This is a genomic window from Verrucomicrobiia bacterium (assembly GCA_035765895.1).
Taxonomy (GTDB): Bacteria; Verrucomicrobiota; Verrucomicrobiia; order Limisphaerales; family DSYF01; genus DSYF01.
The window spans coordinates 1-40,600 of the sequence record DASTWL010000062.1; the positions used below are offsets into that span (position 1 = coordinate 1).

Annotated in this window: 25 protein-coding genes; 8 read left to right on the plus strand and 17 right to left on the minus strand. The window is 61.2% G+C overall.

Annotation, left to right across the window (positions count from 1 at the left end):
- The 12 genes from VFV96_12465 to VFV96_12520 all read right to left on the minus strand — a co-directional run.
- Positions 1-1,271, minus strand: a 1,271-nt coding sequence (locus VFV96_12465; GenBank protein ID HEU5071211.1) for an ABC transporter ATP-binding protein, incomplete at its 3' end; no start/stop codon positions are given.
- 8 nt (positions 1,272-1,279) lie between these two features.
- Positions 1,280-3,346 (minus strand): hypothetical protein, encoded by a 2,067-nt coding sequence (locus VFV96_12470; GenBank protein HEU5071212.1) that lies wholly within the window; start codon positions 3,344-3,346, stop codon positions 1,280-1,282.
- 101 nt (positions 3,347-3,447) lie between these two features.
- On the minus strand, positions 3,448-5,784 hold the full coding sequence (locus VFV96_12475) for a heparinase II/III family protein (GenBank protein ID HEU5071213.1): 2,337 nt from the start codon (positions 5,782-5,784) through the stop codon (positions 3,448-3,450).
- Entirely contained in the window at positions 5,781-7,469 is a 1,689-nt protein-coding gene (locus tag VFV96_12480; protein HEU5071214.1) for a glycoside hydrolase family 43 protein, read from the minus strand. Before VFV96_12480 ends, VFV96_12475 begins: the two co-directional genes overlap by 4 nt.
- 84 nt (positions 7,470-7,553) lie before the next feature.
- Positions 7,554-8,720: a glycoside hydrolase family 88 protein gene (locus tag VFV96_12485; GenBank protein HEU5071215.1), complete on the minus strand. Its 1,167-nt coding sequence runs from the start codon at positions 8,718-8,720 to the stop codon at positions 7,554-7,556.
- A 158-nt stretch (positions 8,721-8,878) separates the two neighbouring features.
- Positions 8,879-9,973: a LacI family DNA-binding transcriptional regulator gene (locus VFV96_12490; protein HEU5071216.1), complete on the minus strand. Its 1,095-nt coding sequence runs from the start codon at positions 9,971-9,973 to the stop codon at positions 8,879-8,881.
- Between the two features lie 67 nt (positions 9,974-10,040).
- Positions 10,041-10,931, minus strand: coding sequence for a hypothetical protein (locus VFV96_12495; protein ID HEU5071217.1), 891 nt, complete (start codon positions 10,929-10,931; stop codon positions 10,041-10,043).
- A 21-nt stretch (positions 10,932-10,952) separates the two neighbouring features.
- The gene (locus VFV96_12500) at positions 10,953-11,330 is read right to left on the minus strand and encodes a hypothetical protein (GenBank protein HEU5071218.1); all 378 of its coding nucleotides are present in this window, start codon (positions 11,328-11,330) and stop codon (positions 10,953-10,955) included.
- 114 nt (positions 11,331-11,444) lie between these two features.
- A complete protein-coding gene (locus VFV96_12505; protein ID HEU5071219.1) occupies positions 11,445-13,109 on the minus strand; it encodes a hypothetical protein in 1,665 nt (554 codons plus the stop codon).
- Positions 13,110-13,386: 277 nt separating this feature from the next.
- Positions 13,387-14,046: a response regulator transcription factor gene (locus tag VFV96_12510; protein ID HEU5071220.1), complete on the minus strand. Its 660-nt coding sequence runs from the start codon at positions 14,044-14,046 to the stop codon at positions 13,387-13,389.
- Positions 14,047-14,054: 8 nt separating this feature from the next.
- The gene (locus VFV96_12515) at positions 14,055-17,117 is read right to left on the minus strand and encodes a two-component regulator propeller domain-containing protein (GenBank protein HEU5071221.1); all 3,063 of its coding nucleotides are present in this window, start codon (positions 17,115-17,117) and stop codon (positions 14,055-14,057) included.
- A 147-nt stretch (positions 17,118-17,264) separates the two neighbouring features.
- Positions 17,265-18,284 (minus strand): substrate-binding domain-containing protein, encoded by a 1,020-nt coding sequence (locus tag VFV96_12520; protein HEU5071222.1) that lies wholly within the window; start codon positions 18,282-18,284, stop codon positions 17,265-17,267.
- A 156-nt stretch (positions 18,285-18,440) separates the two neighbouring features.
- Between VFV96_12520 and VFV96_12525 the strand changes: the two genes are divergently transcribed.
- From VFV96_12525 to VFV96_12560, 8 genes are all read left to right on the plus strand, one after another.
- Entirely contained in the window at positions 18,441-19,226 is a 786-nt protein-coding gene (locus tag VFV96_12525) for a prepilin-type N-terminal cleavage/methylation domain-containing protein (protein ID HEU5071223.1), read from the plus strand.
- 58 nt (positions 19,227-19,284) lie between these two features.
- Positions 19,285-22,677, plus strand: a complete 3,393-nt coding sequence (locus VFV96_12530; protein HEU5071224.1) for an autotransporter-associated beta strand repeat-containing protein — start codon at positions 19,285-19,287, stop codon at positions 22,675-22,677.
- Positions 22,678-22,798: 121 nt separating this feature from the next.
- Positions 22,799-23,575 (plus strand): hypothetical protein, encoded by a 777-nt coding sequence (locus VFV96_12535; protein HEU5071225.1) that lies wholly within the window; start codon positions 22,799-22,801, stop codon positions 23,573-23,575.
- Between the two features lie 221 nt (positions 23,576-23,796).
- Positions 23,797-27,423, plus strand: coding sequence for a hypothetical protein (locus tag VFV96_12540; protein ID HEU5071226.1), 3,627 nt, complete (start codon positions 23,797-23,799; stop codon positions 27,421-27,423).
- A 157-nt stretch (positions 27,424-27,580) separates the two neighbouring features.
- Positions 27,581-29,029: a sulfatase-like hydrolase/transferase gene (locus VFV96_12545; protein HEU5071227.1), complete on the plus strand. Its 1,449-nt coding sequence runs from the start codon at positions 27,581-27,583 to the stop codon at positions 29,027-29,029.
- A gap of 42 nt (positions 29,030-29,071) precedes the next feature.
- Positions 29,072-30,607 carry a sulfatase gene (locus VFV96_12550; GenBank protein ID HEU5071228.1) on the plus strand — a complete coding sequence of 512 codons (1,536 nt, stop codon included), beginning with the start codon at positions 29,072-29,074 and terminating at the stop codon, positions 30,605-30,607.
- A 32-nt stretch (positions 30,608-30,639) separates the two neighbouring features.
- The gene (locus VFV96_12555) at positions 30,640-32,259 is read left to right on the plus strand and encodes an arylsulfatase (GenBank protein ID HEU5071229.1); all 1,620 of its coding nucleotides are present in this window, start codon (positions 30,640-30,642) and stop codon (positions 32,257-32,259) included.
- 29 nt (positions 32,260-32,288) lie between these two features.
- Positions 32,289-33,920, plus strand: a complete 1,632-nt coding sequence (locus VFV96_12560; GenBank protein ID HEU5071230.1) for a right-handed parallel beta-helix repeat-containing protein — start codon at positions 32,289-32,291, stop codon at positions 33,918-33,920.
- Positions 33,921-34,067: 147 nt separating this feature from the next.
- On the opposite strand, the gene VFV96_12565 is transcribed toward VFV96_12560, so the two are convergent.
- From VFV96_12565 to VFV96_12585, 5 genes are read right to left on the minus strand one after another with little or no spacing between them, the layout of a single operon-like run.
- Positions 34,068-34,247 carry a hypothetical protein gene (locus VFV96_12565; GenBank protein ID HEU5071231.1) on the minus strand — a complete coding sequence of 60 codons (180 nt, stop codon included), beginning with the start codon at positions 34,245-34,247 and terminating at the stop codon, positions 34,068-34,070.
- A gap of 39 nt (positions 34,248-34,286) precedes the next feature.
- On the minus strand, positions 34,287-34,496 hold the full coding sequence (locus tag VFV96_12570; protein HEU5071232.1) for a glycoside hydrolase family 88 protein: 210 nt from the start codon (positions 34,494-34,496) through the stop codon (positions 34,287-34,289).
- 32 nt (positions 34,497-34,528) lie between these two features.
- A complete protein-coding gene (locus VFV96_12575; protein ID HEU5071233.1) occupies positions 34,529-38,002 on the minus strand; it encodes a discoidin domain-containing protein in 3,474 nt (1,157 codons plus the stop codon).
- A gap of 2 nt (positions 38,003-38,004) precedes the next feature.
- On the minus strand, positions 38,005-38,868 hold the full coding sequence (locus VFV96_12580) for an SGNH/GDSL hydrolase family protein (protein HEU5071234.1): 864 nt from the start codon (positions 38,866-38,868) through the stop codon (positions 38,005-38,007).
- Between the two features lie 15 nt (positions 38,869-38,883).
- Positions 38,884-40,344, minus strand: coding sequence for a sugar porter family MFS transporter (locus tag VFV96_12585; GenBank protein HEU5071235.1), 1,461 nt, complete (start codon positions 40,342-40,344; stop codon positions 38,884-38,886).
- Positions 40,345-40,600 lie beyond the last annotated feature (256 nt).

A 40,600-nucleotide genomic window follows, 5' to 3' on the forward strand; every position in this document is an offset into this window, starting at 1 on the left:
CGCAGATCGATGAGGCTCATGTCCACGCCGTCCAGCAAAATGCGCCCGCTCGTCGGCCGGTGAAATCCCGTGATCAGGCCGGCCAGCGTGGACTTGCCGGAGCCGCTGGGACCAATCAGGCCGATGGTTTCACCCGCGGCGACCCGAAACGTGAGGTGCTGCAATGCCGGCGGCGCATCGCCGTCGTCGCTCGCGTAGCGGAAGCTGACCGCTTCAAAGACAAACTCGCCCCGCACCGGTTGAACGCATCGTTTGCCGCGATTTTCTTCAATGTCCGGACAGGCGAGGACTTCGCCAATGCTGCGCAGTCCATCGAAGCCGCGCGTGATGAGCGGCAGCATGGCATTCAACTGCATGACCGCCGCCATGATCGCGTTGAAGTATCCCGCCAGCAGAACCAGGTCGCCCGGCGTCAGCGGCAGGAGTCCGCGATAACTCAGCAATGCCGCCGCGCTCAGGCCGGCGAGATTGAACAGCATCAAAACCGCCCAGCCGGTGGCCCCGAACGTGCCCGCCACAAAGTCAAACGCACGGGCGGCGCTGCGGACGCTGGCAAACCGGTTCTCCAGGCGCGCCACCTCTTCTGCCTCCGCGGCGTGGGCGCGGGTGATGGGAATCATGCTGATCATCCCCAGCACGAGCGAGTTCATGCCCTCGATTTCCCGGCGCAGGTTCTCGTTGTGCTGCTGCAGGCGCCCCGCCAGGCAATGGCGCACAAGCCAGATCAGCGGCACGAAGAACAGGAACACCGGCAGAAACGCCGGCACGCGCCACGCCGTGACGCCCAGCGCCACCAGAATCGTTACCGCCGCAAAGAAGCCAACGTCCACAATCTGGCGGCTCAACATCTCAACGGACTCCACGTCGCGTGTGACCTTCGTCTGCAAAGCGCCGGTGCTGGCCCGGCTGTGGTAACTGATTGAAAGCATCTGCAACCGCCGCACCAGCGCCGAGCGCAACCGGACCTCCATGTTGCGGATGCCCCGGCTCAGGCAATGGACATACGCGGCCGCACTCGGAATGTTCTGGGCAATCGCCACCGCACCGACGGCGGCGTTGAGCCAGAGCGAGCGCAGTCCGCCGGCGCGTTGCCGGGCGATGAGGTCAATGATGTTTGCCGTAATGACGGGCAGAATCCAAACGGGGCTGGCCTTTAACACATAGGAAACCAACGCCAGCAACATCCAGCGGCGCTCAGGGCGATAAAGCTGATACAGCGTCCACCACGGACGCCGGTCATCAAACCGCATGTCCACCGGATCGGGTTCCATGGGCGAATTCAAGAGGTGCGGCCCGCGGCCGCCTGACGGGCCTTTCGCCGGCCATGGGAAAACAACAGCCACCCCACGCCAAACATCATCCCGCCACAGAAAAGAAATGCGAGCCGGCCGCTGAACGGGTTCGGGATGGCCATGAGCAGCAGAATGAAGCCGCCATACACCAGGCACAGTGCGCCGAGCAGTTTGTAAATCGCCGTCTGCACGCCTTCAACACCGTGCTTGTCCACCGGCGTCGCCAGATTCGTGAAGAAGTGCTCAATCCTTTCCTGCTCCGGCACCGGCGCGGACTTGTAGAACAGGCTCGTGAAGAAATACCACGCCGAGCCGATGATGACTGTGCCGCCGAGCGTGGTGACAGCGAGCTTGAGGTAGGTGGTCTCATCGCCATTGAGTCCGCGCAGCCATTGCAAGGCATTGGCAATCCGAGGCGAATCCATCACGCCGAGCACAGATGCAGCCGATGCGAAGTGCTGAAAGTCATGTGAAGGATTATTCGGGTCTAAAAGCCAGGAGAAGGCATACGACACCAGTCCCGCGACGAGCCCCGTGCTCCACGCCGACCAACCCGGAGTGCGTTTGCAAAAGAGCCCGTAAATCAGCGGCAGGGCCAGCGGCATGAGCAAATTGGCCGCGAGCTGGTTCACAAAGTCAAACAGGTTCGTCTCGCGGAAGCGATTCACGGTCAGGGCCAGCACGATGATGATGACGCCAAACAGCAGTGTGCAGAGTTTGCCCGCCACAAGGAGGTGCTTTTCGGAGGCATTCGGACGAAATATCGGCTTGTAAAGACTGCGGATGGCGATGCCGACATTTTTGTTCAGACCGGCATCCATGCTGGTCACCGTGGCGCCGAGCATCGCGGACAGCAGCAGGCCGAGCAGCCCCTGGGGCATCACATCCATGGAGACCGCGACAAACGCCGCTTCGTGTGGCTGCTTGAGCGCCGGGAAGTCTGCCGCGAGATTGGGATGCATGATGGTGGCGGCCATCGACGGAATGAACCAGATGAGCGGCCCCAGCAGCGTGCCAATCAATGGAATCAACACCATGCGCCGCGCGTCGCGGTCGCTGCGCGTCATCAGATACATCGTCGCGCGTTCCATGTTGTTTTCGTCGGAAAATTTCAACCACATCGTGGCCACAACCCAGATCACGATCAGTTCGGGCCGGGCCAGTTCGGTCCAGCGGAAATGCGCGGATGGCACTCTGGCCACCAGGCCGCTCAGCCCGCCAATCTCCGGCCGCACCAGCACCATGATTGCCGTGCAAAGCGTGACCGTCACAATCAGGAACGCCTGCACGAAGTCGCTCGCCAGCACCGCCCACGAACCGCCCGCGAACGCCACCAGCGTCACGACCAGGCCCAGCACGATGAGGATCAGGTTCATCTCCTGCCCAACGAGCGCGGCCAGTGGAACGGCAAGAAAATGCGGCAAGGCGCCCGCCAGCTGCACCAGCCACCCGGACAATTCATGCAGCTGCACCTCAAACACGGACGCCATGAACACGCCGATGGCATTCAAACCGACGCCAGCGAACAACAGCAACAGCGGCAGTTTGATCCAGGTGTAGAACTGCTCGTTGAACGGCCCGTAACGCAACCGCACGCCTTCCATCCACGTGATCACCCGCATGCGCCGGAACCGCACACACGTCACGGTGATGGCGACGAACAGGCCCAGGATCGTGGCGTAAAAAACACACAGCACGAGCGGCCCCGTTTCATAAACCTTTCCGGCCGCGCCCGTGAACGTCCAGGCGCTGAAACTGAAAATCCACGCTGAGGCACCCGTCAACCACCAGGGCATCGCACCACCGGCCCGGAAATAATCCGACGTGTCCCTGCTCATGCGCCGGAACACGACGCCAATGACCAGCATGAAGACGAGGTAGAAACCGATGATGACGTAGTCAAACGGAGAGATGCCACCCCGCATCCCCGCGGCCGGAGCGCCCGCCACCGCCGGGGCCACTTCCGCGCCGACGGCGGAGAACCCGGTCAACGCCCCAACTCCCAGGCCCAAAAGCAGCAGGGCTCGCACGGTCTGAATCAGCTTCACAGGCATTCGGTAAATGGGCATACCGCCAACCGCAAGGCACAAACCGCTTTCCCAGTTAAACTGTGTCCTTTTGGTTTCGAGTGGTTTGGCGTTTCCGCGGCCGCGACCTAATCGTGCGGCCGGGTGATTCGGATCACTTGCTGGCGGGCGTCATAAGGCACCTCGCACGCGGCGCCGTTGACAATCACCCGTTCTGGCCGGCTCGCCGCGCGCAGCCGCACATCCATGGTTGGCTGGCCTTGCAGCAGGACATTCAATGTGCCCTGCCGGTCTCCGGCCGTGAGAAAGACTTTCGACAGCGAATCCAGCACCACCTTGTCATCGCGCCGCAGGTAACTGCCCTGGGCGATAAAGCAGCGTGAAACCGCATCTGGATCACCCTGGTCACTGTCGCCGGCAAACGTCAGCGCGGTGAGGCAGGCATCCGTCTCCCAACCGTTGACCTTGAGATTCGCGTTGCGGTGCATGATGCGGCCATCGGCCTGCAGGTTCAGATACACGTCGGTTGTGGTGCCTGCCTGTCGAACCCGCACGCCGATGTAGTTTTCCCCGGTCAACCGCTCCAACTGCGGCAGGTGGTTCTGGTTGGTTGCATTCACCAGCAGAATGGCGGTGATGAATTTCGTGCGGCGGGTCTGCTCTGACGGCGCGAACGCAAAGTAGGTGACTTTGGCATCGGGGTCGTGATCCTTGAGGCCGGTCTTTTCGACGAGCCGCATGTCCTCGGGGTAATCCGATGGCAGACCGGCATTCGGAAACGGTCGCGGAAACAGCGGGCGCACCCGCACCTGCGCCGTCCGCTTCGTGACCGTCAAATCCAGTCCGTCCCGCTTTGCCTCGCCATCCACGTGCAGCAGCCACTCGAATTTTCCGGGTTCGAAGGTCTTTAAATCATCAATGATCAGAATCACATCGCCCAGCCAGAGAAAATGACGGTAATTGCGGATGAACAAATGGGATGTCGGCCCGGTGGCATCGGCCAGAACATATTTCAAATCCCCTGCGTCCATCAGGTGCGACACGGTGCCGGGGAACTTCGAGCCGAAATAGGTGTCCTCCGGATTTTCCGCCATGCCGTCGAACAACACGACGTTGTGGGCCCGGCTTTGGCGGTAGTATTCGTCGTATTCAGGGCGGCTGTAGCTGCAATTCCCCGAATCAATCAGCAAATTTTCGCCATCGTGAAACAGGATGAATGAGCCCGCATCGGCATGGGAATGGTTCCAAGTCATGCCGGATTTCACCGCCAGCAGCGTGGCGTTCTTGTTCCACGAGGACCGCAGCGTGGCCCAGCCCATGTCGCCATAAAGGTTCGACGGTGGCAGGCCGGGCGCGGCCGGCTTTGTGGCCATTTCCGCCTCACCGGGGAAATACACCAGGCCGAAGGGCGACGTGCGGTCCAGCCCTTCGCGATACTGTGCGGTGCGGAGCTGATTCAAATACCATAGCAAGCGTGGCTGGTGAAAACCATTCGCCCAGAGCAGCGCCACGGGCCGGCTGCCATCGGCATATAGATTGCCGTCCCCGAAGTTCAGCGACATCACCTTGTCGTCGGCGGGATACGAGGTGTTGATGAAGAAATCACCAATCCGGTCCAGCATCGGAATCTCCGGCGGCGCGGGCGCCGCGAGCGCATGATTCCAAGCCAGGCGGAAGAACAGATACTGCGACAGCGCAAAGGAGGCGTAGTTCACACTCTCGTAAAAGCCGCCCTGCGGGTCAAAGGTGCGCGGCTTGTTGTCAAGCCGGCTGCCCGCGAAATCGAACCACTCGACCGAGCCGCCCGAGATGCGCGCCAGCCAGTCCTGCGCCCGCGGCTCCTCGTCCATGACCGCCAGTGCCGCAATGCCGGCATCAAAAACACAGGCGCTCCACCAGTTGTGCCCCATCGAATCGAGCGCGTGAATGCGGGTTTCGCCCAGCATCCAGTCATCCAATGTGGGCAACACTCCAAGGTCAACGATGCCCTTGGCGATGGCCTTGCGTTCGTCCGGCGAAAGCGCGTCATAAATCGCATCAAAGGCGACAGCGGTTTCAAAGCAACTGTGCGCCGTGCCCAGACCGGCGTGCCACGATGGATCACGCCGAAGCAGCACGGGATCGCCCCAATTGGGCTGGGTGCACTCGCGGCTCAAAACAGCGCGCGCCTTCAGGGCAAAGCGCTTGTCGCCCGTCATGCGGTAGGCAAGACCAAGTTCCTCCAGCGAATCCAGTCCCGGGTTCCCCCGCTCCAGATCTTTGGTCGCGCGAACCAGCAGATTCGACCACGCGCGGGCACTCGATGGCTCGCTGGCAATTCGCTCCCTCAGCCGGGTCATTTGCTCCGGCGTGAAGAACAAGCGTGGATGTTCGCCACGCACGACCAGGGGTTGAACGGCTGCTGAAAGCCCCGCCGCCAGGAAGGCAACGCCCGTCAGAATAATAAAAACTGCTTTCGTATTCATGCCTCAGAGCCCGGCCGGTAATAAAAATAGTCAAAATCCGCCACGGCACGCGTGCCGCCGACATCCTGGGCGCAAACGCCTATCATGGCACCCGTGAAACGCAGCGTGCCGCCGTAGTCGTCTGAGAGTTTGGACGCATCGAGCACCGGACCGATGTTGCACCACGACCGGCCATCCGACGACGCACTGAACTGGAGCCGTTCGCAGTCGAAGCGGGCGCGCAGGAAGACCTGTTTCCAGTCGTTGATGGCAACTTGACTGTCCAGCAGTTCATCGTAAACGCCGTCATCGGTCAGCACGATGCCGAGCACTTTGCCGAGTTTTTCATCATGTGTGACGCGCAGATAAAAATGCTGCCGCGTGTCGTAGTAGCCGATCAGCCCCGCCATCTGCGTGAAGTGCGTGGGAGCGAACTCCAGACACGTTTCGACCGTGAATTGAAAGTGTTGAACGCGCCGCGCGATCAAACTTTGCGTGAACAGCGAATGCATCGAATCACGCCCGCGCAACCGGAGCCAGCCGGGCCGTTCGGTGAGAGAAAGCCACGATTCATCCGGCGGCACCCGCAACGAACTCCAGCGCAGATCAAGCATCTCCGAGCTGAAGTCATCATGCCACGAGGCGCCGTCGTCCGAGCCGGCCGCCAAATCATTCCGGGCGGATGGAATTCCCGACGAGACTCCCAAAGCAACCTTCGGCGCCGGCCATGTTTCCTGCGGCCTTGTCTCGCCCGTCGCCAGACGCAGCCAGCCATCGCGCCATTCCACGCGCTGGAGGCAGGTTTCGCGCCCCAGCATGCAGCGATGGCCCGCATGCGCCTCCGCCGAAGCCGTTTTGTCCGGCGAAGCGAGGTTTTTGCCCGCCTTGGTCCTGATGGGCCGGCTGGCCAGGTGCGCGAGATACCATTCACCCGCGGGCGTCTCAACGAGTTCCCCGTGCCCGGCCTTTTGGAGCATGAGCATCGCGTCCTCGCGCGATGTCAGCACGCTTGGCTGCGGATCCAGTTCGTAAGGCCCGAGAAGGTCCCGTGCGCGCGCCATCGAGATGCCGTGATTCCAGCCGGTGCCCCCCTCGGCGAGCATCAGATAATACCAGCCGTCGTGTTTATAAAGGTTCGGTCCCTCGGTGAGGATGTTTGGTTTCTCCAGAATCTTGGTCTGCGGTCCGGCCAGCTTGCGTGCGGTGGCGTCGTATTCCTGAATCACGATGCCCGCGAAGCGATGACGGCCCTTGCGGAAATCCCATTCCATGTTCACGAGCCACTTGCGGCCATCGTCATCATGAAACAGCGACGGATCGAAGCCAATGGAGTTCAGCTCCACCGGCTCGCTCCACGGTCCACAAACATTTCGGGCCGTCGTGAGGAAAATCCCGATGTCCTTGAATGGCCTGCCCATCCCGGTCTGCCGGATGTTTGTGTAAACGAGCCAGAATTGCCCGTCCGCATGGCTCAACGACGGCGCCCAAACGCCCGCCGAATCCGCGACGCCGCGCAAATCGAGCTGCGACGTCCGGGTCAATGCATGTCCGATGAGCTGCCAGTTGGCGAGATCGCGCGAGTGATGAATCGGCACTCCCGGAAACCACTCGAAGGTTGAGTTGGCGATGTAGTAATCCTCACCCACCCGGCAGAGGCTTGGATCAGGATGAAAGCCCGGCAGAATGGGATTCCGAATCGCAGGCATCGTTATCGCGTGTGGACCAAATTCTAGCCGACTCCGGAGGAGGGCCAAAGCGGTTTCGCTTTCGGCAAAAACCCGCAAAGCCCTTTACCACCATCCCTCGAACTGGAACAAAGCCCGGGACAGCGCCTCCATGAGGAAATAGTCGCCCCAGCTCGAGTAGGCGACCCGATTGCCGTAGGCACTCCGCAACACACCGCGGCATCGTTCGTCGGCATTCAGGTAGTCCGGGCCACAAATGCGGTTTAACAGGGCATGCAGGGCCTGCTGGATCGCCGCGTCGGCTGCCCCTTGTATCCGCAATTCCTGAAAGCCACAGACGGCCACGGCGGCCGCCGAGGCGTCCCGGACCCGTTCGGCGCCAGCCGGCAGCCGGAAGTCCCAGACCGGCACCACTTCAGCGTCGAGCTGGGCAATGAATTTGCGCGCCAGCCGCAACGCGGCCTCGAGATACTTCGGATCGCCGGTGTGGCGATGACTGAGCGCAAATCCATAAATGGCCCACGTCACCCCGCGCGCCCAAAAGGAATCGACGGAATGACCGCAGTAGTTGTCACCCCCGACTGGCCGGCCGGTTTGCAAATCAAAGCGAAAGGCGTGATACACCGAACCATCAGGCCGAATGAAGCATTTCAAGGTGGTATCAGCCTGCCGCACGGCGGCGTCGTAATACTTGGAGCGTCCGGATTCACGCGCGGCCCAGTAGAACAACGGCAGGTTCATCATGCAGTCGATGATGGCCAGGTTGTCCTGCTCGGCGGTGTCCAGGCGGCCCCAGGCGCGGATGAAATTGCCAGTCTGGTTGAAACGCTGGTAGAGCGCCTCAGCCGCGGCCAAACCCACTTCCCGATGTGCCGGGTCGCCGGTCAACTTGTGGAGCGCCACCGAATAGAGCGTGTAAAGGAATCCGGCATCGTGATGCATGTCGAGGAAGCGCTCCGTCGCCTTCTCGCGATACAGCGGCGCCAGACGCAGGGTATGGTTCAGGAAGTATTCGTCCTTGGTCTGCCGCCAGGCGAGCAACGCCATGCCCGTGAAGAAGGATGACGTCCAGTTGCCGATATCAAAGAAACCTTCGGTGAAGGTCTCGTAACGCCCGTCCTCGGCCCACGCCCAGGTTTTCGGCGCATCCGCCAGATCCGCAATGTTGCGGCGCGTCTTGCGCACACACACCTCAAAAGCGTGCCGCAACGTTTCCTGCGCCAACGGCAGCGGCTGCACCGCCGGCGTGCCCGTAATTGTTCCTTCACACATGGTCTTTGCGCAAATCTCCCAACCTCGCGGTGATTGATTTGCGACAACGAATAAACACAATTCGCCACGCTTGCGACAGCATCGCCGTGTTTACACCGTTAAGTCGGAACTTCCATCGGCGGCCAACGCCTCACGTCGGGCGAGGAAAGCAGCAAACTTCAACCGCGCGCCGTTTTCCGGGGCAGAGATTTGCCGTCCTGCCAGAGGCTTTCCACCAGAATGCGGCAGGGCGCGGGCGGCTCACCGCGCTCGTTGACGTTGACCAGGCCGACCAGCATCTCCACCGCGGTGCGGCCAATGGCTTCGCCATTTTGGTTGATGCCGGCGTCCACCGGAATGTCGCTGATGGAAGTGCCGGCCACGGCAATGTCCTCGGGAATCCGGTAGCCCAGTTCACGGATGAACGCAGGAATCAGAATGTCCGTCGTCAGCACGGCATCCGGCTTCGCCTTCACCAGCCAACGTCGCAGCGCATCCTTCACTTTCCCCGGCTGCCGGTGATACGCCTCCTCCTCCGTGATGAGCAGCGACTTTACACTGCGCAATTTCAACAACTGCTGGGCCGCGTAAAAGCCGCCCGTGTAATTGCCGCCAATGTTCCGGTCAAGATGGTCGCCCACCACCATGCCGATGCGTTGATAGCCATAGCTGCTGATTTTCTTCAACGCCATCACCGTGGCGCGCTGCTGGTCGGATGTCACCAAATGCGAATCGGGGCTCGGCACCGACAGGCCGAAGCGAATGATGGAAAACTTGCTCCAGTCGAAGCCGCCCCAATCGGGCACGGAAGGATGCGGTGGAATCAGGACGCCGCGCACGCCGCGGGTGAGCAGGATGCGCTCGAAGCGCTCGGCCGTGATGTCCGCCGTCCAGCGGATTTCCTCCAGCCGATAGCCAAATCGTTCCGCCGCCGCCGAAGCGCCCCGCCAGTAGGCATCAAACTCGCGATGCTCGGCCCGGAGCCGATCCGGCTGGTCCCAGTGATTCAACCAGACCAGTGAACTCTGCACCCGCACTGGCCGCTTGCTGTGGCGATACACCACCAACGACGACAACAGGGGGTCCGGCCGGTAGCCCATCTGATCGGCCACCTTTTTGATTTGCTCGCGGCGCGGCGCCGGAATGGACGGATGATTCCGGAGTGCGAGTGAAATTGTGACATGGGACACACCGACCCGGGCCGCCACGTCGCGCAACGTGACCCGCCCAGGCTGTCGGACGGCGGCACCGGATTTGTTTGAATCCCGTTCCATGGGTGATGCGGCCGGAGCTTGGCGCGAAGCGGCCCACCGCTTCAAGGGCAAACGCGCTCGACGGCACTCAACCAATGGGCTGCATCACCCCAGACCGCTCATCATGCAACAGTCTTAGATCCAATCCATCCAGCACCAGCACCCCCTGCAACGAGGAGATCAAATCAGGTTTGCTCCACGACCAAACAATGTCCCCCGCAGGATTGAACTCGAGCAACTGCACACCCGAATGGCCGTAGCCGGGACCGTGGCCCTGCCAGTTCGCAAGCACCACATCGCCATTGGGCAGCAGTTGAAACATGGCGTAGAAGAATGGACGCACTTGATCCGGGACCTGATCCTTGCCGCCGAACTGGCGGAGGATTTTCCCGTTCGTGTCCAGTTCCACCACAAACGCGCCGTAACCCGCCGTCACGAGCAGGTTCCCGTTCGGGACTCGCAGCGCCTTCCACGCGTGGTAAAAGCCCTCAACTGGAAATTCCCGCAGATATTTGCCGTCGGGCGTCCCCTCCCGGATCCGGTCGTTGCAGGACATCAGATACGTCCCCTGCCCTGTCTGCCGTATGAGGCGCACATAGTCGCCGGGGAAAACCGCACGCCGCACCTCGCGGTCGCTGGCATCGAGTTCCAACACCACGACGCCTTTGGTCCCGGCCATGTCCAAACCAGCCATTAGCGTATGCCCGTTGGGCTGGCGTCGCACCGCCGTCACACCGGCGAGGTCCGCAAACTCTTTCACCACCCGCGCCCGCGCGATGTCAAATTCTGTGTAGCCGTGGTAATGCCCGATCAAAACCCGGCCATCACCAGTCAGCTGCATGTCGCGCGCCTGGGGATGCCCGATAGGCACGAGCCAATTCTTTGACGCATCGCGTTCGTTTATGTGCAACAGGGACGCGTGGCCTTCGTCGATGGCGAGGAATTCGTGCTGAATGCATGCCGCGTTCGCTTCGTTCATGAGGAGTTGCATCTATTCCGGTTACAGCCCGATGGCTTCGCCATCGCCATCGAGCGATGACAGCAGCATGTCACAAACGGTCACCGTGCGAGCTGTCGCGCTCACATGGGTGCACGTTTGGATGACGCCATCGTCGGCGACAATGTGCGAACGGAACCAATGATCAACCGGCAGCGCCCTCCAGACTTCAGCTAAGTTCAAATCCGCCAGCGCCGCCCGGAACCGGGAATGTTCCACGATGAAAATATCCTCCACGTTGTGCGGGGCGACCACCACGCCCCGCATGCGCGCACACGAAAGTAGAATCCACAGCCAGACACGGGTGGAATCGTTCTTCTTTCCGCCGCGCTCCGCCACAGACCGTTGCCATTCGGCAGCGTCCACTGGCGTGACAATCATCGCAGCCAAAGTTGCGAGAGCCAACAGGTGCAAGAGTTTCATTGTGTCGGCAGCTTGGGTTTCAAATGTTCAGCGGGGCGCGGCGTTTCCGCGCCTTGCTCCATCCGTTTCAGCTCATTTCGTCAATCGAAAGGTTTGGACCACAGGAACCGCTGACTGCAAACGCGGTGGAATTGTCCGTCCATATTGCCACGCCACGACGGCAACCTGAACCGGCCACCGCGTGCGGGGTGGCAGCGCAATGAACCGCAGGGTGTTTCCGTCCACCTCTGCGGGCCCTTCGCGGACATAATAATAGACCGGCACACCCGCATCCGAAGTGGCGTTGAGTTTGAGTTGCTTCGTCCCCGCCGGCTGGTCCGGAACCGGCGGGAAGTTGAGATGTTGTTCCGCCCCTTCCGTGAGTCGCAGGGGGATGGTCAACAACCCTTGCTGCACGGCGCTCTTGTAATGCGCATCGCCGGGGTGACTGGCCAGCAGCCAGATGTCGCCCGCCCGCCGGTCCGCCGCCATGCTCGAGTGGTTGAAGCGAATGGCAAACGTATCGGGCGTCAGTTGCTGCACCGGTCCGGAAATCCGCGAGAGCACAACCGGGCCGCCCTTGGTGGCGTGCCCCAGCGGCGCTCCATTGGTCAGACCGGTCCATTTGGCCGGATTATTGCCCGGCGGCACCGCCTCGAGAAAAGCGCCCCGTAGTTGGAAAGTGAGTGCATCACCCAAGGGCGGTAGCTTGAGAAAAACCTGCGCATGCGTGTTCGGTGTCTGGGGAACCACCCTGCCAGCCTGCACAAAGCCGACTAATTGAGGCCGTTTGCCATGCTGGGGATTGAAGCGCTCCGTTGCGCGCGCCATTTCGCGGTCAAAGCACCAGAACGCCTCTTGGCGGTCGCCGTCATACGCTGCAAAAGGTGATGCGGGGGCGCGTGGCGCTTCATGTGGCCGCCAGCGGTCCACCAACCAGCCACGCTGTGGATCGACGGGCCTCAATGGGACCAGCCCTGCCGGCGGCATCTCACCTGGCAATCGCTGCTCAGCAGCCTTGCGAATGAACATCGCGAGAAAGCGCACCAGTTGCCCGGAATAATCAAAATGTCCATGTCCCTCGTCACCCAACAGCGCCACCGGCGCGTCCGGATGCTTCGCCCGAAAGGCCATGGCCGGGGTCAGCCGGTCTTCCCACCACTCGTATTCCCCCATCACCATCAGCCCTGGAATGCCATCAATACGACGGCTCCCCCAATCCACGTTCGGTCGTCCATTGCCAACAAGCGTGGTTTGCGGTGCGTCGCCGTGAACCGACAGAATGGCCAGCGTGCGCTCCGGGTTCCACGCCGCAAAATTCCAGGGAAAACTGGCCATGGCGGAATGTCCAACGACAACGACGGGTGCATCCGCCAGTTCGCCATAGCCTGATTCGGCGGCCAAGGCCTGCAACAAGGCGGCAAACTTGACGTTGGTTTCGGCGTTGTTGGTCGCGTTCTGCCAGGTGTCGAACGTCGGAGCGATGTAAAGTTCGGCCATCCCCAACTCAGTGAGCGTGCTGCGGAAAGTGGGGTGCTCCAGAATCCCTTCCTCGATCATGTTGTTCTGACCGAACACAACCGCCCGCACGCGCCGGCAGTTCGGCGGGATCCAGAGAAACGCCCGCGGATGGGCTGCGCCATTTCCCAACGTGACGGCGGTCACTTCCTGCGACCATTGCCAATCCGCGGCCAGCGTCGAAAACACGGCTGCGGCGCCCAGCCACAGAATCACCAGCCGATGCGTTAATTTCTTCATTTTGCCGGATCGCGTAACGCGGCGATCGTCTTGTCGGTGAGGGGCAGCATGCGCATCAACTACGCTGACCAGACGGCCGCGGCAACGCTGAAAGGACTTTCCCTGTAAACTCGCAGTGCGATTCGGCGTCCGGCCGCCGGCAGATCGACGACCATGGCCGAATCATGCAGTTGAATGCAGGGGCGGAACCGGCCAGGTCGACCGTCCCACCCAGACCGACCGCATGGTTCCGCTTAGGCACGCGGGCGGGAGAATGCAGGCGCTGGCCGGCCGGCTTCTATTCTTTGGGCTGGGCACCCTGCCGGCCGAGGAATTTCATGACCGCCTCGTGGCGCGAGTGCACCTGGAGCTTGTTGTAAATGTGCTGCAAATGGGAGCGCACGGTGTCGAGGCTGATGCCCATGTGTTCGGCGATCTCCTTGTAAAGATTGCCCTTCGCAAGCTGGGAAAGAATCTCCGTCTCGCGTTTCGTGAGCGCTTCCATTTCTGCGGATGCTTCCGCGGCACCGAGATGGCGCTGGTGAAAGAACAGCACCACCTTGCGGGCAATCTCCGGCGACATCGGCGACCCGCCCTTGAAGACGTCATGAATCGCGCTGACAATCTCCGACGGCCGTGCCCGCTTGAGCAGATAGCCCGTCGCTCCCGCCTGGAGGGAGTTGAAAATCTGCTCGCTGTCCTCATAGACCGTCATCATGACCAGATGCAGCTTCGGATGACGGATCTTGAGTTCGCCCACCAGCTCGATGCCGCTGCGCCCGGGAAGATTGATGTCCACCAAGGCGACATCGACCGCCTCACCCCGGAAGTTCTTCAGGGCCGCCTCCGCACAATCAAACTGCGCCACGCAGCGCAGGCCGGGGGCGTTCTCCAGAATTTCCACGAGCGCATCACGCACCGGGGCGTCGTCTTCGACAATGGCTACTCGGATTGGCATGGCTCAGGTCAGGCGGAGGATGAGGACGGCGCGATGGCCGGCCCGCGGGTTTTCGGGTCGTGGTTGGGAACCACCGGCAGTTTGACGTGCAGGCAGACCTTCGTGCCGTGACCGGGCAGGGATTCCACGCGACACCCACCACCGATGGCGGCGAGACGGGCGTTCAGGTTCGCGACCCCGTTGCCGCTGGCCGAGGTGGTCTCGATCACGAAGCCACGTCCGTTGTCCTCAATGATGATTTCGAGATCCCCAGCGGTTACGTTGAGCTTCAGCCAGACCTCGGTGGCTTGGGCGTGCTTGGAGACATTGTTCAGGGCTTCCTTGCAGGCGAGGAAAAGGTGGTGGCGAAAGTGGGTGGGCAGCGGAAGGTCCGGAATCATCAGGGGCAGATTCTGCCGGCAGCGCGTGCTCGAAGGGCGGAAAAATTCGTTGGCGTAGTGGCTGAGGTAATCAACAAAATCGGGCAGCGAGTCCTTGCGCGGGTTCACCGCCCAGACGATTTCGTCCAGTGAACGGATCGCCGCCCGCGAACTGTCGGCCAGCCGGACCAGGCGTTCGCCCGCCTTGCCCGATTTGGCCGCATCGCCAACTTCGTCGGCCACCATTTCGCTGAGGAAGGCCATCTGGGTCAGCCGGGCGCCAAGGTCGTCATGAATGTCGCGGGCAATGCGCATCCGTTCCTGTTCCACGGCGCGCGCCTGCTCCAGGGTTCTTAGTTTGCGGCGCATCTTCTGCACGTAACGATAGCGGACGCCGCTGGCCACCAGGCCGCCGAACACCAGCAGAGCCGCGGCGCGGAACCACGCGGTCTGCCAGCAGGCGGGCGTGACCTCGAAGGGAATGGAAACGGGCCCCTCGTTCCAGATCCCCTCCCGGTTGCAGGCTGTGAATCGGAAGACATATTTTCCCGGGGCCAGCCGCGGATAGGAGGCGCTGCGCGCCGGGCCGTCTTCAATCCAGTCCGCCTCCAGCCCCACGAGTTGATGCCGGAAGTGAACCTGCTCCGGGGCGTTGAAACTGGGCGCGGTGAATTTGAAATCCAGTTTGCGGTAGCCGTAGGCAAATTTCAGGTTGAAGCGATTCGTCACCGCCTGGTCGTCCAGCAGGATCTTTTCCAGCACGGGCATCGGGGGAGGCGTATTCGTCGGAATGACCGCGGGATTCACAACCACGGCGCCCTTGCTGGTGGCAAACCAGATGGCGCCCGAACGAGTCTGCCACACCGAGGGTTGGTAGCCGCCGATGCACTCCATGTTCGCCAGGCCGTCGTCCTTGCCATAACGGATGGCGCGGAAGCGTGCCTGCCGGCCGTCGGCAAACTCCTCCAAATCGCGCTGGCTCACGCGGACAATTCCCCGGTCCGAACTTAACCAGAAGAACCCCAGGCCATCGTCCACGATGCTGGAAATGGCGTCGTCAGCCAGCCCGTGTCGCATGTCGGCAAAGACGAACCGGCCCTGGCGCAACCGTCCCAGGCCGCCGCCCAATGTGCCAATCCACAAATCTCCATTGGGCGTGAAATGCAGCGCTCCGATGGAAGCGCCCGGCAAACCGTCCGCCGTCCCATAATGAGTGAAGCGTGTGCCATCGTAACACCACAGTTCACCGCCGATGGTTCCCAGCCACAAGTTGCCGCGCGCATCGTCGGCCATGGACCAGATGGCATCATGGGGCAGGCCCTGATCAGCAAACTGTTGCGGGGGCGTGAACGCCCCTTCGGACAGCCGGGCCAGGCCGTCGGGCAGACAGCCCACCCACAGGCGACCCTGCGCATCCTGATGCAGGGTTCGGATCTGCCGGTTCCGAAATTCCCGCGAATTGCCCACCCGCACGGGCATGCCCGCCTCAACGGAATAGAGTCCCCAGCCGACGGTGCCAACCCAGACCCCGCCGCCCGGCTTGGGCAGCACGCAGGTCGTGCCAATGTTCGTAAAGCCGGCCACGCTCTCCAAGCCACCGGCCGCCGTCCATTTCAGCAACGCGGGTCCCTGGCCAGACAACCAGATGTCTCCGTTCGCGGCCTCGCACACGGAGCGCAAAACGGATTGGGGCAGCCCCTCCCGCACCGTCAACGTGTGAAATATTCTCGGCTGCAAACGACTCACCCCACCCCCCTCCGTCCCCACCCAAAGGTTGAGCTCGGCATCCTCGAAAATCGACTGGATCCGGTGCGACGAACTGAACTCCAGGATGAACTGCTGACCCGACCGGCGAAACAGGTCACCGTGCGGCGTGCCGATCCAGAGGGTGCCCGCGTGGTCCTCGAACAGCGTCGGCTGGTCGTTCGGCTTGACGGGTGAGCGGAAGGTTTCAACGGGCTGATTGGATTCCGGGGAAGGCAGCTTTTCCAACGCAGAGCCGGCGCTCACCCACAGGCCACCGCGACGGCCCGGGCACAGGACCACGGCGGCACCAGGGATTACCGCAACGTTGGTGGCCGCGCCTTCCGCCAACTGGCCATACGCATTGCCCTGCGCGAACCAGAGCGTTCCCTGGACGTCCCGCACCAGTTGAATGGCGCCGGAGATTCGCTCGCCCCGAAACAGCGCGACGGGATGCACCCGGTCCTCCGCATCCACCCACGAAAGACTGCCATCCTGGCAACCCACCCAGACCGTTCCGCGCAGGTCCTCGCAGAGGGTGCTGACCGTCGGATGCGGCAGGCCGTTGCGACTGTCGATGACCGTGAAGCCGTTGCCATCATACCGGATGATCCCGGCCGTGCCGGTGCCAATCCACAAGCGCCCGTGCAGATCAGTGTAAAGCACGCGGCTCCGCGCCCGGGTGAAACCGGCATAAAAGTCGCCCTCCATGCGCGTGAACGTGACGCCGTCGAAGCGAACCACCCCAAAGGGCGTTCCGAGCCACAAATAACCATCCGGCGTCTGGTTGATGGAGATGACCGTGTTGCGCGGGAGGCCATCATCAGTCTGCCACGTCCGGGCCCAATATCCGGCGTCGTCCAGCACGCCGTCGCTGCCCGGACTGCTGAACGCGCCCGGCCCCAGCAGCCATCCGAACGCAAGAATGGCCGCCCAGCAACGCGTGCGGTTGAAAGCGGGGTGAGGCAACGGAACAAGATTCGATGAAGCGCGCACAGCCGTCAATCCATGAAGCCACCCGACGTGCCTGCGGATTGCCTGTTCAGTTTGGCGGACGCGACAAAATCATGGGGCGAACCCGGCGCGCACCGCCTTCGTCCAGCCGGCGCGCCGCAGTCACTGGCTTTTGTCCTTGAGATAGAAGGCGATGTTTTTCTGCTCGGCAATGTAATGCTCCACATTTGTTTTGGTGAGGGCGCGGGAGTCAGTGAAGATCTTCTTCCCGGACAATTGCGCATGGTCGCCCCGCAGATACTTTTCCATGTGGGTGATGGTTTGCTTGCCAATCTGGAAGGGCTTTTGCGTGATGGTGCCGTAAATGTCGCCCGCCACGATGCCCGCCAGGGTGTCCGTGTTGTCGTCAAAGCAGACAATCTTCACCTGGCCGGTCTTACCCGCATCATGCAGCGCCGTGCGCAGGGCGGGCCCGTGATAGCCCGAGATGCCGACCACGCCTGCCAAGTCCGGATGTTTCGCCAGTGCCGTGCGCACGTTGTTGCCGGTCACGGAACCTTTCTGGCCGTCTTCCAGCGTTTCCACAATTTCAACCTTGGAGCCGGCGAGACCGGCCTTGATGCCTTGCAGACGGTCCCGGGTGTTTTGCGCATTGGCGTAGCCGACGAACAGGACAACTTTGCCGCCGGCGGGCAGCGCTTCCTTGATCAATTCGGCGGCCTGGGCGCCCGCCGCCACGTTGTCGGTGCCAATGTAACCGAGGCGTTTGCTTTGCGCGGCGTCGCTGTCCGCGCAGACCAGCAGGGTCCGGCCGGCCACGCGGTTGAGAAAATCCAGCTGCTTGTCCGCGTCAATCGGGCTGATCGCGATTCCGTCCACGCCGGCGGCAAGGAGATTGGACACAATTTGCTGCTGCGCCTCGACCGTTGTTTCGGACGGATAGCGGAAGTCCACGTCCACGTCGCCGAGCTGTTGGGCGGCGATGTCGCAACCGAGGTTCACCACGGCCCAGTATTCGCCGGGAGAGTTCGCCACGAAGGCCAGGTGCCATCGCTTCGGCGCCGCGCCTTCCGCCGACGGACCGTCTTTCCCGCTGCAGCCGGCGAGCACTGCCGCGAGGCACAGGGCCGGCATGAGTTGAAACAGTTGTTTTGTGATGTTGCGCGAGTGGAGCGTATTCATGGCTGATCAAGGTTGCGGCCCGCGAACTGGAAATACGGTTCAAGTCCGCGGACCGTGGTGGGATTCATCGTTCACAAGGTAGGCTGCATTGTCGCATCAAAAAATCACATCATGATGTGATAGCGAGCGGGCGCGGACGGGCGATAGATTGTCATCGTGAAACCCTCCATCCCATCGCCCCAAAACGCCATGCCCGCGCGCGCGGCCTTCACGTTAATTGAGTTGCTGGTGGTCATCGCCATCATCGCCATCCTGGCGGCCATGCTGTTGCCGGCCTTGTCCAAGGCCAAAGCCAAGGCGTATAATATCCAATGCGTCTCCAACCTGAAGCAGGTCATGCTGGGCATCACGCTGTTTGCCGCGGACAATGATGACCGGCTGCCGTTCAACACCGATCAAAACGGCAACCCCAACGGCCTGCCCTTGGGCCTCAACACGCGGAGCTCGTGGGCCGACGTCTATCCGACCCGGCCGGAGCTGGGCTTCCACATCGCGCCCTATCTGGCCAACGCCAAGACGCTGGCCAGCGCGGGCACGTCCGAAAGCAAGGTGCTGGTTTGTCCGGCGTTTGTCCGCAACCCGCAGTATGCCGCGCGGGCGCCGCAGGCGGGGGACATCAATCAGATGCGCCGCATGTATCGGCAGCGAGCTTACGTGGAGGGCGCCACGCTCTGGGCTTACTCGTCGCCCAAAATTGGCAACATTGCCCAGCCCTCCAGCAATGGGGCCATCGTGGACTCCGACCGGGAGTTGCCGGGCGGTGCTCCCGCCACCATGGGCGACGCGTGGGACCAGTTGCCGGACGATCCGGCTCACGGCAAGACCCGCAATTACGCCTTCTTTGACAACCACGTGGCAACCTACTCGGCCACGACCAACCGTCACGCGGAGACGATGACCACCGGCAAACAACCTTACGGCTGGTTCACCACCACCCGCTGAAACGCTTCACACGTCGTCACCTGCAAGTTTTTATCCCCAGACCCACCCCCCCCACACCATGAAACACACCATCAAACCATTCAGCACATTCGCCGGCGCCCTGGCCGCGATTGTGTGCCTCATCTCCGGCACGTCCGCGCCCGCCGGCGTCATCAGCGTCAACCTCGCCAATCAGGGCGGCCCGGCGTATATCGTTGGCACCGGCACGAACTATGGCATCGCCAGCCAGGGAACCTACGTCAGCGGCTGGCTGAACCTGAACAACACGGCCAACGCCCAGAACCTGCCCTTCTCCGACGGCACGGCCAGTTCCATCGGCATGTTTGGCGTCACGGTCGGCGGCAATTTCAATTCTTACAATGGGGCCTACGCATATACGCCGCTTTATGCGGGCTACACCGCCTATGCTGGGGGAGCCAATTATAACGCCATCACCTTGACCAATCTGGCGGCCAATTTTCCCAACGGTTACAAGGTGATTGTTTATGTGTGTGGTTACCTGAGCGCCACGGCGGACCTCATTACGGATGGCACGACCACCAATTACTGGCATCCCTACACCACCGCACCCACGGCACCGGTGACACCCACGCAAATCACCAACACCACCCCGGGCAGTTACCAGCTCGGCCAGTATGTGGTGTATGGCGATCCAGCCTTGTTGACGGCAGACACATTGACGCTCACGGTGCAGGCTCTTACCGGTGGCGGCGTGGGCATTTGCGGCATTCAAATTGCGGGTGTCTCCGCCAATGACGTTTTGCAACGGAAGTGGGTGGGCAATTTGAACAACAACTGGGACGACTCCAGCCTCAACTGGGCCAATGACACTTTTGGCACCACCAATTACGCGGATGGCACCTATGTTTACTTCACCGACGCGGCGGTGGCCGCAAATCCCACGGTGAATCTTGCGTCGGCCTGGCAGCCGGGGCGGGTCATCGTCAGTTCCACCAAGAACTACACCTTCACCGGCAGCGGCATTGCGGGGGCCACGGGATTGACCAAGCAGGACACTGGCACGCTCACCCTTGGCAATCCCAATACCTACCAGGGCAACACCACCATCAGCGGCGGCAACCTCAAGCTCGGGGCCAGCAACGTCATCCCGGATGGAGCGGGCGCGGGCGATGTGTCCGTCGCCGCGGGCGCGACCTTCGACTTGAACGGCAACAACGAAGGCATCAACGGTCTGAGCGGGTCCGGCACGGTGGACGACACGGGCGCGGCGGCGACCCTGACCGTGGGACTGGACAACGACACAATCACCTTCCCGGGCACCCTGCAAGGTGCGCTGGGCTTGACGAAATTGGGAACCAACAGCCTGACCTTGACTGGCACCGCCTATCACACGGGCGCCACCACCGTGGGCGAAGGCGGCCTGGTGCTGAATCCATCAACCTTCTCCGCCTCCGGCGACCTCGTGGTGAGCAACGGCGCGAATCTGACTCTGAGCTTCACCAACGGCGTCGGCCTTTACGCCTCCTCCACCATCAGCTTCAACGGTGGCGCAGGCCTCACGGTGGATTACGGCGATGCCAGCGCGACGGCTTACGGCGTGCCCATCACCACCGCCGGCGCGTTGAACCTGAATGGCGTCACCCAGATCGGCATTCGCGGGGTGAACTTCGGCGTCGGCACGTTCACCATCGTCAGTTACGGCGCCAAAACCGGCACTGGCTCCATCAGCAGCACCCCGGCGTTCCTGCCCAGTGGCATGGTGGCCACGATCCAGGACACCGGTTCCGCCATCAACCTGGTCGTCACCACGCCTTCCGTGCAAAGCCTGCTCTGGACGCAGGGCGACGGCGAATGGTCCACCAACGGCTACTTCAACTGGAACTTTGGCACGGCCGAATACAAGGAATACCCCGGCGGCTTCGGGGACCTGGTCAACTTTGACAACAGCAATTTTGGCACGGTCACCCTGCCCCACGACGTGCATCCCTTCGCCGTGACCGTGGCGGGCAATTACGTGTTGACCGGAAGTGGCCGCATCACGGGCGCCACCGGCATCACCCGGGCAGGCTTCAGCGGCACCACCTTCGTGCTCGACACGACCAACACCTACACCGGCTTGACCACGGTCAGCAACGGCACCCTGCAGATCAACCGTCCCGGCGCGCTGGGCTCGGCGGCGGCTGGCACGCTGGTGGTTTCGGGGGCATCGTTGGCCTTGAGCAACGGGATCACGCTGGCGGATGAACCGCTCACGCTGAACGGCAACGGCACGGCCAGCAACAACGGTGCGCTGCGCACCGTGGACACAAACAACCCGATCACCCTCGCCTGCCCCATCACGCTCGGCAGCACCGCCCGCATCCGCCCGGCCGACTTCGGCCAGTTGATCCTCACCTCGCCGATCACCGACAACGGCAGCAACTACGTGCTGTTCCTGCATGCGGATCAGACCAACACGCTCGTGGTCGTTGACACCGCCAGCAACACCGTGGGCCAGGTGACCCTCTACGGAAACACCCCGTGGCGGGGTCGCATCCGCTTCGATGTGGCAAACGCCTTCCCGTTCTCGCTGGTGAACATTGGCGGCGGCCTGTTCGATCTGAACGGCAAAGACCAAACCTTCGCCGGCCTGGGCAACGGCTTCGGCCCCCAGTTTGGCGTCATCACCAACAGCAGCGCCTCGCCGGTCACGCTGGACGTCAACTACTCCGGAACCAACGCCCCGCAGCTGCTGTCGGTCATTTCCGGCAATGTCAACGTGGTGAAAGACGGCACGGGATTGCAGTCATTCGGAGGCGGCGGCGGGATTGTTCACACCTACAGCGGCACCACGACGGTCAACGGAGGCGTCTTGGGCTTTGCCAGCGACCTGTCGCAGGTGACCAACCGCTTCATCGTGAACAGCGGCGGCACCATGCGGGGCATCACCACGATTGGCGGTCCGGTCACCATCAACCCCGGCGGCACGTTCTACGCCGGCTACGCTTCCAATGCGGTGGGCTCGTTGACCATCAGCAACGACCTCACCCTGGCCGGCAATACCATCGTCGCGTTGAACAAGGATGCGTCGCCGTCAAACGACGTGATCAACGTCACGGGTGCGTTGTCCTACGGCGGCACCCTGACGGTTTACAACCTTGGCACCAACGCGCTCGCGGTGGGCGACACATTCCGGATCTTCCCCAGCGGCGGCACGGGCAATTTCGCATCCATCGTTAGCGACCCCGGCGTGACCTTCAACTTCACGGACGGCGTGTTGACAGTGGCGAGCGTTTCGTCGGTGACGTCACCCACGTTGGATGCGGCCAACCTCGGCGGCGGCGTGCTCCAGTTCAGCTGGACCGGCGCCTTCAAGCTGCAATACCAGACAAACAGCGCGGCCGTCGGCCTGGGAACGAACTGGATGGATTACCCGGATACCAGCAACCCGGTGAACGTCACCAACAGTCCGGCCATTCCGGCGACCTTCTTCCGCCTGAGTTCACAGTGAGCAACAAAAAAACGACTTTGACCTTGTTGGTTGGCGGCGGTGGGCGCTCGCCTGCTGGGGAGCTGACGGACGTCCCGCCGCCACATTTCAAACAGCGCAAAACCCATCCTTCAGAAAAATCATGAACCACACCCATCATCGCCCCTCCCAACACCTGCTTCCCTGCCTGCATCTGGGCTTGCTATTCAGCAGCCTGGCCGCGTCCGCACAGATTGTGAGCGTGAACCTGATTCAAAACCCCGGCAACAACGCCCAGCAAATCGATGCCACCGAAACCTTCGGCATTGCCACCTTGGGCTCGGTGGTTGGCGGCTGGCACAATATTAATGCCGCGTCCTCCAATCTCACCGACGCCGCCGGAATCACCACCAGTCTAGATGTCTCCCTCACCCAGCCGAATGGCCAGGCGACTTTCAACTCCGCCTACTCCGACACGCCCCTGTTCGCCGGCTTGGACGATTACACCACCACAGCCAGTCCGGTCTCGATCACCATCAGCGATCTCAACGCCACGTTCAGCTCCGGCTACTTTGCCATCGTTTATGTCGGCGGCTTCAACGCCAACACGGGCGCCTCGATTACCGATGGCACCACAACTTATTTCTACCGTCCCCTGCCCTCGCCTTCGGCGCCGGTGAACTTCGTTCAAACCCTCCAGACCACGGATCTCGGCGACGGTAACAATCCAACGGCGCAGTATGCGGTCTTCGGCAGCTACGAGTCGCCGCTCACCGCCGACAGCATAACCTTTACACTCAATACGCTTTACGGTGGCGGCGCGGCCATCGGCGGGCTGCAGATCGTGGCCGTGCCCGAGCCGGCGTCATTTTCGCTGGCCCTGATGGGAGGCTTGGGCTTGCTGTTGCTGGCCCAACACCGGTCACGAAATCGGGAGTAAACTCCCGGCCATCAGGGGCGGCCGCGGGCCGGTTGCTTGGACAAACTCTCCCGCACAATGCGGGAGAGTTCTTGGCTTGGGATGGACAACCATTGATGCACGAACAAATGCGGACCGGACGCGAACAAGACCACTGGCAACAATTCGCCAATAACCGACTGATCCTGCCTCTGACAGAGCAGAGCGCCTCGATTGGCATTTACCCCCACCGCTCACAGCATGTGCAGAAAGCGGCCGAGGCCCGCTGGTTCTTTGCCGCGATTGTGGCGTTCGCGATGATTTGCTCGGCCAGTGACGCAAGCGCCGCCGTCATCAGCGTGAACTTCATGCAATACGCGTCGCAGACCGTCAGCGGCGTTTATGGCGTGACCAACCAGGACAGCGTCGCGGCCGGCTGGTTGAACTTGAATCAGGTAAACAATTTCAATGCGCTGCCGCTGGCGAACGGGACGAACAGCACGGTGAATCTTTCAGGCGGCACGCCATTGTGGGCGTCCGGCTCCGCGGCGTATGCCGGCACGCCGCTCGGCGCGGGCAAGGCGACTTACGTGGGCGGCAGTTCGCCGACCATCACGCTGGCCAATCTAAACGCCAATTTTCCCTTTGGCTGCAAAGTCATCGTTTATTTCGCGGGCTATCTGGACAACGCCAATGCGTTGGTCACGGATGGCGCCACGACCAATTATTTTCGCTCCGCGAGCAGCACCGCGGAAATCACCAATGCGCTCGCGGCGGGACTGTATCCCACCACGCAGACCACGGATTTGGGCAGCGGCAATAATCCGCTCGCGCAATACGCGGTGTTCGGCAACGGCGCGTTGCTCACCAATGACACGGTCACCATCTCCTTGACGGAACTGGCCGGCTCGGGCGCGTGGATTGCGGGATTTCAAATCGTGGGCGCGGCGGCGGACACCGCGGCCCCGCGACTGTTCACTTCGGAAGGTTTTGCCGCGAGCAATTATGCGGCGGGTGTTTCGCTGATCAACAACGCCACGCTGGGCTACGGCTTTGACGGGCCGTGGACGGGTTACGGCGGCCAGGTCAAAGCGGTGGCGGGCAGTCTCAATTATTCCGGCTACGGCGCGGACGGCGAGAACCACGTGATGGTGACCAACAACGCGGCCATCCGCCGGACCTTGCTCGCGGGTAACAACGGGCCGCTGGGAAATTACTGCGACACGAATGGCTTGGTTTCTCTGTCGCGAGATGGCGCGCCGCTTTACCTCGCGTTTCTCGTTTATGCGTCCACAAACCAGTCGCCGGGCGGCAACTTCAGCCTGTATATCGGCGATTACTCCGGGACCAACCGGTTCTTCATGGTGCAACTGGCCACGACGAATCCGTATCCGCTCACCATCACGATTCCCTACGACGGTGCGCCGCAGACGTTGGGTAATAATAATGGCGCGGCAAATCTGGTCGTGGCGCGCTTCGATTTTGCCGGCGCCAACGGCGCTGTCCGGCTCTGGCTGAACCCTTCGACCAGCGGCGCGGAACCGATGCCGGATGTTACACTCACCAATTTAAACATCGCGTTTGACCGCCTGCAACTGACGCATGGCTATGCGAGCGGCGCGGCTGAATTTGACGAAATTCGCTTCGGCAACAACTGGGCCGCGACCGTCCAGTCGGCGGCGCTGGCGACTTTACCCGGCCAACAAACATTGGTCGGCATGCGCGGCCTGCCGCCTTCGCCCATCGGCGGCACCAATTTTCCGCGCGAATTTTTTCCGTTCGTGGACGCGTTCGGCCAGTATCGCTTTCTGGACTGGACCAACAAGGTGCATTCGCTGGCCGAATTGCAACAGCGCGCGGCGGACGAGACGGCGGATCTGTCGTCGCATCCCGGCTCCGATCAGTGGGACCAATACGGCGGCTGGCTGAACGGCCCACAGCTCGCGGCCACCGGGTTTTTCCGCGTGCAAAAATATCAGGGCGACTGGTGGTTCGTGGATCCGGATGGACACCTGTTCTGGTCGCACGGCGTCACCGGCGTCAACGCGCCGAGCGTGCCCACGGCGGTGACGGGCCGGAAAAATTATTTCGCCAACCTGCCGCAACCGGGCGACCCGACGGTTGAATTTCTCGCCCCGAATGGAAGCAACGTCACCGGCGTCAACGCGCCGAGCGTGCCCACGGCGGTGACCGGCCGGGAAAATTATTTCGCCAACCTGCCGCAGCCGGACGATCCAACCGCCGGCTTCCTGACGCCGTGGGGCAGCACGGTTTCCGGCGGGTATTACAATGGCAGCAATCCGTTGACGATGGATTTTTACGCCGCCAACGCCTTTCTGAAATACGGCCCAAACTGGTATTGGTTCACGCGCGATTTGGACCAGACGCGCCTGCGGAGCTGGGGCTTGAACACAATCGGTTCGTGGACTGTCAGCGACACGTATCTGCTTCGCCGCACGCCTTACGCTCGTGTGTTTTACCCGTATGTCGGCAACATCAATGGCGACAGCCGGCTGCCCGATTATTTCAATCCGGCGTTTGCCACGGCGCTGACGAATGTCCTGAGCGGGCCGGAACGCAACGATCCCTGGTGCCTCGGATTTTACATCAACAACGAATTGGTGTGGGCAAACCAAGGGCTTTTTACGGACGAGAAAGACGTGGCGCGCACGGCTTTGGCCGCCGTGAACACGTCGTTCGCCAAAGCGGCGTTGCGCGACCAGCTCATGAGCAAGTATGGCACGATTGCCGCGCTCAACGCCCAATGGGGCACGAGCTACGCGTCCTGGACCGATTTCCTGAACCAGCGTGCCACACTGCCGAGCGGCACGAGCGGCGACACGGATTTGACGGCGTTTTACCGCAATTACGCCGAGCAATTCTTCCGCACCTGCGGCACGGTCATTCACAGTTACACGAGCAATCTGTTTCTCGGCTGCCGCTTTGCCGGGCCGTATCCGGACGCCGCGCGCGCCTGCACGAACTACGTGGACGTGGCGAGCGTCAATTCCTACGCGAGCACGTTCAGCATTCCGGCGGGATTGGAGGCGGACATTCCGGTGCTCAACTCGGAACACAATATTTGCGCCAAGGACACCGGCTTGTTCTGGGGCGGCCTGAACACCGTTTCCAGCCAGGCCCAGCGCGCCAGTTCCTACACCAGCCATTTCAACAGCGCGATCGGTAATTCGCGCATCGTGGGCACGCATTGGTTTCAGATGCTGGACCGCAGCACGACGGGCATTCTTAATTCCGATGCGGACGGCGACAACAACAACGGCCTCGTGGACGTTTGCGACACGCCGTATTATCCATTGATCGCCGCCGTGCGCAGCGCCGGTCAGGCGATGTATTCCCAGCGCCTCGGCACCGCGCCGCCGACGATTTCCGCCCTCACCAATCGCACCATCCAGGTCAACACCAGCACGGGGCCGATGGCTTTCACCGTGGGCGATGACACGACGGCGGCGGGCTCTCTGACGGTGAGCGGGGCGTCGTCCAACAACAATCTGGTCCCGCCGGGCAACCTTGTTTTCGGCGGCAGCGGCGCGAATCGCACCGTCACCGTCACGCCGCAAGCCGGCTGGGCGGGCACGGCCGACATCACGCTCACGGTGACGGATGCCTCCGGCGCGCGCGGCTTCGCGACCTTTACGTTGACGGTGCTGCCGAATCCGCCGGTGCTGAACAGCTTCGCGGTCAGCGGTCAAAACTTTCAGCTCACCGTTTCCGGCAATGCCGGCCTGAACTATTACCTGCAAACTTCGACGAATCTGACGGATTGGCAGACGGTGTTTACCAATCTGAACGCCACGCCGCCGTTCGTCTGGAGCGATGCTGGAACTACGAATTATCGCAGCCGGTTTTACCGCGTTTTATTGAGTCCGTGACGGAAAAGGCCAATCATGTTTCCCATGAAACCATGCGCCACAAAGCCCGTCTATTGTCGGGCGCAGGCGCGATTTGCTGTCGGCGCGGCATCACATTGTCATGTGATGGCGTTAAAATCAGCATGGCCTACAATGGGTTAAGGCGATTAAAAATGACATGCAAACCAACGTCCTCATCACGGCCCTGCTGGGCAGTTTGCTGGCGCTGACGGCGTCGGCTGAATCCGTCGGCAACGGCGCGGCTTCGTCGGCGAATCGTCCGTCGGCCAAGCCGAATTTGATCATCATCCTGACCGATGATCAGGGTTATCACGACGTTGGGTTCAACGGCTGCAAAGACATTCCCACGCCGAATCTGGACTCCATCGCCGCCAACGGCGTGCGGTTTTCCAATGGTTACGTTTCCTACTCCGTGTGCTCGCCCAGTCGCGCCGGGCTGCTGACCGGCCGTTACGAGGAGCGTTTCGGTCACGAACGCAATCCGCAATGGCAGCCGGAGAACATTCATTCTGGCCTGCCGCTGACCGAAACCACGCTGGCGGACGCGCTGGGCCATGTCGGTTATCACAGCGGCATCATTGGCAAATGGCATTTGGGCAGCCATCCGGCGTTGCATCCGCTCAAGCGCGGGTTCAATGAGTTCTTCGGCTTTCTCGGTGGCGGGCATCGGTATCTGCCGGAAGAATTGACGCTCAAAGAAACCAGCGAGGCTAAAAATGCAAACGAGAGCGACAGTTATCGGCTTTGGATCTTGCGCAATTACGAGCCGGTCAAGACGACGAATTATCTGACCGATGAATTTTCCGATGAAGCCGTGCGTTTCATTGATCGGAACAAAGACAAACCGTTCTTTCTTTATCTCGCCTACAACGCGCCGCACGCGCCGCTGGAGGCGACGGAAAAATATTTGAGCCGGTTTCCGAACATCAAGAATCCCAAGCGCCGCACTTACGCGGCGATGATCAGCGCCGTGGACGACGGCGTCGGGCGCGTGCTCGCGGCATTGCGCCAGCAGGGATTGGCCGACAACACGCTTGTCTTTTATCTCTCGGACAACGGCGGGCCGACCGACGCGAATGCGTCCAACAATCACCCGTTGCGCGGCGGCAAAGGCAGTCCGTGGGAGGGCGGCTGGCACGTGCCGTTCGCGTTGCAATGGCCGGGACATTTGACGGCCGGAAAAGTTTATGAGCAGCCGGTGTTGTCGCTGGACATTTTTGCCACGATGGCCGCGCTGGTGAACGTGCCGACCGATCCGGTGCGTCCGCTCGACGGCGTGAATTTGCTGCCGTATCTCACCGGCCAGAAATCCGGCGCGCCGCACGACACAATTTATCTGCGGATGTATGACAAGGGCGCGTTTGCCGTTCGCAGTGGCGATGACAAACTCGTGATTCCCAAGCGCGGCGCCGCGCCGGAGTTGTTCAACCTCTCCCGGGACATTGGCGAATCAAAAAACCTGGCGAACGATTCCGGGATGCAGCCAGTCGTGGAAAAGCTGGAAAAACGGCGCGCCGACTGGAACAGTCAGCTGGTGCCGCCGGTCTTTCCCGGCCTGATGCAGGCCGGCGGCCTGCCAAAGAAACCCACAGCAGCGGAGGATTAGGAAGTGCGTCGCAACAGATTCCCATTCTTTACTCTGATCCTTTTGGCACTGAGCTTGGGTCTGGGCGACCGTGCCCTGGCCGACAAACCGAACGTTCTTTTCATTCTGGTGGATGACTACGGCGTCAAGGACGTGGGCATCGAAGGCAGCAAATTTTACGAGACGCCCAACATTGATGCGCTGGCCCGCAGCGGCATGCGGTTCACCCAAGGCTACGCGGCGTGCTGTGTGTGCAGTCCTTCGCGCGCGAGTATTTTGCTCGGCCAATACACCACGCGCCACGGCATCACCGACTGGGTCGGCGAAGATGCAGGCGCAAAATTTGCCCGCGAACGCCACACCCCGTTGCTCGTTCCCGATTACGCTCGCAATCTGCCCGCGAACGACACCACGCTGGCCGATGCGTTCAAGCAGGCGGGTTACGTGACGTTCTTTGCCGGCAAATGGCATCTGGGCAGCAAAGGCGCCTGGCCGGAGGATCGCGGCTTCGACATCAACAAAGGCGGTTGGGATGCCGGCAGTCCGATGGGTGGTTATTATGCGCCGTGGAAAAATCCCAATCTGCCCAACGGTCCGCGCGGCCAGTCCTTGACCCAGCGGCTGGCGGACGAAACGATTTCGTTTCTCGAACAAAGCACGAACAAACCGTTCCTGGCCTATCTCGCGTTTTACGCGGTGCATGGGCCGATTGAAACCAGCAAGCCGCTCTGGGAAAAATTTCGCGCGAAGGCGGCGGCGCAACCCAAGCCCAGGGAACGCTTTGAAATGGATCGCACCTTGCCGGTGCGCGTCGTGCAGGATAATCCGATTTACGCGGGACTGATTGCCAACATGGACAACGCCGTGGGACGCGTGCTGCAAAAGCTCGACGAGCTCGGCCTGGCCAGCAACACCATTGTGGTTTTGACCGGCGACAATGGCGGCGTGGTTTCGGGCGACAGTTACAGCTCGTGTGAATTTCCGTTTCGCGGCGGCAAGGGACGCCAATGGGAAGGCGGCACCCGCGTGCCATTTTACATCCGCGCTCCCGGCGTTACCCAGCCTGGCAGCACTTGCACCACGCCGGTCAGCGGCATTGATTTCTTCCCGACCCTGCTGCAACTGGCCAATGTCCAAGTGCAGCCCAAACAGGTCATTGACGGCGTGAGCCTCGTCCCGTTGTTAAATGGCGGCAGCATCACGCCCCGACCGTTGTTCTGGCATTACCCGCATTACGGCAATCAGGGCGGCGAACCGTCGTCCATCGTTCGCGACGGGGATTGGAAGCTGATTCATTACTGGGAGGACGGCCACAACGAACTTTACGACCTGGCCACCGACATTGGCGAACGACAGGATCTGGCCAAAAGCGAACCGCAACGCACGGCGGAACTGTGGTCGGAATTGTCGGCGTGGTTGAAGGCAACGAACGCCAAGCTGCCGCAGCCCAATCCGGATTACCAGCCGGCCTGGGCGGTGCAACAGCACACGGCGGCGCTGAAGCTCAAGGAGCGGCTGGAAAAACAACACGCGGAATTTCTGGATCCGAACTGGCAGCCGGATCCCACCTGGTGGAAAAGCCTGACGACGAAGGACTGATTCTCCCTGACGTGTTGCCAGACCTCAAATTTATGACCACGAAGAAGTCATTGTTCCCAAAAAATGCGCGCCGCTTGGGCTGTGTGCTGGTCGCCTGGTTTTCCCTGCCGGGTCTCGCTCCGGCGGCAACCGCCGCGCCCGTGCCCATCGGCAACTCCAAGCCCAACATCGTGCTCATCGTGGCCGACGATTTGGGCTATGGCGACCTCGGTTGCTACGGAGCGACAAAAATCCAAACGCCCAACGTGGACCGGCTCGCCTCGGAAGGCGTGCGCTTCACCCAAGGTTACGCGCCGTCCTCGACCTGCACGCCGTCGCGGTTTTCGCTGCTGACCGGTGAATACGCCTGGCGCCAGAAGGACAAGAAGAACAGCATTCTCGATGGCGACGCGCCGTTGTGCATTGACGTGGGGCGCTTGACGCTGCCGGAAATGCTGCGCCGCGCGGGCTACTACACCGGCATTGTCGGCAAATGGCATCTCGGCTTGGGTGACGGCCAGACGCCGGTGAATTTTAACAACGAAATCAAACCCGGTCCGCTCGAAGTGGGCTTTGATTATTCCCACATCATTCCCGCCACCGTGGACCGCGTGCCGAGCGTGTGGATTCAGAATCACCAGGTTGTCGGCCTCGACCCGGTGGACCCGATCACAGTGAGTTACGTCACCAACATCAGTGACGACTCCACCGGCATGGATGCCATGGAACGTCCCGACTTGCTCACGCACTACGGCGCGGACAAACAGCATTCCGGCACCATCGTCAACGGCATCAGCCGCATCGGTTATATGCGCGGCGGCCACGCGGCGCGGTTCAAGGACGAAGACTTGGCGAAGACCGTCGTGGCGAAATCCGTGGCTTATCTCGAACAGCACAAGGACGGTCCGTTCTTTCTCGAAATCGGCCTGTTCGAGCCGCACGTGCCGCGCGTGGCCGAATCACCGTTTGTCGGCAAAAGCCAGGCCGGGCTGCGCGGCGATGTGATTGAGCAAATTGACTGGGAAACGGGCGAAATCATGAAGGCGCTCGACCGGTTAAATCTTACGACGAACACGCTCGTCATTCTGACCAGCGACAACGGCCCGGTGCTGTTTGATGGTTACTATGACCATGCCAGGGAACAGTTGAACGGCCATGAACCCACCGCCGGGCTGCGCGGCTGGAAATATCTGGTGTTTGAAGGTGGTTGCCGCGTGCCGTTGATTGCGCGGTGGCCGGAGCAAATCAAGCCGCGCGTGACCGATCAACTGTTCAACCTGGTAGATTTCATGGCCACATTGGCAGGCATAGTGGGACAAAAAGTTCCGTCTTCCATCGCGCCGGACAGCCTCGATTTATCCGCCGTGCTGCTGGGTCAGACGACGAAGAATCTGCGGCAGGACACCGTGCTGCATGGCATTTCGGACACATTGGCGCTGCGCTGGGGCGATTGGAAATATGTTCCCGCCAACGCCAAGGCCAAAGCGAGCGGCATGGGCAGCGGGGCCAATCCAAGTGACAACCGTTTTGTGGAGGCGCGCATCACTCATCCGTTGCTGTTCAACCTCGTCAAGGATCCCGACGAACAGACCAACGTCATCAGTCAGTTTCCGAAAAAGGCGGCCGAGATGCGCACCCGGCTCGCGGCAATCAAGAATCGGACGGCAAAATGAGGGGCGGCGTTTCATTCTGGCGCAGGGGCATGCTGGTAGCATGCGTTTGGCTGGGCGCGGCGCTGGGCCACGCCGGAGTCAATTACTACGTCGATCCGGGGCTGGGTGATGACGCCAACTCCGGCACCAGCCCAAAGGCTGCGTTCCGGACACTGGCTCGAGCAGAAACGCTTCTGCTCCAGGCGGGGGATCATTTGCTCCTGGCGGCAGGACAGACCTTCGCCGGACAGTTGCGCCTTAAAGGGCTGAGCGGCTCTGACACTCAGCCCATCGTCATCTCCAGTTATCCAGCCGCTGACAAAGGTAGCGACGCGATGGCGCGCATTGATGCCAAAGGGCACGCCGCCGGAGTGCTTTTGAAGAATTGCTCACATGTCACGCTGGCGAACCTCGGCATCACCGGAAACGGCGGCGGCATGGACCCCGCGGCACCATCCGGAAAGGCCGCCATGCGTTGCGGGGTTTTGGTCCAGGCGGACCGGCCCGGCGTTTATGGCGGCTTCACTCTTTCCAACCTCGTGGTCGAAAATGTGTTCTTTGAAGAACCGGGTTTCCGCCGCAATCCCGAAGAGGTGCGAAGCGCCAACGGCACCCAGAACTACGGCTGGGGCATCCGCTTCATCAGCAGTTCGCCCGCAGCCGTCATGCAGGACATCACCATCCACGATTGCCGCATCGCAAACGTCAGCCACACGGGACTCAAGTTGACCGCTCCGGGCAACGGCCTCCGAAACGTGACCGTTCAAGGCCTCCGCATCGCCAACACCGGTGGGCCGGGTGTGCAAATGTCCGGAGTAAGCGGCGGGCACTTCAGCCAGTTGGAGGTCAACCACAGCGGCAGCACGAACGACACCCGAAACTGGGGCCGCGGCAGCGGATTGTGGACCTGGGGATCCAGCGACGTCGTAATCGAAAAGAGCCGCTTCCTGAATGCCAATGGCCCGGGTGACTCGGCCGGCGTCCACATCGACTTCAACTGCCGCAACGTCATCGTCCAATACAACCTCAGCGCGCACAACGCGGGCGGCTTTTGCGAAATTCTCGGCAACAATTACAACTGCGCCTATCGCTACAACGTGAGCGTCAACGACGGTTACCGCATCAAGGGCCAAGGCGGTGCCTTTCAGGAGGGAAAAACTTTCTGGCTGAGCGGTTACACGGGTGACAAGAGCCCCAGACAGGGACCGTTTAACACCTACTTCTACAACAACACGATTTACGTCAGCCCGGATATTGTCGCGAAAATTGCCGTGACGCCAACCGCGCGCGGCGTGCTGATTGCCAACAATATTTTTTACTTCGCAGGTTCCAGCGTGTTGGTGCCAGGCGACCAAAACCGTCCGGATGCCAGCCGGCCGGACTCCATTCCGGAGGTCGTGTTTGAGAACAACCTGTTTCTGCGTCCAGACACCTGGCCGGCGGTGGCGCCCGTGCAGGACAATTCCCCCATCCTTGGCGACCCGGAGTTCAAAAATGGCGGCGGCCTGACGTTGGACGATTACGTGCCAGCGAATGTGAACTTGATCCGCGACCGGGGCATCGCGATTCCCAGAATCCCCAATGATCAAATCGGGCTGGCAGGAGGAATGAATCCCGGCCAGGACATCCTCGGCCATGCGATTCAAGGCCAGCCCGACGTGGGCGCCATTGAACTGCCCTAGCCGCAACACCTGGCATTCGGCGCAATTATTCCCGCCAGAAAATTGCCACAGACGGGCAGCAAGAATTTTGAAAGGATCTCGCGCCCGGTCAACGGGCGTTGCCCCAACCATCTTCAAAACGAGACCAACGCCGGCATGCAAATGCCATTAACGTCGGTCGATTAACGCCATCAGCCGCACGGCATTTGGTGCCTGATGGATTTGATACACTTCACTACCAGCGAGCAAAAATGCGCCGACGGCGTAAACTTCCGTGTGCTCAGGATCAAACTTCTTCGGATCCGCGCCGACCGGTTGCACATGCGTCAGTTTTCCGTCGGCATTCACGCAATGCGTCAGCGCCGCCCAGGCTGTTCGCGCCGGGGCTCAAACCGTTTCCGGCAGCGGATAATCTTCCGGGTCCAGCAAACTCGAGCGCCACAAACCATCCGGCTGCTGACAGGCCAGAACCTTGTCGGCCATTTCGCGGAACTGCTGGATGAAGCGGGCCCGCGACGGATGATCTTCCGGAAGATATTGCAACACGCGAACCAGACCGCCCATGACCCAGCCGTTGCCGCGGCCCGCGACCGTCAATTGTGATCGGAACCGCCCCAGACTTTTCCGCTTTAAAAAATCCGGCCCGCACCTGCCGCATCGGCACTGCCCGTCGAATCGGTCGCGCCCGCGGGTTTGCCTTCTTCGAGCACATTGAACTCCGCCATCGAGGTGAACCGGTCGTCGCCAAAGCCGGTCCGCGCAACGAAACGAACGAAGCGCGTTTTCACTGGCCGGGCAAAGGTCACCGTCTTCAACTTGGCGTCCGCGCTGAACGTCCCCGTTGCCACGGGCTCGCCCCAGTTCGTTCCGTCCTCGCTGACGTAGCATTCGTAATCCTTGATCCAGCCGTTGTGATTTCCGTCCTGCCGCGGCAACACGGTGACGCCCCGCAGCGTCAGGGGTTCCATGAGCCGAAGCCGAAGTTCATGCGGATGCGGCTTCAGCCCGTCGGACCACGACGTGTGCCAGAGCGTGCTCGAGTCGCGGTCCATCATGTTGGCGGCCTCGTAACCCAGTTCCTCACTGTCTGCTTCAATGGACGCGACGGCCAAACCGCGCGCCTTGTCAGCGGACGTCATCAAAGCGCGCACCTGTTCGGGCGTGATGGAGAGGTGCGGCTTGAAGCGCGAACTCTCCAGGTAATCCAGCAGGCTTTGCCGGAACTGTCGCCGCACAGGATCGGCTTCCAGGTCGTTCTCCAAATCAATGCTGCACACGGCGAGTTTGCCCGCGCCGACTTTCGCTTCAAAAAGCAGGCCAAGTTTCCGGTTCGTCACCCAGTCGTCAATCACCTGCACGGTCGGACGCAATTTCGCGGGCAGATCGTCGAGTATCATCGCCCCGGCGCAACTCACGAGATACCACCATTGCCAGTTGCTGTGAAACTCAGTCGGAAACTCCGCCAGCGCGGGACTCTTCGGATCGCACAAAATTCCGAGCGTCGTCGGTGCCTGCCGGCCCGTCCAGGCGGTGTTCCAGAAAATGCTGGAGAATCCGAGTTTTACCGGTGCCTTTTCGGCGTTTTTGACGCGTTGCGGCGGGATAAGCAACAGCACCTTGCCGCCCGCGTTGAGTTTGGCGAGCGCCGCGTCGCTCAATTCGTTGACCACCGTGAGGTCGGCAGGAACCGCAGCGGTCACCCTCGGCGGATAGATCCAGATGTCCCAGTCGTTTTCATATCGGGCCGGCGAAATTGTTTGGTGAGCTGAAGCCGATTGTTCGACCGCCACCACGAGTTTGCATTGCTGCGGGGCGGACGCGCGTTTGAGTGGAGCACGGATGTGTCCCAGCGCAATTCCATTGCCAATGGGAAGGTCTTTGGCCGGAAATTCCCCCTGCGCGATCACCTCTCCATCTGCCGCCACAATCTTCCAGATAGTTGTGGCATGAATGGGCGCGGGTCCAAAATGAGCCAGTTCGAGATCGGCTTCGAGCGTCTCGTCCGTCGTAAAAACGCGCTGGGTCAATCGCGCGAGCGGCACGGTGCTGTTGCAAAAGCGGCTGTATTCCCCGGCTGTCACATAGCCCTTGTCCTCCCAGAACGGATCAAGCACACCCACCAATGCCGTGCCTTGACCGGGAAAATCATGCAGGTCGAGCAACTCGAACCCACCCATGCCCGGCGTGCGCAGCGCAGATTCGATGTCCTCCTTGTAACAGAGTGTTTGGAGCTTGCCGGATGCCAGCAGAAATTGCCGCGCTTCGTCGCCCATGTGATGCGCTCCGAGTGAATCGCGGAAAATCTCGAAGTTTCGCGGCTTGAGATAGCCCGTGTATTTCTTCATCTCGTCAAAATTGGGATACACGCACCATTGCCCGACCTCGTGGCTGATGACCGGCACGTTGCGCTTTTGGATGTAATCACGGTAATCGGTCGTGGTTTCCGGCGGCTTCGCATTGAGGCGCGATTTCAGCCCGGCGCCCCAAAGCTGGATACGCGGATCGGGCGTAACGTGGAATTGATTCTCGGGAATCTGCGGCCATCCGGCGCCGCTGGTCCAAAGCCGGCGTGGGTCGAGTGATTTGTAGTAATTCACCCATTTCGCGAGATACTCCGAATGATTTTTCCCGCCGGGCTCGTTGCCGTAAGGCATGAGGATGAACGACGGATGATTGCCATAATATTTCAAGATGCGATCCGTCTCGGCGTAAATCCAATCGTCCACGGGCTTGCCGTCGCCCAGCGTCGTGGACTGATTTGCCCATGAGGACGCCTCGACATGAAAGTAGAAGCCCAGTTCATCCGCCGCCTCGAACGCCGCTTCGGGCGGACACCACGAATGAAACCGAATCAAATTCAATCCATGCGCCTTGCAGATTTTGATGACCCGCTTCCATGATTCCACGTCGGTGGGCAGATGGCCGGTCTTGGGATAGATGCAGCAATCGAGCGTGCCGCGAATGAAGGTTTTGCGACCGTTGATGGTGAATTGCGTGCCTTCCGTTGAAATATCCCGCAGACCGAGGGTGACGCGGCGTGTGCTGCGTGCTGCGTGATCCGTGACGAGTGTTGCGGTGAGTTCGTAGAGCGCCGGGTGGAATCCGTCCCAGAGTTGTGCGCCGGCGCCCAGCGGGATTTCGGTTTCAAGCGAACCGCCGGAGTTGTTCCACGTCACATCAATTTTCCAGGTCCGTTCCCCATCACCCCGACTCTCTCCCGCTGGGAGAGGGAGTTCTTTCCGTCCGTCGTTGGAGGTTCTCGAAGTCGCAGGTTCACGAGACACAGGAGTTGGATTCTCCCTCTCCCCGGGGGAGAGGGTCGGGGTGAGGGCGATCGTGATCTCAACAGTTCCCGTTCCAGAAGTGCCGCCCTCGTTTCCAATCCGCCCCTTTACCGTCACCGATTTCTTCGCCGCGTTTGGATACATCTGCAAATCCGCGATCCACACCAGCGGCGTCGCGCGCAGTTCGATTTTGCCGACGATGCCGTTCCAATCGCCCTGCGTGTGATCGCTGACGCTGTGCGAGTTCTCGCCGATGTCCACAACCAGCCGGTTGTCCACGCGGATTGTGAGCGTGTGCCTGCCGGGGGCGAGCGAGCCAAGGTCATAATCGTGCGGCGTGGCCAGGGAATTGTTCGTGCCGATCAACTGGTGATCCAACCAGACGCGCGTCTCCCAATGCGGCCGTTCAAGGGAAAGCACAACGCGTTTGCCCGCCCAATCGGGCGGAATTTCAATCTCGCGCTGATACCAGGCGGCGCCCGCGTAATATTTTTCCGGCGTCAGCCAGAACGGCACCTTCACGTTCCCCGGCTCGCGGTATTTCGCATATTGCGGTTCCGTGAACCATGAGCGGTCCACGATGCCGCCAATCCACTTCGTATCCACGGTCACGGGATCACCGATGCCTTGCCCGGGCAGCGAGCCGGGCAGTTTGATGCGGTCCGGCAATGCACGCTCAAACCAGCGCTCATGGACACCAGCATCAGCGCGGTCCAGGGCAAAGCGCCAGCCGCCCGCCAGGGAGATCGAATCGTCCGCCGCGCCGCTGGCGGCAAGCCAGCCGAGCCAAAGCACACCAGCAAGAATTGTTGTTTTCATCCTCATTCTTTCGGAAACCACTTTAAGAGTTCCGCAGCCACCAACTCGTGACCGCGACCGTTCGGGTGATTGCTCTGAGCCATCAAATCCTCGAGTCGCACGCCCGCTTTCACCTTCGCACGAAATGCTTCCAGGCTGTCCACCAAAGCGACGTGATACTCCGCCGCCAGCCGCCGAATTTGCGCCGCGTGCTGATTCAAGGGATCGTTCGGATCATCCAGCTTCGCCGTCGTGGCGGGTGTTGGCGTGAGCAGGATCACTTTTACATTGTGAGCCAGCGCATTCGTGATCATCGAACGCCAGGCTGCCTCCGCGCGTTTGAGTCCGATGGCGCGGTCGTTCAACGCGTAGTCAATCGTCACCACGTCGGGCCGTAGCGCGAGCACGTCGCGTTCGAACCGTTTTGCCCCGCTCTCGGAATTCTCGCCGCCGATGCCCGTGACGATGACGTTGATGACCGCATGCGGGAACCGTCCGCATAATGCGCGGTGCAGCCGATTGGGATAGGCCGTCAACATCCGCACTTCCGGCGTCTGCGCGTAACCCGCCGGCACGCTGTGGCCATGGCAGACGATGTTGACCGTGCGATTCGACGGCCATTCCCGTCCAAGTTCCGCCACGACGTTGGCCAAGTAATTCGCCGACTCCGCGACGCCGGCTGGTGCGGCCGAAACGGTCACCGTAAAAATCAAAACCGCGAGACTCGTGAGATATGCGAACCGCGGTGAGAAAGACCGGTTCCGCCCGACAACCTCAGCGTTGCGACGAACAAACTCGTCGCCGGACTCGAACGGCTGGGTCCACGTCCCATTTTTGCGTGCTTCTTGTGTTTCGTGGTTCAGCTCAGCCGCCATAGGGAAGTTCATGAGTTTGCGCGAAGTTCAGTCCACCAGTTCGCGCTCGATTCGTTCAAGCGATTTGCCTTTGGTCTCGGGCAGTTTCGCGAGAATGAACACAAACCCGGCCACGCAAATCGCCGCATAGAGCCAGAACGTGCCCGCCGGACCGAGTTGCTGGTTTAAAATTGGAAACGTGTAGGTCAGCAAAAAGCACGCAATCCACAGCGAACTGACCGCCACGGACATCGCCGCACCCCTAACGCGGTTGGGGAAGATTTCGGAAATCACCACCCAGGTCACGGGCGCGAGCGACATCGCGTAACAGCCGATCGCAGCCAGCACGAGCAGGAGCATCGGCAGACCAGTGACATGCGCGTGATAACACCAGCCCATGCCCGTGTAGATCACCGCCAGACCGGCGGCGCCGATCAGCATCAGCGGCCGGCGCCCGCCGCGATCCACCGTGCCCAACGCGACGAAAGTGAACGCCATGTTCACCGAACCGGTCCAAGCGATGTTCTTCAGCACGTCCGAAATGTCGTAACCCGCCGCGCGGAAGATTTCCTCGGCGTAGTTGAAGATCACGTTGATCCCGCACCATTGCTGAAACACCGCGAGCACGACACCGAGCACCAGCATCTTCGTCAACTTCGGTTCAAGCAGATCGCGAAAGCGAACGTGCTGGATTCCCTCGCCGGCCAGCGTGGATTCGATCTCCGCCACCGCGTCCCGGGCGTAGCCCTGACCGCCGACCTTTTCGAGCACGGCTCGGGCGTGGTCACGCCGTCCGTTCTTGGCCAGCCAGCGCGGGCTTTCGGGCACGACCAACATGCCCAGGAAAAACAAGACCGACGGCGCAGCCGTAAGACCGAACATCCAGCGCCAGCCGGACCGACCAAACCACGAATTGCGGATGAATTCATCCTTCGCCGCCACCGCGGCATCCGGTCCGAGGGCCTGCAAAATCTGATGGCCCAGATCGCGGACCAGCCACCAGTTGATGAGCTGGGCCGCGAGAATACCGACGACAATGGTGAGCTGGTTAATGGCCACGAGCCGTCCACGCATCTGCGCGGGCGCAATCTCGGCGATATACATGGGCGAAAGATTCGAGGCCAACCCAATGGCGACACCGCCCATAATGCGCCACGCGATGAACAAATTGAAGTTGTGCGCCAGCCCGTTGCCGATCGAGGTCACCGCAAAGAGCAGGGCCGAAAAGATCAGCAGCCGCTTGCGCCCGAACTTGTCGCTCAATGCGCCGGCGATCAACGATCCCACGAGACAACCAAGCAGCGCGCAACTGTTCGCCCAGCCTACCAGCGCAGGATCGTTCAATTGAAAGTAGCGCTCGAAAAATGGCTTCGCTCCACCGATGACGACCCAGTCCCAGCCGAACAGCAAACCGCCGAGCGCGGCGACCATGGACGTCAACCAGATATAGCGCAGGTTGAATTCCGCGCGGGTTTGAACAGTTTGGGCTGTGGGAGCAGCAGCAATCATAGAGTCGTTTTCAACCACCAGTAGCTGCGGAACTGAGTTTGCCCAAACTTTCCACAAATTGGAGCGAACCCACCACTACTGTTGCAGATTGAAAGGATTTCATACAATAGACATCAGGTCCGCGGCGAGCGGGTGGTTGGGGTCGCGTTGGAGCACGGTGTGGAGGAGCGTCCGCGCGGCGGCCGGGCGGCCCAGGCCGAGCTGCGCCTGTGCCTGCAGGAACAGCGCGGTGGTTTCCTGGCGTTGTTGCAGGTCA

Bases quoted from the DNA above. Each gene is read 5' to 3' on its own strand.
- VFV96_12470 (HEU5071212.1), bottom strand. From the start codon at position 3,346: ATGCCTGTGAAGCTGATTCAGACCGTGCGAGCCCTGCTGCTTTTGGGC.
- VFV96_12475 (HEU5071213.1), bottom strand. From the start codon at position 5,784: ATGAATACGAAAGCAGTTTTTATTATTCTGACGGGCGTTGCCTTCCTG.
- VFV96_12480 (HEU5071214.1), bottom strand. From the start codon at position 7,469: ATGCCTGCGATTCGGAATCCCATTCTGCCGGGCTTTCATCCTGATCCA.
- VFV96_12485 (HEU5071215.1), bottom strand. From the start codon at position 8,720: ATGTGTGAAGGAACAATTACGGGCACGCCGGCGGTGCAGCCGCTGCCG.
- VFV96_12490 (HEU5071216.1), bottom strand. From the start codon at position 9,973: ATGGAACGGGATTCAAACAAATCCGGTGCCGCCGTCCGACAGCCTGGG.
- VFV96_12495 (HEU5071217.1), bottom strand. From the start codon at position 10,931: ATGAACGAAGCGAACGCGGCATGCATTCAGCACGAATTCCTCGCCATC.
- VFV96_12500 (HEU5071218.1), bottom strand. From the start codon at position 11,330: ATGATTGTCACGCCAGTGGACGCTGCCGAATGGCAACGGTCTGTGGCG.
- VFV96_12505 (HEU5071219.1), bottom strand. From the start codon at position 13,109: ATGAAGAAATTAACGCATCGGCTGGTGATTCTGTGGCTGGGCGCCGCA.
- VFV96_12510 (HEU5071220.1), bottom strand. From the start codon at position 14,046: ATGCCAATCCGAGTAGCCATTGTCGAAGACGACGCCCCGGTGCGTGAT.
- VFV96_12520 (HEU5071222.1), bottom strand. From the start codon at position 18,284: ATGAATACGCTCCACTCGCGCAACATCACAAAACAACTGTTTCAACTC.
- VFV96_12530 (HEU5071224.1), top strand. From the start codon at position 19,285: ATGAAACACACCATCAAACCATTCAGCACATTCGCCGGCGCCCTGGCC.
- VFV96_12535 (HEU5071225.1), top strand. From the start codon at position 22,799: ATGAACCACACCCATCATCGCCCCTCCCAACACCTGCTTCCCTGCCTG.
- VFV96_12545 (HEU5071227.1), top strand. From the start codon at position 27,581: ATGCAAACCAACGTCCTCATCACGGCCCTGCTGGGCAGTTTGCTGGCG.
- VFV96_12555 (HEU5071229.1), top strand. From the start codon at position 30,640: ATGACCACGAAGAAGTCATTGTTCCCAAAAAATGCGCGCCGCTTGGGC.
- VFV96_12560 (HEU5071230.1), top strand. From the start codon at position 32,289: ATGCTGGTAGCATGCGTTTGGCTGGGCGCGGCGCTGGGCCACGCCGGA.
- VFV96_12575 (HEU5071233.1), bottom strand. From the start codon at position 38,002: ATGAAAACAACAATTCTTGCTGGTGTGCTTTGGCTCGGCTGGCTTGCC.
- VFV96_12580 (HEU5071234.1), bottom strand. From the start codon at position 38,868: ATGAACTTCCCTATGGCGGCTGAGCTGAACCACGAAACACAAGAAGCA.
- VFV96_12585 (HEU5071235.1), bottom strand. From the start codon at position 40,344: ATGATTGCTGCTGCTCCCACAGCCCAAACTGTTCAAACCCGCGCGGAA.